This window comes from Gordonia bronchialis DSM 43247, assembly GCF_000024785.1.
GTDB classification, from domain to species: domain Bacteria; phylum Actinomycetota; class Actinomycetes; order Mycobacteriales; family Mycobacteriaceae; genus Gordonia; species Gordonia bronchialis.
Window position 1 is genome coordinate 798892 of sequence record NC_013441.1, and the last position, 55391, is coordinate 854282.

Consider the following 55391-nt stretch of genomic DNA (forward strand, 5'->3'; position numbering starts at 1 on the left):
GCCCCCTCCGGATTGAGGGTGCGCATGTGATCGTAATGGAGTCGCTCAGCGTGGTCGGGGGTGAGGTCGTCGCAGTAACTGTGTGGGCGTTCACGGTTGTAGAACGCCACCCATTCGGCCGTGCCCAGTGACAGTTCGGTCGCGCCGTGAAATCGCGGCTGGTTGTCGACGAGTTCGTTCTTGTAGTCAGAGTTCACCGACTCCGCGAGCGCGTTGTCGTAGCTATCCCCAACGCTGCCAATAGAAGCCGCGATGCCTTCCTCGGCCAACCGCTGCCCGAACACAATCGCTGTGTACTGCGATCCCGCGTCTGAATGGTGTATGAGTCTCGTTAAATCAACTACACCGCAACGCTTTCGGTTGTCTATCGCGTTGTTGATGGCATCGGTAACCAGGTTCACTGTCATTTCCGAGGCCACTTTCCAGCCGACAATCTTGCGGGCGAACACATCGATGACGAACGCCGTGTACGCCCACCCCGACTTGGTGCGGCAGTAGGTAAAATCGGCTACCCACAACCGATTTGGTGCCGCAGCATAGAACTGTCTGTCGACCAGATCCGCCGGCCGCGACGCTGCCGCATCAGGGATGGTCGTACGCACTCGCTTCTTCTTACTCGCGCCATGCCATCCCATCTCCCGCATCACTCGTTCAACAGTGCATCGAGCAACATCAATACCACTGCTGCGCAATACTATCCATGTCTTGCGTGAACCCAGAACCCGCATCAGCGGTCGCTTCCGGCGCAAAGCGAAGATCGCATCGATGACCTGCGCATCGGCGAACATGCGGGCGCTCGGCCCGCGGTTGATGTGATCATAGTAAGTGGACGGGGCGATGTGGATACCATGCTCGCAGAGCACGGCGCACATCGAATCGACGCCCCAGACAAGGCCATCCGCACCCACCTGGTGTCCCTGGTGAGTGCGGATGAACTCCACAATTAGCGGTGTGGCCGGTCGATCTCGGCCGCGAAGAAAGCCGACGCCGCCTTCAGGATCCCGTTCGCTCGTTTGAGCTCGGCCACCTCGCGCTTGAGTCGTCGAATCTCCTCGCTATCGGCCTTGGCTGGCGCGCTGGCGGCGCCCGACGGCGCCTTGCGCACCCACTGGCGAACCGTCTCCGCCGAGCCGACTCCGAGCAAATCCGCAGTCTTGCCCATCGCCGCCCACTCGGTGGACCCCTGAGCCACCAACTGCTCGACCATGTCCACCGCGTCGCGCTTCAACTCATCCGAGTATCGCTTCGATCCTGCCACTGCCATAGGTTTCATTCTCCCTTGAGACGAACCCTCCGGAAACACCGGGACGGATCAGCATGCGCAACCGCCGCCGACGCACCCATCTCATCGAACAGACCCGACGCGAACACGACACCGGACCCGCACCACCCTTCTGATCAACCGGCGGAGCGATCAAGCAAGTTCGTCGCCGGTAGATGAAGGCTGCTGGCAGCGCGGGATGCGCCGGTGACATCAGGCCACGGGCTCAGGCGAGGACCTCGCCGGTCCGGACCGGACATCGGGTGTGCGAGTAGATCGTCGGCATGCACAGATTGCAGTGCGTGCACGCCGACGTCGTGGTGGCGTCGGCGGCAATCCGCAGCGGCAGATCGGGTTCACGGAGCAGGGCGCGACCCATTGCGACGAAGTCGAATCCCTCGGCGAGCGCGGTGTCCATCGACGCGCGGTCGGTGACACCGCCGAGCAGGATCAGCGGTAGGTCAACTGCCGCACGGAGCTGCCGTGCGAGCGGCAGCAGATATCCGTCGTGATAGTCGTAATGCTTCAGGAAGAACGGGCCGGCGGCTTTGAGCCCCCAGCGCATCGTGCCGCGGAAGGCGTCGGCGAAGGCCGCGCGGGGGGCGTCGCCATGAAACAGGTACATCGGGTTCAGGAGCGAACTGCCGGCCGTCGGCTCGATGGCATCGAGGTGCCCGTCGCTCTCCAGAAGCTGTGCAACAGAACATGCTTCGTCGATGTTGAAGCCGGACCAGCGACGTCCGCCACGGCCCGGTCCCGGCCGGCCGACGCCGTCGTACATGTTGAGTTTCACCCAGACGGCGGCTTCGTCGCCGACCTCCTCGCGCACCGACTCGACGACCTCACGAGCCAACCGTGCGCGATTGACCAGGGAACCGCCGTATCCGTCGCGGCGGTGGTTGAGCAGGGGGGACAGGAAGCAACTGATCAGATAGTTGTGGCCGCAATGGATTTCGAGTCCGTCGAACCCGCTGTCTACGGCGATGCGCGCCGCCCGCCGGAAAGTGGCATGCAGCCCCGCGATGTCGTCGAGGCTCACCTTGTGGGTCACCGACATCCCCATCGGCGCCGGAATGCGTGACGGCCCAAGGGCCTTGGCCCGATTCGAGACCGAGTTCGCCACCGGACCGGCGTGTCCGAGCTGAGCGGCGGCGATGGCACCTTCTGCGTGTATGGCATCGGTGAGTCGTCGCAACCCCGGCATGGCCTCGGGCCGCAGCCAGATCTGGTGGCGATCGGTACGGCCCTCCGGTGCGATCGCGCAGTAGGCGACGGTACTCATGGCGACCCCGCCGGCCGCCACCTCGCGATGGAACTCGATGAGATCGTCGGTCACCAGGGCATCAGGGGTCATGCCTTCGAAGGTGGCGCACTTGATCAGACGGTTGCGCAGGGTCAGTGGGCCGAGCGTCGCGGGACTGAACGGGCCGTCGGCGGGGGTGGTGTTGCGTTGGGGGCTGGTCATCGTGCGTCCTCGGTCGGGGGATGGGTCAGGCAGGTGCCGAGAGTCCGGCGGTGACGAAGTCGGCCAGAGCTGTGACGGCAACCGGATGAAGCGGCTCGGCAGCACCGACGCGCGTCAGGATGAGGTCGAAGGCGAAGGCCCAGCGTCGAGCGGCCGCGGCCTCGTCGAGTTCGGGGACGGACGCGGTGAGCAGACGTGCCCACGAGTCGATACGGAACCATCGTCCGGTCCACGGTGCCTTCGGGTGGGTGAGCACGAACCGCGACAACAGACGCAGATGCAGATGCCCGAGCGGATCGCCCTGCAGGCTGATCAGCGGGTCGATGATGAGGCCGACGATGTGCCTCACCGAGTCGCTTCCCGGCTCGACCCGATCGAGGGGATCCGCCCAGATGGGGCCGAGGCGGTCCTCGAGTAGCGCGACGACCAGGTTGTCCTTGGAACCGAAGTGGTAGTGAACCGCGGCCGGATTCGCGCCTGCGGCCGAGCAGATGGCGCGCACGGAGACATCGTCGTAGCCGTCGGAGAGAAACAGTCGCTCGGCTGCGGTCAGCAGTACGTCGCGGGTGGTTGCCGTCGAGGTGTCGCGCGTCACATTCACGATGTAAGCACAGTTCAATCACCGATTCAATCAGTGATTGAAACAGCAGCCGGTCGCTGCGGGTGAAAGATCCGATGCCACATCGCGCCGGTCCCGACCGCCTGCCTTACTCCTGAGTAGCGGGACACCCTGCGGCGATGTCACGGCGGGACGTAGGCTGGCAGTCGTGGCTGAACACTTTCAAACAGTTGTATTGGGTGCAGGTCCAGGTGGGTACGTCGCCGCGATCCGGTCGGCTCAGCTGGGCATGAAAACCGCCGTCATCGAAGAGAAGTACTGGGGCGGTGTGTGTCTCAACGTCGGATGTATCCCGTCCAAGGCGTTGTTGCGAAACGCGGAACTCGCGCACATCTTCAACCATCAGGCCAAGACCTTCGGGATCACCGGCGAGGTGGCCTTCGACTTCGGTGCTGCGTTCGATCGCAGTCGCAAGGTCAGCGAGGGCATCGTCAAGGGTGTCCACTTCCTGATGAAGAAGAACAAGATCACCGAGATCGACGGATACGGGAAGTTCAAGGACGCGAAAACCATCGTCGTGGGGGATCGGGAGATCACCTTCGACAACGTCATCATCGACACCGGTTCCACGGTGAAATTGCTGCCCGGCGTCGAGCTCTCCGACAACGTGGTCACCTACGAGACCCAGATCCTCACCCGTGAGCTGCCCGAATCCATCGTGATCGTCGGCGCCGGGGCCATCGGCATGGAGTTCGGTTACGTCCTGGCCAACTACGGCGTCGACGTGACGATCGTCGAGTTCCTCGACCGCGTCCTGCCCAACGAGGACGCCGACTCCTCCAAGGCCGTCGCCAAGGAGTACAAGAAGCTCGGCGTCAAGATGATGACGTCCACCAAGGTGCAGTCGGTCACCGACAACGGCGACAGCGTGACCGTCACCTACAAGGACGCCAAGGACAACGACGGCGAACTCACCGTCGACAAGGTCCTCATGTCCGTCGGCTTCGCGCCGCGAGTCGAGGGCTTCGGCCTGGAGAACACAGGCGTCGAGCTGACCGACCGCGGCGCCATCGCGATCGACGACTTCATGCGCACCAACGTCGAGGGCATCTACGCCATCGGCGACGTCACCGCCAAACTGCAGCTCGCCCACGTGGCCGAGGCGCAGGGCGTCGTGGCCGCCGAGACCATGGCCGGCGCCGAAACCATGACCCTGGGCGACTACCGGTTCATGCCGCGGGCCACCTTCTGCCAGCCGCAGGTCGCGTCCTTCGGGCTCACCGAGGCGCAGGCCAAGGACGAGGGTTACAACGTCAAGGCCACCACTTTCCCGTTCAGCGCCAACGGCAAGGCCCAAGGACTCGGCGAGACAACCGGATTCGCCAAGCTCATCACCAACGCCGACACCGACGAACTCCTCGGCGGGCACCTTGTGGGCGACAACGTCTCCGAGATGCTCCCGGAGATGACGCTGGCCCACAAGTGGGATCTGACCGCCAAGGAACTCGCCCGCAACGTGCACACCCACCCGACGATGTCGGAAGCACTCCAGGAGACGTTCCATGGCGCGATCGGGCACATGATCAACTTGTGAGCCGCGCCGGGCACGAACATCGACCCGACCTCGTGTTCGATCGCCGGGCTCGTGAGGCTGCCATGTTCGATCACCGCGGCGAGCCGTCCGCTGGGCTCGCCGCGGATGGCGATGACGGGGTCGAGTTCGTCGACCAGGGTGTCGTAGCACTGTGACTTGATGGTGAAGGCCCACGCCACGACACCGACCCTGGTGTGGTCGCGGTAGACCACATCCCGGGCTGCCGCGCGCACGACCGAGCGCACCGGGACCCCGAACTCCTGTGCTTCCGTCGTGATCGTCAGGGGGTGGCGGTCGGCGTCGCTGGTTCCGGCTGCCCGTGTTCGAGCTGTCTTAGCAGCTCGAAGGACAGGAAGGTCATCGGGCCGTCGTCCTCGAAGTCCTGCGCGGCATTGCCGGCAATTCCGCCCTGCAGCGACAGTTTGCTCTGCAGGTCGAGTTTCAGTTGCGGCGTACCCTCGCCGAAGTCGAGATCGTCGAGATCGACCCAGACGATGTTGGGCCGGGTCGTCGACTCGAAGACATAGCGCTTGTTGGTCAGATCCAGGACCGTCTGCCAGATGGTCTGTGACGCATCGGGTTTGCCCGGGTCCGGGATGCGGAACGGCTGAGCGGCGTTGCGGATGACGCTGAACATGCTCGCGACCGCTTCCTGCTGGCTGGCCGGAACCGGGAGGCGCGATGCGTAGTAGGCCGCGCGGGCGAACCGGTGCTCGGCAACGGTGTCGCCGGGTAGCGGGTCCGTACCGCCGAGTCCCTCCCACCGCTTGAGCAGTTCGAGCTGCTGATCGTAGGTCGGGGAGTTCGTCATCACCGAGTATGACTTGTCGTGATAGACGCGGGCATGGCCGTCGACGTACTCGATGATCGCCGAGTCGCCGGTGGCGTCGTCGAGCGCGAGATGGATCGTCGGGGGATTGCCGCCGGTGGGATCGGGCATCTGGATCACCTGGACGTCGGTCTCCGAGATCCACGCGACCGCGTCGGCCACGGTCGCGAAGTTGTCCAGGAAGTACTGCAGCCACGCGGCTTGGCTGAGGGCCGGACGCGACTCGTCGAGGTCGCCATAGGTGGACTCGGCCAGCCAGAGGACGTGCCCGGCGAGTCCGGCCTCGTTGATGCCGTCGACGGAGATGATGTCGAAGGCGGCGGCGATCACGCTGCCGTACTTCGACGTCCAGGTGAGTTCACCCTTGACCCCGTCGTCGCGGGCCACCCCGCGGGGGTGCTTCCACAGGTTCGTCATCAGATCCTTGTGGAAGTCCATGTTGCGGCCGACCAGGACGGCACCGTTTGCGTCTGGCCAGATCACCCGTGTACACATCGCTCGCTCGCTTTCGGTGTGGATGCGGTTGCCGTCGATTCGACTCGGAGGCGACAGCGTGCTGTCGCAATGATGCGTGGGGTAACCGATCCAGTTCCTCGGTGTCTCACATTTGTTCCGCGGAAGGCACAGAACGGAGTCGGGACCTGAGGAATCGGTAGATCGAATCCACCAGAATCGGGAAGGCCGGACGCGGACCATACCATCGACTCATGGCGGCAGGCGGTGAACCGATTCGACGGACCTGGAGTCCGCCGGGCCCGGTCGACCTGCGCATGACGGTCGGTCTGCACCGGCGTGGCGCCGGGGACCCGGCGTTTCGTTACGGGCGTGATGGATCGGTGTGGCGGGCGGTTCACACACCCGACGGCCCGGGCACGGTGACGATGGCGGCGACCGGTGGCGTCATCGAAGCCCGTGCCTGGGGGCCCGGGGCACGATGGTTGATCGAGATGGTGCCGGACTTCCTGGGAGTTGCAGACGATCCCGACGATTTACGCGCCGATGATCCAGTAGTCCGGCGTCTCGCGGCCCAGGCCCGAGGGCTACGGATCGGCCGCAGCGGGCGCGTGTGGGAGGCGCTGGTGCCGGCGATCCTGGAACAGAAGGTCGTCGGACGAGAAGCGTGGCGCGCGTGGCGGCATTTGCTCCGACGCTACGGTGAGCCCGCACCGGGACCCGTCGGCGACATGCGGGTACCGCCCCCGCGTGCGGACTGGGCTGCCATCCCGTCCTGGGAATGGCACCGCGCCGGCGCCGAACCCGTCCGGATGCGCACCATCCGCGGCGCGACATCCATCGACGTCGAGCGGCACGCCGACAAACTCACCGTGCTCCGCGGAGTGGGCAGGTGGACCGAGGCTGAGACGCGGATGCGGGCGGTCGGCGATCCGGATGCGGTGCCGGTGGGGGACTATCACATCCCCTCTCTCGTCGGACAGACACTGATCGGTGAGCCCGTCGACGATGACGGCATGCTCGAGTTGCTCGAACCCTATGCGGGACAACGTGGTCGGGTGGTGCGCATGTGCGAGCTGTTCGGCACCTTCCCGCAGCGCAAGGGCAACCGGATGTCGGTGCGGGACTACCGGTCGATCTGAGGACGACCCGTCCGGACAGGACTTCGGTCGTAACCGGCGGTTGGGCGGCCTCTGCTGGCAGAGGGTCCTGCTGTGGGGTTGTGGGTTGCGGGTGCGAACATTGTTGTCGCACTGGTGGTTTCGACACGCGGCGGTTCGTTCCTCGCCGACGCGGCTCAACCAGCAGGTGGGGTGGCGCAACGAGCAGGTGGGGTCGCGGCTCAACCAGCAGGTGGGGCGGCTGAGTCGGTAGAGGGGTGCGTCAACCGATCTCGGCCAGTTGCCGACGGACATCGGCCATCACCGTCGCCGAGATCTCCCGATGGCGCGCCGCGGCATCGGCATCGCCGCAGAGTTCGGCGAGTCCGGCCAGCAGGTCGTCCATCGGTCCGAAGACGACGCTCGTCGAGGTGAGCCCGGCGATGCTGCCGCTCCAATCCTTCAGTTCCGCATACAGTTCCGCGGCTTCCTCGGCCATGCCGAGTTTGATCAGGGCGTAGGCATGGAAGGCTTCGAGTGCCGTCCAGTAGTAGTCGCGCACCGTGCGATAGCCGCGAGCAGCGACGGTGCGCGCCTCGTCGAGGCGTCCGGCGTCGATGAGTGCGGCAGCATATACCCAGGCGATGGATTCCGGTGCGGTCTCGTAGATGTTGCGGAGTCCGGCGTCGATGAGGTGTCCGACGGACCCTCGGTACCAGCCGATAGACAATTCCTCGATGAGGGTGAACACCTCGCCGGCTGGGTTGCCGGCCGCCGCGAGCTGCGCCCCGATGGCGTGGTAGGTGGCCGCGGCCTTGTCGAGGTCCCCGCGCAGAACGTCGAGCACCGCGCCGAAAGTGGCTTGTACCACCACCAATTCGGCGACCTTACCGCTCGTCGCCGACTGCATCGCCAGACTCATCTCGCGGTGCGTGGCAACCAGATCGGTCTGTCCGGCGCGGGTCACAGCCATGAAGAAGTGGGCGGCCGCGGCGTAGTCGGTATTGCCGACGCTCTCTGCGGTGGCCACGAACTCCTCGGCGAATCCCGCGAGCAGATGGTTGTCGTCGGGACCGATAGCGGTGTGCACGCGGGAATTGAGTGCGGCACAAAGCAATTCCGGATCATCGACCGTTCGGGCCAGATCGAGGGCCTCCTGCGAACACTGCGCCGCGAACCGTTCCTCGTTGCCCTCGAACTCGGCGACGGCGGTCACCAGCAGCCATGCGCGGTCGGCACCGGTGGTGTGCGGCAACATCTCTCGGATCGCCGTGCTCATCACAGGATCGAGCAGTCGGTCCGGGCGGGTCGTCCAGATCGACGGAGTGCGCCAGCAGGTGAGAGCCGTCAGGACGAGGTGGTCGTCACCCACGGAGCGGGCCAGTGTCAGGGCCTCTTCCCGCCGCGACCGCGCTTCGCCGATCACACCCGAATGTGCCAGGGCGGTCACCAGATTGCACAACGACTGGACCATCGCCCCCTTGTCGGAGGCGCCCGCGCTGTCGCGGTCGTGACCGGCCATCGCGTGCAGGTCCACCGCCGAGCGCCACAGTCCGGCGGTGTCGTCTGCGCCGAAACGGTGCCGGGCAGCGTCTTCGACGATGCTCAGCGCTTCGCTCGTGGTGGCCGGGCTCGCACCCAACGCTGCGTGGTGGGCCAGCTCGTCGACCGAGGCGTCCGAGGTGGAGCGAAGGTGCTCCAGCACACGCCAGTGCAGACGCCGTCGTCGCAGCGCCGGGATGGCGTCATAGATCGCCTCCCGCATCAGGACGTGATTGAACACAACCCGATCGACGGTGGCGGTGAGCAATCCGGCGACCACCGCCGAGTCGATCGCGTCGAGGACGGCATCCTCGCCGCCCGAGTCGTCGGGCCACAGCGCGATCAGGGTGTCGATGGCGGCCTCCCGTCCGCACATCGCGGCCAGCCGGAGCAGGGTGACAGCATTCTCGGGTAGGCGTTCTGCTCTGCGTAACAACACATCTCGCACCCCGCTGGGCACCGCGCGCTGCGCGTCCCGCGGACCGCGTGAGGCCACCAGCTTGGCGAGTTCCCGCACGAACAGCGGATTCCCGTCGGTTCGCGAACGCAGCAGTTCGACGGTGGCGTCATCGACCGGATCGAGCCCGGCCGACGCGGCGAGTTCCCGGATGCCGTCGTCGGACAATCCCGACAGTGCCAGCAGATCGGCGGTGACCGAGATCAGGGCCGCGCCGGAGGCCTGGAGTTCCACTTCTGCCTCCGACGGCCGGTAGGTCGCGAGAACCAGAATGGGCTGCTCGGCCAGCCAGGTCACCGCCTGCCGTAACACCTGAAGCGTTGCACTGTCCGCGCGGTGGACGTCGTCGAGCACGAGGAGGATTCCGTAGCGGTCAACACTGGTGGCCGACAACGCTTGACAGGCAGCGACGACCTCGCGGGCGATGGTGAACGGATCGTCGGCGGTGTGCGAATGGCCGAGGGCGTCGATGATCTCTCGCCATGCCCACGCGGTGGGGGCGCCGTCGACCTCGGGGCAATGCCCGACGGCCACCGGCCAGCCGGCCGACCGTAGTCGCCGGACGAGGCCACGCGCCAATGTGGATTTGCCGCCACCGGCCTCCGCGGTCACCCATACGATGCGTAACCCGGTGCGGCGCACGGTATCGGCATGCATCATCAGCTTCTCGAGTTCCACCTCCCGGCCCGCCGATTCCTCGATGCCGGCGCCGGCCGCATCGGCCGGTTTCGGTGTCGGGACGGACGCGGCGGTAGGCTGCCTGGCAGCGTCGAGTGCCCGATCATGCTGCAGGATGGCGGTTTCCAGGTCACGAAGGGCTGGACCGGGGTCGACGCCGAGTTCGTCGGAGAGGTAATCGCGAACGGTGCGTAGCGTGGCCAGCGCATCGGCCTGCCGACCCAGCCGGTACTGCGCGAGCGCCAACAGCCGGAAGATCTCCTCGCGGGTGGGGTGGGAGTCGGTGAGACCCGTCAGCGCGGCCACGACCTCGGTGGGCCGGCCCAGATCCAGTGCGGCGGCGGCGCGTTGTTCGACGGCGGTGAGATGTACCTCGCCGAGGCGCACCGTCTCGGCCCGCGCCCACTCGTCGGTGGCATGCGCGCCGAACGGTTCACCCCGCCACAGCGCCAGAGCGGCGTCGGAGTTGGCGTACCGGGCGGCCGGATCGTCGGCGGGGGTGGTGACGAGGTCGTCGAATCGCCACAGGTCCACGGCATCCCGCGGGAGGCGCAGCGCGTAGCCCGGCGCCTCGCTGACCAGGATGCGCGCGGGTGTTCGTGGCGCGCGTCCCGGCTCCAGGATGCGCCGCAGGTTGGAGACGTGGACCTGTAGTCCGGCCAGCGCCTTGGGTGGCGGTTCGCCGTTCCACAGGTCATCGATCAGCCGGTCGGTCGACACGACGTGACCGTCGGCGGCGACCAGCCGTGCCAGCACGGCACGTTCGCGGCGTGACTTGATGTCGGCGACGACGCCGTCGACTTCCACGCGGACCGTTCCGGACATGGTGATCGAGACGTGGTGATCGAGGTCATGGGCGGGTGCGGCGTCTGCCGGCATCGCTCACGCTCCTCGCCGCGGCCCGGATTGTCGGGGTTGGCCGCACCACGAAAGATTATCGCCGCATCGGCGGGGCCGCGTGTCGTTCGGTCGGTCGCATCGTGATGCGGTTCAGCGCCGACGACGCACCGCGAGGACCCCGCTGCCGAGCGCGAACATGCCCAGCGCGATGGCGCCGAGGTAGATCAGGGCGCCGTCGGGTCCCCAGGGTGGGAACAGCGAGAGTTCCTGACCGGTGCCGAAGACACCGTTGAGGAAGGGCATGTAGGTCTGCACCGTGTAACCGTTGGGGATCAGGCTGATGGCATTCTCGACGATGTAGGCCCAGCCGAGCAGGACGGCGACGGCGGTGGCGGGATGGCCGATCACCGCGGCCAGCCCGACACCGACGCCGACGGCCAGCACGCCGTAGATCGGTACGGTGAGCAGGAAGCGGATTCCGGCCGACGAGGTCAGGTCGACTCCGCCGTACACCGTGGGGAACATGGTGGGCAGCACCAGCATGACGACGCAGACCAGGATGGCCGAGCAGATCGCCGACCACCCGCCGTAGACGATCCAGCGGGCCAGCGCCGCGGTCGCCGCGCGCGGATACAGGTAGCGGGCGATCTCGCCGACCGGGCCGCGTTCACCCATCGCCTGCGCGTAGGTGGCGATGACCGCCCAGGTGATGACGGTGAAGGTGATCACCCAGTACACCGAGTTGGTGGTGGGGACCTCGCTCACGCTGATGCTGCTGGAGATGGTCGCGAACCGTTCGCCGACCATCGCGACGCCGAAGGTGACGATCAGCGGCAGGATCACCGCACCGGGGACGGCGCCGAACAGCAGGATGCTGCGCCGGCCACCGGACCGGGTGCTCTCGGCGCGGATGGCGCGTATGAGTTGTTCTGCTGCACAGCGGATTCCAGTGCGCGTCATGTCGGCCCATCACCGGACCGAGCCGGGTTGCCCTCGCCCTGATCGGCTGTCTGGTCGTCACGGGTGACCGTTGCGATGTAGGCGTCCTCGAGCGTGTGGTGTCCGACGACGAACTCCTCGACGGTGGTATCGGCGACGACCCGTCCGCCGTCCAGCACGATCACCCGGTCACCGGTGCGGCCCACCTCGTCCATCAGGTGGGAGGCGATGAGCAGGCTGCGGCCTTCGTCCGCGAGATCCCGCAGAAGGCCACGCAGCCAACGGATTCCGTCGATGTCGAGGCCATTGAGTGGTTCGTCGAGCAGGATCGTCGACGCGTCGCCGAGCAATGCGCCGGCCAGGCCGAGTCGCTGTTTCATGCCCAGCGACAGGTCGGTCACCCGACGGCTCCGGGCGTCGGCGAGCCCCACCTGGTCGAGCAGATCGTCGACCCGGCGACGGTCCACGCCACCGGCGTCGGCGAGCCACCGCAGATGGCGTCGTGCGGTGTGGCCGGGATGAAAAGCGTCGGTGCCCAGGTGGATTCCCACTTCGGTGAGTGGTCGGGGCGCCCGGGCGAGCGGGCGATCGTTGACCAGGACGGTGCCGGTCCGCGGACGGGTGATCCCGCAGATGGTGCGCAGCAGCGTGGATTTGCCCGCGCCATTGCGGCCCAGCAGATAGACCAGCTGACCGGGCGCCACGGCGGTGCTCACCTCATCGAGAATCTGCTGCCCGCCCAGCCGGACGGACAGACCGTCGACGGTGATCATCGTGGTGTGCCGAACCCGGTGCTCAGCGGTTGCAGTAGATGTTGAGGCCGACCCCCTTGACGCCCTGGCACAGCGAGCTGGCCGCGAGCTTCCAATTGCCCTGCTTCTTGAACTCGATGGTCATCTTGATGGTCGGGCGACCGGCGGAGCCGGCGTTCAGCGTGGCGGTGACGCTGTTGCCGCGCTGCACCAGTGGTCCGGTCATCTGGTGGCTGCCCTTGGGCGCCCGGAACAGACCCAGGTTGTAGACGGTCTTGGGCACGATCACCGCGTTGGTGCCGCCCTCGACGTTCGCGGCCTTCGCGCTGTCGGAGGCCGGCGTGCCGACCAGGAACTCGACGATGTCGTTGAGCTCGCCGAGCGACGGGCGTTCGCTGGTGACGGTGAAGTTGGGTGGGAACGTCTTGGCCGCAGCGGTGCCGCTGAACGAGACGGCCAGCATGACGGTCGCGATGGCGACGACGACCCGGCGGATCTGATGCATGATGCACTCCTTTGTGTCGGGCGACCTCGCGCCCTATTTAAAGGAATCTAATCATCTAAATATGCTGAGGCAACCCTTACCGCGGTGTGACGTTGCTCGCGGGGGTGCGCAGGCGGGACAGGCGCAGGGTGATCTCGCAGTCGCCCTCCGGATCGGGCAGGACGTCGACGAGGTACTGCGAGGCCAGTGCGGGCGAACTGGTGGCGAGGGTCTGCTCGATGACACCGCGCGCGACGCCGCGGGCCACCTCCGGATGATCGCGAGCGATGTCCTTGAGTGGGCAGGAACAGATCCGCAGTTCGTGGGTGCCGAAGGCGCTGACCGTACCCGACACCCGAAAACCGAGCTGACCCAACGTTTCCGCGGCCACCGTGACGGGATCGGGCAGATCGGGCGTTGCCGACAGTGTGGATGTGGACGGGGGACTCGTGTGCGCGTCGGCCCAGAGCCGTCCGGCCTCCGCACCGGCACGTTCCCGCGCCGCCGGTGTGCTGCCGAGCTGGGCGAGCAGCGCACCGAGCAGATCGCCGACCGGCGGGCTCGACACCGCGACATAGCCGACGCGGGGCCGACCGGCCGTCGTCGAACGCATCGTCGTCGTCGAGACCCGGCCGTCGGACACCAGATTGTTCAGATGAAACCGGGCGGTCGTGACATGGATGCCGAGGGCTGCGGCCACCTCCCGCACGTCACAGGGGGTGCCACGCTCGGTGAGGACCGCGAGCACGTTGGCGCGCGGATCGCCGTCGCGGGTCCGGGACTCCTCACCCATCGGGTCGGCTCCTCTCAACTCGTGTCTACTCGTGGTCGAGGACGAGCAGCGTCACCACGGCGTCGGTGACCGCGGTGAGCGCATGTGTCACACCGGCTTCCACGTGCACCGCGGCGCCGGGGCGCAGCGCGACGGTGTCACCGCCGACCGCGAAGTCGACCTCGCCGGTCTGGCCGAGGACCAGGATAGGCCGCGCGGCCCGATGGTCGGCCATCACCTGCCCGGCCCGGAACGACAGCCGGAGCACGTTGACGCCGGTGGCCCGGGCCAGTAGTGCGATGTCGGGCCGGCTACCGGGTTCGGCCGGGCCGGTCCCCGCCGCCTCGGCCAGGCCGGTCAGCGGGGTCCAGGTGGACGCGTCCCCGGCGACCGCCGGCCCGGTATTCCCGGCGACCGCCGGCCCGGTATTACTGCCGGTCACGACCGGCCCGGCTTCACGGCGATGACCTCGATCGCGGCCAGTTCGTCGCGGTACTTGGTGAAGGTCGCGCGCATGCCGAGCACCCGTTTGCGGGCATCGCTGTCGCGCAGGACGTTGCCCACGAAGCGCAGGGTGCGCAGCGGTCCCTCGTCGGCGAGCACCCGTCGCGGTTGCAGTGGTGCCATCTTGGCGAAGCCGACCTTCTTGATCTCGAAACCGGCGTCGGTGAACAGTTTTCGCCATTCCTGCTCGGTCAGCGGACGTGCGTTGACCTTGATGGAGCGGGCCAGCTGCTTGCGGATCTCGGTCTTGGCCTCGTCGGGCAGGGTATCGGGGTGCAGCGCGAGTTCGTGGATGGCATAGCGGCCGCCGGGGCGCAGCACGCGGAAGGCCTCGGCCACGATCTCGGCCTTGGCGCGATCGGACTGCATGGTGAGCATGGCCTCGCCGATGGCGACGTCCACGCTCTCGTCGTCGAGGCCGGTTGCCGACGCGTCGCCGGGTACCACGCGGCCGCGGTCACCCACCACACCTTCGGTGAGACCGGCTGCGGCCGAATCGGATTCGACTCCGACGTAACTCCGGGGGGTGCGTTCGATGATCGACGCCGCAGTCTTGCCGAGACCGGGTGCGATCTCGAGGACGTCGGCTCCGGCGAGGTCGGCGTCGTCGAGCAGGCGTTCGGTGAGTTCGCGGCCGCCGGGGCGGAGCACGCGCTTGCCGAGGCGGGCGAGCAGCCAGTGGCCCGGCAGATCCTCGGTCTTGCGACCGGCAAGGGGAAGTGCGTCGTGGGACGGCTGGCTGGGCATCGGTGCTCCTCAGATCGACGGATCGTCGATGCCATGATCAGCATCGGCTATTTAGAGGATAACTCTGCTCTAAATAGTCGTCCACGGGGTCAGGACTTGATACCGATCACGTACTGGCCCTGGCCGGTGATGGTCTGCTCCACGTGTTCGAGGCCGGCGGCACGCAGCCGGTCGACGATCTCGTGGCGGCCGAAGATCCGATAGCCCGACGCCCCGGCCACTTCGCGGACACCCGGTAGCGAGCTGACGCCGGTGACGACGGAGGTGAACACGATGACCTCCCCGCCGGTCCGCGCGACCCGGACCAACTCGTCGAGAACGGGGATCGGGTCGGGGATGAGGTAGAGCGCCGCCAGACAGGTGACGGTGTCGAAGGTGTTGTCGGCGAACGGCATTGCGTGTGCGTCGGCGCGCAGGTAGGCGGCGCGCTCGGTGCGGTTGGTGCGGGCGGCCCGGCTGAGCATCGGTGCGGAGTAATCGATCCCGATGCACCGGCCGTCGCCGGTCAGACCGTTGGCGATCTGGCGGGTGTAGTTCCCCGGCCCGCAGGCGACGTCGAGGACGAGGCGCTCGCCGGGGCGGGACAGGTAGGCGCGCAGGGCGCGGTCGTAGTCCTCGGTGGCGGTGCCGCCGAAGCTGAACAATCGGGTGAACGTCGGCCGCCAGAGGTGCTCATACACCTGTGCGAACAGCGGGTTCTTCATGAACCGCATGCTGAGTGAGTCCATAGCTCACGCCCGGGTGTCGCGCTGGATACGCAACGTGTGGATGGTGGTGGCCAGCCCGTCGTACTGCCCGACGAGCAGGACGAAGGCGATGAGCCGACGGTCGTCGAGGTGACGGGCGAGCGCGGCCCAGGTGGTGTCGGAGATGTCGTCGGTCTCGACGAGTTCGTCGGCCGCCCGCAGCATCGCCCGCTCCCGGTCGCCCCAGCCGGCGTCGGGGCCCTCGATGATCCGGGCGAACTCGTCGTTGTCGATTCCGGCGCGCTTGCCCAGGCGACGATGATGATCGAGTTCGTAGTCGCAGCTGCGCCGATGGGCGACGCGGATGATGATCATCTCGGAGTCCTTGCGGGACAACGCCCCGAACGGCATCAATCGGCCCGAGTAGTGCAGCCAGGCGCGGAAGACACCGCGGGTCCGGCCGAGCGTGGAGAAGATCCGGGCGTCGTCGACCCCGATGACGCGGGCGGCGCCCCGCGCGAAAACCCAGTTGAGCGGGCCGAGGTCGCGGAAGCGGCCGGGTGTGATGCGAGGGGTGCTCATGTGGGCCACGGTAGACTACCGGCGCCGACGACAGGACCCGGATCATCCGGCCGGGCCACCCCACGAGATACGGAGACGCAATGGCGCGCACCTTCACTTCAGTCGACGAGATCCGGGCCGCGATCGGGGAGGACCTCGGCAGCGGCGAGTGGCTCGAGATCACTCAGGATCGGGTGAACGCCTTCGCCGAGGCCACCGGCGATCACCAGTGGATCCACGTCGACCCCGAACGTGCGAAGTCGGGGCCGTTCGGTGCGCCGATCGCGCACGGATACCTCACCCTGTCCTTGCTGCCCATGCTCGCGGGCGACATCTTCGGCGTCGAGGGTCCCAAACTCGTCATCAATTACGGCATGAACAAGGTGCGCTTTCCCAATCCGGTGAAGGTCGGAGCGCGTATCCGCGCCAACGCCGTCATCGTCTCGGTCGACGAAACCTCCGCCGGGGTCAGCATGGTCGTCAAGAATGCCGTCGAGATCGAGGGTGAGGACAAGCCGGCCTGTGTGGCCGAGAACGTGCGGGTTCTCGTCTACTGACGCCCCGGCCGCGCGTTGATCGTGGGCAGGCTCAAGTGGTCAACGAAATTGCCTGCAAGGTCAACGGATTTGGCCGCACGGTCAGCGGGGCGGGCAGGTGGATTGGGCCGGTACGCCGCGTAGTCGCGCGTCGAGCCAGCTCATCGCGTCTCGGAAGGCGACGAAGACCGTCGTCATGTGTTCGCCGGGATACTCGCGATAGGTCGCGTCGGCGCCGAGGCGGCACTGCTCGGCGAACAGTGCACGCGCCTGACTCGCGGGGATCCACCATTCCTGGGCGCCGTGGTAGATGAACAGTGGCATCGCGGCCTTGTGCCCGGACATCGCGGTGATCTCGAAGATCCGTTGGGCCGTGGGCGATCTGAACGGGTCTGGGTCGGTGGAGAGCATCTGCGTCGCGCCGAAGGTGAAGCCGAAGTAGCCCATCGTCCCGGTGCACAGGTTCTTCAGCACGTCGTTTGTCGCGAGCCGGCGGGCGAGTTTGTTGGCCATCGGCAGCAGTTCCGGCCGTTCGCGGGCGATGCCGAGGATCGCCGCATGGAAGACCCCAGAGGCCAGGTTGGCGTTCATCGCGCCGGCGAGGACCCGATAGTCGGCGGGCACTCCGCCGATGGCCGCGCCGACGAAACGCTTGGCCACCTCGGGTGCATACGACGATGCGAGCTTGCTGGTCGCATTCGTCGCGATCGCGCCGCCCGAGTAGCCGAGCATCGCGATCGGTCCCGCGCCGAAGTTGCGCTTGTCGACGGTGGCGGCCGCGCGGATCGAGTCGAGGACCACGTGCGCGGCGACATACGGCTCGGCATAGGCCATCCGGGCGCCGGTGTGGTCCGGGACGATCACCGAGTAGCCGCGCGTGAGGGCCTCCTGGGTGGTCGGCGGCCGTAGGTCGGTGCTGTTGGTGTCGCCGGTCTTGCCGTGTGCGAAGGTGTATCCGGTGGTGCAGCGTGTGCCGAGGGCGACGATGGGCGGATTGTTCACCATGACCGGCCGCGCACCGCGACCCTGCCACGGCGCCGGCGGCACGAACAGGGTCGCGGTGGCGAACAGTGGACGGTTCGCGGCGTCGACGGTGCGGAACTTGATCTGCCGCGCATAGGCGACGCGCACCTCGAGGAGTGGGGCTGCAACCGGCGCCACGTCGCGCTGCGCGAGCAACTCGCCGGGGCGGTGGCGGGCGAGGTCGGCCGGCCACACATCGAAGAACGGGTCACCGGTCGGCGACGGCATGATCGCCTCGCGCAGTTCCTGCAGTTCGCGGCTCGCGCCGGGAGTCTGCGCCCGAGCCGGGATGGACCGCAGATGAGGGATGTCGGGTGGCGGAACCATGCGCTCGATCTGATTCGGTACCTGTCCGGGGATGGGCATCAGATTCGGTGGATCGGCCACGGCCGCACCACCTCCGGCGACGCTGGTGATCACGGCGGTCAGTGCCGTGGTGAGCGTGGCCGCTGCGCGCAGCAGCCATCGCCCCGGACCGGAAACAGCCGGCATCGCGTACTCCTCGAGGTCGGCGGCCGGGCTCGGCCCCGAGGCGGCTGCGCCGCCCTCGATGCCCTGTTCGCACTCCTACAACGTCGGGACATACTGTAAACCGACGTTCCGCCGGAGCGCGCGGCGAGGTGGCCGACGGGACTCAGCGCGGACAGGTCGATCGTGCCGGGATGCCACGCAGCCGTGCGTCGAGCCAGCCGGCCGCGTCCGGGTAACCGGCGACGGCGGCGATGATGTGCTCGCCGAAGACCTCCCGGTAGGTGGCGTTGGCGCCGAGCCGGCACTGCTCACGGAACAGGTTGCGCGCCCCGGCGGCCGGTATCCACCATTCCTGCGTCCCGTTGTAGATGTAGAGCGGCACAACGGATTTCCGGTCGCTCATCTTGGTGACCCGGTAGATGTTCTCGGCCACCGGGGAATGGAAGGGATCGGGGTCGCTCGACAGTAGCTGCATGGGCATGAAGGTCTGTCCGGCGAGCGCCTCGGGGACCACGCAGACGTTCTTGAGTGGCGACGTCGCTATCCATTGCGCGACATGGTTTGCCATCGTGAGGATCTCGGGACGTTCCCGGGCGATGCCGAAGGTGGCGGCGTGGAAGAGTCCGGTGGCGAGGTTGGCGTTCATGCTGCCGACGAGCATCCGGAAATCGGCGGGCACCCCACCGAGTGCGGCGCCGACGATGCGTGCGGCCACCTCGGGGGCGTAGGACGCTGCCAACTTCGCCGCACCGTTGGTGGCGATCGCGCCGCCCGAGTATCCGGTCATGGCGATCCGGCTGTGCCCGAACCGTTCCGGGTCGTAGGCCGCGGCGGCGCGCAGGGAGTCGAGGACGATGTGGCCGGCGGTGGTCGGTTCGGCGTAGGCCATCCGTGGGCCCTGATGATCGGGCACGATGACGGTGTAGCCGCGGGACAGGGCCAGCTGCGTGCTCGGCGGGAGGAAATCGGTGAATCCGGTTGCCACACCGACACCGTGGGCCAGCGTCGCGCCGGGCGTGCAGGCCGCCCCCAGGGAATCGATGGGCAGGTTGTTGACGAGGATCGGACGCGGTCCCCGGCCCGTCCACGCCTGTCGCGGGGACAACACGGTGGCGGTCCCGAAGGGGGGCCGGCCGGTGCCGTCGCGGGTGGCGAACTTGAGCTGCACGGCACGTGAGATCGGCACGGTCACAAGGACTCCCGCCGGCCAGGTGACGTCGCGGGTGGTGAGCACCGCTCCCGGCCGGTGGCCGCCGAGGTCGGGTGCCCAGCGGTCGAAGAATGGATCGCCCGACGGCGTCGGCAGTGTGGCCTCACGCAGTTCCTGCAGCCGCCACCCGAAACCCGGTGCGACGGCCCGCTGCGGAATGCGAGACAGGTGCGGATACGGCGGTGCGGGAACGGTGCCGTCGATGGCACGCGGTATCTGCGGCGGGATGCCGTTCATGGTGAACGGCTCGGCTCCGGCTCGAGCGGCCGGCACGATCAGGCCGGAGACGAGTAGCAGGACGGCGACGGCAATGAGCCGTCGGAAGCGGATCGAGATCCGGCTCGCAGCACGACAGGACATGCGAAATCCCCTCTGCCGTGAGGAAATCCCCGCGATGACCCCACGCCTGGTGAGACTAGGACGATCCGGTGGACAACCGCCTGGGACACGCGACCCAGACTATCGACCGTTATGCAAATGTGATATGAATCACTCGACTTCGGCGTTCATATACGGCGAGACGCTGCTGCGGTGCTCCTGGACGCGCAGCGGTGCGCCGAGGGCCGGAAACGCGCGTTGTGGACACTTCTGCCGCTCGCACACACGGCAACCCGCGCCGATCGGGGTGACCCTGGCCTGCGGTCCGATCTCGAGGCCGTCGGAGTAGACCACCCGCCCGGCGTGCCGCAGTTCGCAGCCGAGTCCGATGGCGAAGGTCTTGCCCGGCTGGCCGAATCGCGCGGCGCGGCGCTCGACGGTACGGGCCACCCAGAGGTAGTTGCGGCCATCGGGCATCTCGGCGATCTGCGTGGAGATCTTGCCGGGGGAGGCGAAGGTCTCGTACACATTCCACAGCGGGCAGGTGCCGCCGCTCGAGGAGAAGTGAAAGCCGGTGGCGGACTGGCGTTTCGACATGTTTCCCGCGCGATCCACGCGGACGAACGACCACGGGATGCCGCGTAGGTTGGGTCGCTGCAGGGTGGAGAGCCGATGACAGATCGTCTCGTAGGAGACCGCGTAGAAGGCCGACAGTCGTTCGATGTCGTAGCGGTAATCCTCGGCGGCGCCGTGGAATTGGTTGTAGGGGAGGACGGCCGCGGCGGCAAAGTAGTTGGCCAGGCCGAGCTGTGCCAGTGACCGCGCATCCTCGCTGGTGAAATTGCCCTCGTCGACGAGATCGTCGAGTAGGTCCCGATATTCGAGCAGGCACAGTTCGGTGGCGAGTTTGAAGGTCCGTTGTCCCGCCGACAGCGCCGCCGAGAACTCGAGCCGGCGCGTCTGCGGATCGAAGCTATGCAGGGTGTAGTCGCCGAGGTCCACGCGGCGCACGATGCTCACGCCGTGCACGTTCTCGAGCCGATTGCTGATCTCGCGCCGGATGTCGGCGGAATGCATGCGCATCCGCGAGGTCATCTCCTCGGCGGCGACGTCGAGTTCGTGAATGTAGTTGCGGCGCTGATAGAAGTAGTCGCGCACCTCTTCATGGGGAGCGGTGATGGTGCCCCGCATGCTGCGATCGCCGCGCTCGTCGGTGGCCGCGGCGAGCTGGTCGGTGGCCACGCGGTAGCGGCGATGGAGGTTCACCATCGCCTGGGCCATCGCCGGGTGGGTGGCGACGAAGGTGCTGACCTCCTGGGCGTCGACGGGACCCGCCGGCGTCTCCACGTCGTCGTCGAGCAGCACCTCGCGCAACTCGGCGACGAGCCGGACGTCGTCCTGGGAGTCGAAGAACCCGGCGTCGACGCCGAACGCCTCGGTGATGTGGCTGAGGACCTTGGGGGTCAGCGGCCGCGCGTCGTGCTCGATCTGGTTGAGGTACGACGGTGAGAGCGAAAGCGTCTGGGCCAGTGCCACCTGCGAGAGGCCGCGTTCGGAGCGGAGCTGACGCAACCGTGATCCGACGTAGGTCTTGGTCATCGGAGTTCACCTCCCGATCGGGATCTGTTCTCAGGGTACGGTGACCGCGTGCGTCTGCTCGCGGGGATCATCAGGCCTGCGCCGGCGTGTGCGCTGCTGGCCGGGGTACTGGCCGTGGTTCTGACAGTTGCCGGATGCGGATCGGGAGCACCGGATGCCGCGAGTACGCGACTGGCGCCGGCCGACCTGCTGCTCGATCCCTCCGACCTCCCGCCCGGCTTCACCGTCACGCCGTTCACGGTCGCCGAACTGGTGGACGGCAACAGCGCAGCGATCGAGTCGGCTGCCAGGACGCGCGTGGAACCAGACTTCTGCCGGCCGACTGCCGACGCCGCTCTCAACGGGCAGTTGCGCGCCGACAACTCCGCGGTCCTCGGGGCCCGACGGTTCAACACCTCGCTGGTGGAGCTGGTGAGCACCGCCCGCCGCGACGTCGGCGCCGACCTGTTCGCGACGTCGGCACAGTGTGCCCGCACGGAGACCACCATCACCGCCGGCAATCTCGCCGGGGCACGCATCGTGACCGAGTACGCCGCGTTGCCGGTGCCGCCGGTCACCGGCGGTCTGCGCACCGGTGAGCGGGCGGTGCTGGTGCGCTCGACGGTCACCACCCGGTTGCCCGACGGCGGAGTGCGCAGCCAGGTCGGGTTCGCCGGGTACGCGCTGCTCGATCGCCCGGCGTCGGGGGCGGTCACCGTGCAGCTGACGGTGTCGGGCGAGCCGACCCCGGCGACCACCCCGCCGACACCCGCGCCCAGCCCGTTGACGGATGCGCAATTCGTCGATCTGTTCGGTCGCGCGCTCGCCCAGGCCACCGCGGACGGCCACTGAGCCAGCCCGTCTCGTGTGAATGGCGTCACACCCGACCCGTGTCCGGGGTGTGTCGGGGCGGTCGAGAACCGCATCGCGGCGCTACCGGCGAGTGGACCCGGCACCGGCAAAAACGCAGTACGCGCGTACTTTTTTGTTGGACGGGCCGGGTTCTTCACATGTCGAGATTCGCAAACTTTGCAAAGCCGCGTCAAAGTTGGCCCAATTTTGCAGGACAAAACGATTGGACCTGCACGTTTTCTGTATGGCACCCTGGGTGCAGGCACTACCGAGGGACGACGCCGGTTTCGCAAATTCTGCTCCACAGCACCACGGAGCAACGGTCCACGCGAACCGAAACGCCCGTCGGATGTCTGTCAGCACCGGACCCGGCCGCAGCGGCCGGAGCAGGACAACGAAAGCGAAGTAGGCAATGAGCAACGTCGGAAAGCCCCGCACCGCCGCCGAGATCCAGCAGGACTGGGACACCAACCCCCGCTGGGACAACGTCACGCGCGACTACACCGCCGAGCAGGTGGCCCAGCTTCAGGGCTCGGTCGTCGAGGAGCACACCCTCGCCCGCCGCGGTGCCGAGATCCTCTGGGAAGGCGTCAACCAGAAGGACGGCAGCTACATCAACGCGCTCGGTGCGCTGACCGGTAACCAGGCCGTGCAGCAGGTCCGCGCCGGCCTCAAGGCCGTGTACCTCTCCGGCTGGCAGGTCGCCGGCGATGCGAACCTGTCCGGCCACACCTACCCCGACCAGTCGCTGTACCCGGCGAACTCGGTCCCCAACGTGGTCCGTCGCATCAACAACGCTCTGCTGCGCGCCGACGAGATCTCGCGCGTCGAGGGCGACGACTCCGTCGACAACTGGCTCGTGCCGATCGTCGCCGACGGTGAGGCCGGCTTCGGTGGCGCGCTCAACGTCTACGAGCTGCAGAAGGCCATGATCGCCGCGGGTGCCGCCGGTACCCACTGGGAGGATCAGCTCGCGTCGGAGAAGAAGTGCGGCCACCTCGGTGGCAAGGTGCTCATCCCCACCCAGCAGCACGTCCGCACCCTGAACTCGGCTCGTCTGGCCGCTGACGTCGCCGGTGTGCCGACCGTCGTCATCGCCCGCACCGACGCCGAGGCCGCCACCCTGATCACCTCCGACGTCGACGAGCGCGACAAGGAATTCATCACCGGTGAGCGCACCGCCGAGGGCTACTACCACGTCAAGAACGGCATCGAGCCGTGCATCGCGCGTGCAAAGTCCTACGCCCCGTACGCCGACATGATCTGGATGGAGACCGGTACCCCCGATCTCGAGCTCGCCCGCAAGTTCGCCGAGGCCGTCAAGTCCGAGTACCCGGACCAGCTGCTCTCCTACAACTGCAGCCCGTCCTTCAACTGGAGCAAGCACCTCGACGACAGCACCATCGCCAAGTTCCAGAACGAGCTCGGCGCCATGGGCTTCACCTTCCAGTTCATCACCCTGGCCGGCTTCCACTCGCTCAACTACGGCATGTTCGACCTGGCCTACGGTTACGCCCGCGAGCAGATGAGCGCCTTCGTCGACCTGCAGAACCGCGAGTTCAAGGCCGCCGAAGAGCGTGGCTTCACCGCCGTCAAGCACCAGCGTGAGGTCGGCGCCGGCTACTTCGACAACATCGCCACCACCGTCGACCCCAACAGCTCGACCACCGCGCTGAAGGGATCGACCGAGGAAGGCCAGTTCCACTAGGAACTCGGCTCGACCGCCTCTCCGAGGTTTTTTCGAACCAGTCAGGCGGCCCGTGACTTACGTTGCGGGCCGCCTGCTGGCATCTTGGGGGCTTTGCTCGTACCCGGTGAGTTACCCATGTACTTACGAAATCTGTTGTCTAGTTGTGCTTTTCGGTTGTGTTGTTAGGAGTTCTCGTGGTTGGTTCTATCACACGGGTGGGGGTTGTGGGTGCCGGGCAGATGGGTGCCGGGATCGCCGAGGTGTGTGCCCGCGCCGACACCGACGTGCTGGTCTACGAATCCACCCGAGAGCTGGCCGTGGCGGGACGCGCCCGGGTGCTGGAATCGCTCGATCGTGGAGTGTCGAGCGGCAAGCTCACCGAGCGGGAACGTGAACAGGCGTGCGCACGCCTGCGCTTCACCTCCGACCTCGGCGACTTCGCCGACCGGCAGCTGGTGTGCGAGGCCGTCGTCGAAGACGAGGACCTGAAGATCGAGATCTTCACCCAGCTCGACAAAGTGGTCACCGACCCGCAGGCGGTACTCGCCTCCAACACCTCGTCGATCCCGATCATGAAGCTGGGCAAGGCCACCGGCGATGCCGGCCGCGTGATCGGCATGCACTTCTTCAATCCCGTGCCGGTGTTGCCGCTCGTCGAGGTGGTCACCACGCTGATGACCTCCCCCGAGGTGACCGCGCGCGCTGAGACCTTCGCCCACGACGTGCTGGGCAAGCAGGTGGTCCGCTCGGCCGACCGTTCCGGGTTCGTCGTCAACGCACTGCTCGTGCCCTACCTGCTCTCCGCGATCCGCATGGTGGAAACCGGTTTCGCCACCGCCGAGGACATCGACAAGGCCATGGTGCTCGGCTGCGCGCACCCGATGGGCCCGCTCAAACTCGCCGACCTCGTCGGCCTCGACACCGTCAAGGCCATCGCCGACACCATGTATGCGGAGTTCAAGGAGCCACTGCACTCACCGCCGTCGCTGCTGTTGCGCATGGTCGAGGCCGGCCGACTCGGCAAGAAGACCGGACAGGGCTTCTACCACTACTGACCCTGCACCCATCGCACGCGTCAAAGCTGTACATCCGAACCGCAGCACGCGGATGGTGCAGCTCGCGGCACCCCTCGGTACAGATTTCGGTGCGATCCCGTGACCTCCACCACTCTGCTAGCAGATTGCTTGCATTTGCTAGCACAGCGTGGATACTGGTTAGTGGAAGCACCAATACCGATAGCGCCGCGGATGCTCATCCCGGTCGACGGCAGATGTCAATGATGACGCCGAGATTGACGAGACCGCCAGTGCTGCAGCGCGATTGGTGACTACAATCAAAGGAGTCCCCCTGTGACCACCGCAGAACGCACCCTCGCGAACCCCCTCTATGTCGCTGTTGGCGCGGGCGATTACGCCTACCAGCAGGTGACCGACAAGCTCACCGAGATCCGTGAGCGCACCGAGACCGCTGCCGAGAAGGCGCAGGCTCGTCTCGAAGCCCGCTTCGAGGAGACCAAGACCCGCGTCGAGGCCCTCCCGGAGGAGGTCCCCAGCGTCGAGGAACTGCGCGCCAAGCTGACCGTCGATGAGCTGCGCAAGATCGCAGATCCCTACGTGGACAAGGCAACCGAGTTCTACAACTCGCTCGCCGAGCGCGGTGAGGCGGCCGTGGAGAAGCTCCGCACCCGTCCCGTGGTCCAGGAGAACCTGACCCGTGCGGAGAAGGCCTACAACGACGCCGTCGACCTCACCGAGGACGCGCTGGGCGTGGTCTCGAGCCAGACCCGGCTCGTCGGTGATCGTGCCGCCAAGCTGACCGGTCGCCTGAGTGGCAAGGTCGAGGACGCCGCCGGCGCCATCGAGGAAGCCGGACTGAATCTGCGCGACGAGGCCGATGACCTCGCCGAGGAGATCAGCGGCGCCGCCGGCACCGTCGAGGCCAAGGGCCGCACCGCCAACTCGTCGCCGGCCAAGAAGGTCGCGGCGGCCAAGAAGGCCCCGGCCAAGAAGGCGCCGGCCCGGAAGGCTCCCGCCAAGTAGGCCAGACAACGTCATAAAGCAACGGCCCCTGCGGAATTCACCGCGGGGGCCGTTGGCGTCGGTGGCTACCGGGGTGGCGGAGTGTGAATGGTCAGCACCGCCTGCGCGCCGGCGTCGGATCGATAGGTATGGCGCACATCGCTGATCCACTGCAGCGTCTCGCCCGGCCCGGCGGAGTTCTCGGCGCCTCGTCGTCCGGCCGTGAGGTTCCCGCTCACCACGTGCACGTTCTCCACGACGCCGGGACCGTGAGCCGGGGATTCCCGGACGTCACCGGGGGTGACCGTGAGCCAGAAGACCTCCGTCACGGCGCCGTCGGGATGGTGTTCGACGTGCAGCAGGCGCGCCGACAGTGACCGGCCGCTGCCCTCGGTACCCGACTCCTCGCCGAGCAGCGCGGATAACGGAACCCCCAGTGGTCCGGCCACGGCATACAGGGTGTCGATTGTCGGATTGCGTTGTCCGGATTCGAGTTCGGACAACGAGCCCTTGCCGATTCCGGCCGCCCGCGCCAGGGCGGACAGGCTCATCGACCGGGCAGTGCGAAGTTCGGTGATGCGAGCACCGATAGCCGTGCGCCGATCCTCGGCGGACCGTCGACCGGTTGATGGCATGCCGACCTCTCCTTTCGGCCTCGATGGCCCGACGACGCGAATCATACTGGTCTCGCCGGGATTCCGATCTTGCCGAGGCGTCCGGTGCCGCGATAGGTTCGCCACAGCACACAGCGACGACGTCGTCTCGGGGGAGTGATCGCATGGTCAGCATGTCCGGACTCGAGGCGAGGTTCTGTCGTTCGCTGCCGTGGCGCCGGATCACCCGGCATCAGGTGATACCGCGTGTCGCTGGTCGGGTCGAGGGGCCCACAGTCCTCGAAATCGGTTGCGGTAGTGGCGCGATGGCCGCAGAGGTGCTGCGTGCTCGCCCCGATATCGAGCGCTACATCGCCACGGACATCGACCCGGCCATGGTCCGTGCCGCCCGTCGCAGACTGGCCCGCTTCGGTGGACGGGCGCACGTGCAACTGGTCGACGCTGCGGGACTGGGATTCGACGACGAATCCTTCGATACCGTGTGCAGTTGGCTGATGCTGCACCACACCATCGAGTGGCAGCGGGTGATCGACGACTGCGTGCGGGTGCTGCGGCCAGGCGGGCGGTTGATCGGATACGACCTCCCCGACAATCTGCTCGGACGCACCGTGCATCGCGTCACCCGGTCGTCGGTGGTCCTCGTCGACCCCGATCGGCTCGTCGCCCACCTGGACGACCTGGGTCTGCGTGAGGTCATCACGGAGCCGATGCTCGCCGGGCAGACCTACCGGTTTGAGGCGATGCGCTGAGCCCCGCACGATCGACTGTTCCGTAAACGGAACGATCGGGTAAGGTGCCGGTCGTGATCACCGAGCAACGCGGAAACGCGACCGAACCGATCATCGCCGGTGTCGTCACCGCGCTGGTCGGGTTCACGTCGTCGTTCGCCGTCGTGGTCGCCGGGCTTCGCGCAGTGGGTGCCGACCCCGCCCAGGCCGCCTCCGGGCTGCTAGCCCTGACCGTGACCTTCGGCATCGGTACCGCGGTGCTGTGCATCGTCTACCGACGCCCGATTACCCTGGCCTGGTCCACGCCGGGTGCGGCGATGCTGGCATCGATGGGGGCGTCTTATCACGCGGGTTGGTCGGCGGCGGTGGGGGCGTTTCTGGTGGTCGGCCTGCTGATCGTCGCGACCGGGCTGATCCCGGCGCTCGGCGAACTCATCGGTGCGATCCCCACTCCGATCGCGCAGGCGATGCTGGCCGGGGTGTTGCTCACGCTGTGTCTGGCGCCGATGACATCGCCTGCCGCGCAACCACTCCTGACCGTTCCCATTCTGCTGGTGTGGCTGGCGGCGACACGCTGGGTGCCGCGTTGGGCGCTGCCGATCGCCCTGGCCACCGCCCTCGCGGTGATCGGAATCCACCTAGCGGTCAATGGTCACACCGACGCCCCGGACACCACCTGGTGGCCGCAATTGACCTGGACCACACCGACATTCGATGCGGCTGCGGTCGTCGGCATCGCGGTTCCGCTCTACATCGTCACCATGGCCTCGCAGAATGTGCCGGGGGTGGCGGTGCTGAAGTCCTTCGGTTACGAGACCCCCTGGCGGGCGGCCATGTTCGTGACCGGCGCGGCCACCCTGGTCAGCGCGCCGCTCGGTGGGCATGCCAACAACCTGGCCGCGCTGTCGGCCGCACTGTCGGCAGGAGAGGAGGCCGGCGCCGACCGGTCCCGACGCTGGATCGCCGGAGTGTCCGCCGGAGCAAGCTATCTGGTGCTTGCGGTGTTGTCGGGTGCGCTGGTCACCATCGCCACGATCGCGCCGGCCGGATTGCTCGAGGCGGTCGCCGGACTCGCCCTGCTCGCGACCTTTGGCAACGCTCTCCTCGGTGCGCTCAGCCATGTCGAGTACCGAATCCCGTCGGCGCTCACCTTTGTCACCGCGGCTGCGGGTGTCACCTTCGGTGGGATCGGTGGTGCGTTCTGGGCGCTCGTCGTCGGACTGGTCGCGTGGCTGGTGCTGCGGACGCGGGCGGGATCGTCAGAGTAGGCCCGGCCCGTCCGCACGCAGAAACCGCGTGTCCCGTCAGAAACGCCGTTTGTGTTCGCGGTTTCTGACGGGACACGCGGTTTCTACGTGACGACACGCCGGTGGGTCAGTCCACCGCAGCCAGGCGCCTGCGCTCGGCCTCGACGTCGAAATCGGCTTTCGGCCAGTCGAGTTCGAGTCCCTGCAGCGCCTCGATGAGCAGCTCACACACCGACAGCCGCGCGAACCATTTCTTGTTGGCCGGGATCAGATGCCAGGGGGCGTCATCGGTGTCGGTGAGATCGAAGATCGCCTGATAGGCCTCGAGATACTGATCCCAGTAGCCGCGCTCGTCGATGTCGCCGGGGTTGTACTTCCAGTACTTGTCGGGACGCTCGAGACGTTCGGTGAGCCGGGCTTTCTGCTCGTCCTTGCTGACCACCAGGCAACATTTGATGACGGTGGTGCCGACCTTCACCAGGTAGGCCTCGAACTGATTGATCAGGTCATAGCGCTTCTCCCATTCCGATTGCGGCACAAGGTTGTGCACGCGAACCGGGAGTACGTCCTCGTAGTGGGAGCGGTCGAAGATGCCGATCCGGCCGGCCGGCGGGAGGGCCTTGTGGATACGCCACAGGAAGTCGTGCTGCAGTTCTTCCGGGGTGGGCTTGCCGAATCCCTTGATGGCCAGGCCCTGCGGGTCGACGAGACCACCGACGTGGCGGACGATACCGCCCTTGCCCGCGGTGTCCATGCCCTGCAGGACCAGCAGCACCGACCGGGTGTCGCCGGATCGGCCGTTGGCGTACAACAGTTCCTGCAGATCGGCGAGCACCTCGCCGCGTTCGCCCAGCAGTTGCTTGCCGAGTGCCTTGTCGCCGGTGAAACCGGGGGTTGATTCCGGGTCGAAGGTCGCGATGGGACCGACCGCGCTGACGCGTAGTGCGGCGTCGGCGCTCTCGGACCAACCCTGCTTGTCCTTGCTCATTCGTTCGCACCCTTCTGTGGTGGTGTCGCACCGTGCCCGTCGGCGCTCGCCGGTGGGAACAACCCTCCGCCGCCGAAGGCGGACCGATGCGAATCCGGTGGTGTCCCATCGTTGTTGACGATCCCGTAGCCCGCACCCAATTCGGCGGTGATCAGCGTGTGGCCGTTGTATTCGGGTAGGTGCGGATCTCGCGCCAGGGCGGCGATGACGCGTCCCACGAACTCGGGGTCCTCGGCGCGTTGCAGCGAGAACCCCGCGAACTCGTCGACGCCGAGCGACAGCAGCAGCTCGGTACGAATCAGCCCGAGCCACAACGAGACCGCGGTGACGCCGGTGCCGTCGAGTTCGGTGCCCATGTCGAAGGCCATCTTGTCCAGGGCGCTTTTGCTCATGCCGTAGAGTACCGAGTGCAGATGGCCGCGGGAACCGAAGGAGGAGATGTTGGCGATGAGCCCGGACCCGGCGGCGGTCATCATCGCCGCTGCGTGCACCGAGGCCACGTAGTGGGCGCGCAATCCGACCCCGATCAGGGTGTCCCAGTCCGACACCGGGCGTTCCCAGAATCGGTCGGAGAATCCGCCGAATCCGCGCGGCGCGGCCCACGCGTTGTTCACCAGCAGATCGAGTCGGCCGGCCTCGGCGGAGATCTGCTCGAAGACCGCGGCCACGGCGTCGTCGTCGGTGTGATCGCAGGCCAGCGGCAGCGCGCCGTCGGGCCCGGTGCCGTGCCGGGAGGTGACGTAGGTGGTCCAGCCGTCGGCGATCAACGCCGACGCGACGCCGTGTCCCACGCCCCGGCTCGCGCCGGTCACCAGCGCGACGCGGCTCATGAGGCGTCCGACCCGGACTCGGGCAGCGGTGGCGGCGCGGCCAGGAACTTCTCGCGCGACCCGTTGACCGCGGCGATGCCGACGATGGAACTCCACGCCATCATCGTGAGGTAGTCGATGAGCTCGTCGGCTGCCATCACGGTCTGATCGGCCATCCACCAGTCCACGACCCGCTGGATGCCACCGACGAGCGCGTTGGACCACACCGCGGCGCCCGCGGTGTCGGCGGAGCGTTCGGTCATGCGCAGCACGATGGTCGCGGTGAGCAGTTGGGTCACCATCTTCTCCGACCCGGCCGGCGCCGGCGAGGACGTCGGGGAGCTGGCCAGGGCGAAGCTGTAGAGGTTGGGCTCGCCGGCGACGGCGTGCACGTACACCCCGATCACGGTGCGGGTCAGGGTGTATTCGTCGACGTCGTCATGGATGGCGTCGATCAGCCGGGGCAGCAGCGTGGTCTCGAAGAAGCGCACGGTGGTGGCGACGCCGAGATCGTTCTTGTCGGCGAAATACCGGTAGAGGACCGTCTTGGAGACGCCGATGTGTCCGGCGATCTCGTCCATGCCGACGTCGGCGCCGAGCTCGCGGACGGCATTCATCACCCCGTCGGTCAGTTCGGTCCGGCGGTTCTGTTTGTGTTTCTCCCAGCGCTGACGCCGGCCGTCGGGCTTGGTTCCGGATTCGGGGGTGCCGAGGCCTTCGACGGTGTTCAGCAGGGCCTGTTCGAGACCGCGGGTCATGTTCGCCGCCGCCGTCACCGCGGCGCGCGCGGCTGCCGCGGGGTTGGGGCGATTGGTCTTCATAGGGTCGGTGTTCTGGGTCGGAGGGGATGTGACCCGGCCGCGAGAGAGTGGGTCGCTGTTGAGTGGTCTGGCACGACACCCAACACTAATCGCAGCAGGGTAAGACTGGTTCCATGTCTTCTGCTGCTGTTCCCGACATTGCGGACCCCTCCGCCGGCCCAGCGGCGCGTTCCGCGCCGGGCTTCGCGGGGGATGGTGCCGGTGATGCCCGGCGTCGCCGCGATCTGCGCAAGATGAAGGTCGTCGCGACCGGCTTCCTGGTGTTTGCCGCGATCGTTTACCTGTTCACCCGCTACCTCGAGCATCGCGACGGCACCGACGTGGCCGCGTGGGTCGGTTATGTGCGGGCGGCGTCGGAAGCGGGCATGGTGGGTGCGCTGGCGGACTGGTTTGCGGTGACCGCACTGTTCCGTCATCCGTTGGGCCTGCCGATCCCGCACACCGCGCTGATCCGTAAGAAGAAGGACGACATCGGTGATCAGCTCGGCGAGTTCATCGAGCAGAACTTCATGATCCCCGACGTGGTGGTGCAGCGGGCCCAGCAGCTCGATCTGCCGCGCCGGTTGTCCACGTGGCTGGCCGATCCGCGCAACGCGCCCCAGGTGTCCGACGAGGCGACCCGGGTGATCGGACTGGCCGCCGAGATGCTGCGCGACGAGGATGTCGAGCAGCTCATCCAGGCGGCACTGAAGTGGGCCGCCGAACCGGAGTGGGCGCCGCCGACGGGCCGCATCCTGGAACAGCTCATCGCCGAGGACCGGCTGGAGCCGGTGTTCCAGCTGCTGTGCGACCGCGCGCATGAATGGGCGTTGGGCAGCCAGGACCTCATCGACCGCGTCGTCGACAAGGACGGACCGTCGTGGACGCCGAAATTCGTCAACAACCTGGTGGGCGACAAGATCTATCGGGAGCTGGTGGAGTTCACCTACAAGGTGCGCACCAACCCCGATCACGAACTCCGTCGCTCCATGCACGAGTTCGCGCAGCACTTCTCCCAGGACCTTCAGCACGATCCGGAGATGATCGCGAAATTCGAGGGCATCAAGCAGGAGCTGGTGGGGCGCGACGAGGTGACCGGTGCCGCGTCGACGGCCTGGAAGACCGGTAAGGCCGTGATCGAACAGATGTTGGCCGATCCCAACAGCACTCTGCGGAACACGTTGTCGGACTCCGTGATCCGGCTCGCTGTGCGCATCCGCGACGATCGTCCGCTGCAGGAGAAGATGAACGGCTGGGTGGCGCGGGTGGCCCATCACGTCGCGTCGAACTACTCGCAGGAGATCATCTCGGTCATCACCGAGACCGTCCGCGGATGGGATGCCGACGACACCAGTCGCAAGATCGAGCTGCAGGTGGGTCGCGACCTGCAGTTCATCCGGATCAACGGCACGGTCGTCGGGTCGCTGGCGGGGCTGGCGATCTACACGGTGTCGGTTCTCATCTTCGGTTAACCGGTGTGCTTGCACTTGCTAGCACCCGGGTCGATACTGGGATCGGTCGACGATGGGAGCACGATGGGAGCTCAGGAGCGCAACGGGTCCGGCGAGGCGGGGGACCCAGAGGTGAGCGCCGACGCCGAGTCTGCGGCGCCCCCCGAGTCCGACGCCGACGACGGATCGTCGAATCCTGTTGAGGCGGTGGCCAATGCGGCCCAGGACATCGGCGCGTTCATCCGCTCGCAACGTGTGGCGGCGGAGGTCTCGCTGCGGCAACTCGCCGAACGTGCGGGCGTGAGCAACCCATATCTCAGCCAGATCGAACGGGGGCTGCGGAAGCCGTCGGCCGATGTGCTGGCACAGATCGCCAAGGGTTTGCGCGTGTCGGCCGAGGTTTTGTACGTGCGGGCAGGGATTCTGGAGGAGCGCCCGGCGAGTCCGGTGCGCGACGCCCTGATCGCCGACGATTCGATCAACGAACGACAGAAGCAGATGTTGCTGGAGATCTACGACTCTTTCCGCAAGGAGAACGCGGCAGCAGACGAGTCGTGATCTCCTGAAGCCCGACGATGCCATTCGTCGACGTCACCGTCGGGTGACCTCGGTGCCTGGTATCGGCACCCCACCCAGTACACCCGGCAAGGAGCGAAGGACATGACCGAGAATCCGTTGACCACTGCCGTCGCCCAGGTGTCGGCGCTGCTTGCCGAGGTGCGTGAGCGCGGTGAGGCGGCCACCGAGCAGGCCCAATCCCGTCTCGCCGTGACTGCCGAGAAGACCCAGTCGAGGCTTGCCGAGACTGCCGAGAAGACCCAGTCGAGGCTTGCCGAGACTGCCGAGAAGACCCAGTCGAGGCTTGCCGAGACTGCCGAGAACACGCAGGCCCGGATCGATGATGCGCTGGCGACGGCACTGGCGTTGTTCGAGGAGGCGCGGGTGAAACTGTCGTCCCTGCCCATCGAGGTGCCGGCCGAAATCGAGGAGTTGCGCAACAGGTTTTCGCCGGAGGAGCTGCGCAGCGTCGCCGAGGCGTATCTGGCCGTCGCCGCCGGTTTGTTGACGTCGCTGTCCGAGCGTGGTGAAGAGGTGGTGGACAAGCTCAAGTCGCAGCCGGTGGTCGGCTCGAATCTGCCGAAGCTGGAGAAGGTCTACAACGATGCCGTCGGGCTGACCGGTGACGCGCTGGGTGTGGTGTCGGCGCAGACCCGTCTCGTCGGGGAGCGTGCGGCGAAGTTGGCCGGTGCCGCTGACGACACCCGCGAACTGCCCGCCCAGAAGTCACCTGCCGCCAAGGCGCCCGCGACGGTGGCCGAGGCGGTCGGTGCGCCCGCGAAGACAGCTGTCGCGAAGACCGGTGCGGCGACGAAGGCGGCACCCAACAAGTTGCCGGCGAAGAAGGCCGCAGCGACGACGGCCCCGGCGACGAAAGCTCCGGCCAAGAAGGCGGCCCCGGCCAAGAAGGCGGCAGCCACCAAGGCCCCGGTCAAGAAGGCCGCCCCGGCGAAGAAGGCGGCTGCCAAGAAGGCCGAATCGGTGAAGGCCCCCGCCCAGAAGGCCGCCGCCAAGAAGGTCGCCGCCAAGAAAGTCGCTGCCAAGAAGGTCACCGCGAAGAAGACCGCTGCCAAGAAGGCCGCACTTGCCAAGGCGGCCAAGAAAGCAGTCCCGGCCAAGAAGGCTCCTGCCAAGAAAGCTCCGGCCAAGAAGGCCCCCGGCTCGGGGAGCTGAGGCGCGCCGCCCCACAGGCGTCTGCCGTCGACCACTACAGTAAAAGCGTGGATTCTCTCTTCTCGATCACCGCTGCCGGGCAGAGCCTCATCCTGTGGACGCTGACCGTGGTTGCGGGGGTGGTCTCGCTGATCGCCCTGGTGCATGCGTCGATCCAGCGCAAGGACGCCTTCCCGGCTGTCGACCGGCAGTCCAAGGTCGTGTGGGTGGCGCTGCTTGCCGGCTCGACATTGTTCATCTGGTTCTTCCAGGCGCCGTCGCTGCTCTACCTCGTCGGTGTCGTCGCGATGCTCGTCTACCTCGTGGACGTGCGGCCCCGCGTGGACTCCATCCAGGGCAAGTCGTGGTTCAAGAAGGCATGAGCGTGACTACCGACCCGGTAGGAAGGCGCTGAGCGCGTGGCGGAGTATCGGATCAACGAGCTGGCCGACGCGTCGGGAGTGAGCGTCCGCAACATCCGGGTCTATCAGGATCGGGGGTTGTTGCCGCCGCCGGCGATTCGTGGCCGGGTCGGCTGGTATTCCGACGAACACCTGGTGCGCCTGAATCTGATCTCCCGCATGCTCGAGCGCGGCTACACATTCGCGACGATCAGCGAGTTGCTGCATGCCGCTCACTACGGGATGCGCGTCGAGCAGATCCTGCGCGGTACCCCGAAGGGTGGCCGTTTCCGCAACTTCAAGCGCGCGGCGACGATCACCATCACCGAGCTCCGCAAAACCCTCAACGCCAGCGACCGGTCCATCGCGCTCAGCCAGAAACTCGGTCTGCTCACCAAGGACGGTGCGCATTACGCGATCAAGAACCCGGAGGTCCTCGAGGGCGCCGAACTGCTGGTGAAGAGCGGCATCGACATCGACGTGCTCCTCGACCGCTGGGTTCGCGTGCAGGGTGACCTCGAAGATGTCGCGCAGAGCTTCGTCTCGATCATCACCGACAAATACTTCGACGAGAACCTGCCGGACATGGACGAGGCGGCGGTCAGCAAGATGGCCGAGCTGATCGGGACGGTGCGGCCGATGGCCCACGACATCGTGGAGACCACCTTCCGTAAGGCGCTCGACGAGCAGATCTCCAAGGCGATCGGGGAGGCGGCCACCTACTTCGACGCCGCGGATGCGGTCGACGCCGCCGACGCGGGTGAGGACCCAGCGGCGACGACCCCGGACAATACGTCAATGAACATTGGTACATTGGACTCCGACACCACGCAGTGATGAGCCACTCTCCTGCTCATCCGTGCTGGTGAGTAGGGAGTAGACGGTGAAGAAGAGTTCAGTTGCCATGGCCGGTGTCGCGCTCGGTGCGGGCGTGGTCGGCGTGGGTGTCGGCACGATCTTCGCGGGCATCGCCCGAGATGCGTTCCGGGCCGAGCCGGCTGTCGACGACGGTCCCGACGAACTGCTCCGCGAGCCCGCCCGGGCCCCTGAGCGCCGACAGGTTCGCAGCGCCGACGGCACCCGACTCAACGTCGAGGTCTACGGACCCGACGCCGCAGACTCCGACGACATCGTCGTCATGGTGCACGGCTGGACCTGCAACACCGCCCACTGGTACCCGCAGATCAACGCGCTGGCCGAGCGGACGACCGTGGTCGCCTACGATCAGCGCGGTCACGGCCGCAGCGAACGCGGTCGCGCCCGGCCCACGGTCGCCATGCTCGGCCAGGACCTCGATGCGGTTCTCGACGCCGTGGTCGGCGACGGTCGTCGCGCGGTCCTCGTCGGGCACAGCATGGGGGGCATGACCATCATGTCGTGGGCCGCGCAGTACGCCGACAAGGTACCCACGACGGTGTCCGGTGTCGCGCTCACCTCCACCGCGGCCAAGGCGGTCCTGCAGAATCACACCCTGATCCCGATGAATCTGCCGCGCTACACGCGTCCCTTCGAGGCGACGGTCGGCAAGTTGTTCACCTCGGCACCCGTGCCGATCCCGAAAACCCCTTATGGCGGCCGACTTTCGCACTACATCGCGCTCGGACCCAACGCCCGCAAGGCACACGTGGATTTCGTCGACGACATGATCGGCGCCTGCCCACCCCGGTCGCGTGCGGGATGGGGTGCCGCGATGGGCAAACTCGATGTGACCGCCGGGCTCGAGGCGCTGACGGTGCCGACCACCGTCATCGTCGGCACCGACGACCGCCTGACACCTGCCTCACACGCGGAGCAGATGGCAGAAGTGTTGCGGCGCAACGGACATCTGCGAGACCTGGTGATCTACGACGGCGTAGGGCACATGTCGAGCATCGAGGCCGCGGAGCGGTTCAACGAGTTGCTGGCCGACATCCTCGCCGAGGTGGGGTCGGAGAAGGTGCCGGCCTGAGCCGGTGCGCCGTACAGGAAGGTCACCGCTGAGGACACCGGCATGTACCGGTGCACCTCGACCCGCCCAGCGGTGACCTTTCTGGATACTCGCCCTAGATCGCGCAGTTGACCAGCACCGGTTCTGGCCGCAGCGTGACGCCGAAGGCGTCGAAGACGCCGTCGCGGACGTCGCGAGCCAGGTCGAGGAGTTCGTCGGTGGTCGCGGCACCCCGATTGGTCAGTGCCAGTGTGTGTTTGGTGGACAGCCGCACCGGTGAGTCCGGTCCGGGATAGCCGCGGGAGAAGCCGGCGCGTTCGATCAGCCACCCGGCTGACAGCTTGATCCCGGCGTTCTCATCGGCGGCGTCGGCGGGATAGGACGGCACGCTGACATCGGCGCCGACGACCGTCCTGATGCGATGCAACGCCGTGGTGGCGGCCTGGGCGTCGAGGATCGGATTGGTGAAAAACGAACCGGCACTCCAGGTGTCGTGATCGTCGGGATCGAGGACCATACCTTTGCCGCGACGCAGCGCCAGCACCTGTTCGCGGACCGCCGCGGCGTCGACCCGATCGCCCGGTTGCACCCCGAGCATCGTCGACAACTCGCGATAACTCACCGGCTGTGATTCGCGGTTCTCGTTGAGCCAGAACGACACGGCGACGACGACGAAGTCGCAGCGATGTTTGAGATTGCTGGTGCGGTAGCCGAGACCGAGTTCGGCCGGCGCCACCCATCGCAGGCCGCCGGAACGCCGGTCGAGCACCTGGACCTCGCGCAGGATGTCGGCGACCTCCACCCCGTAGGCGCCGACGTTCTGCACGGGCGTCGCACCGGCCGCGCCGGGGATGCCGGAGAGACATTCGAGGCCACCGAAGCCGGCGTCGACGGTGGCGGCGACCAGATCGTCCCAGGCGACCCCGGCGTCGGCCGTCACGTGCGTGCGCCCGGACTCGCGGCCGGTCCCGAACTCGATGCGGTCGCTGCCGATGACCATGGCGGTGCCGTCGAATCCCTCGTCGGCGATCACCAGGTTGGACCCGCCACCGATGATGAGGACCGGTTCGCCCTGCTGATCGAGGTCGGTGACGGTTTCCACCACGCTGCGCGTGTCGTCGCAGCGGACGACGACGCGGGCGGGTCCGCCGAGTCGCAGGGTGGTCCGGCCGGCCAGCGGCTCGCTCCGACGAGTGTCTGTCACGGCCCCAACGGTAGCCGTAGCGGTGCACATCACTGCCCCGGCACCTGCCGAACAGGTAGCGTTCTGCCCATGTCGAGCAAGCTGCAGCATTCGGTCACCTATCCCTTTTCGACACAGCGGTTGTGGGAGCTCGTCACCAACGAGCAGTACTGGCACGACCTCATCGAGCGCATCAATTCCAGCCATGGACACATCGACAGCTACACCCGCGACGGCGACACCGTGGTCGTCGAGATGCATCAGGGGATCCCGGCCGACAAACTGCCGTCGGGGGTCACCAAGATCAAACCCGGCGACATGGAGATCCCGCGCCGCAACACCTTCCGGCTCGTCGGCGACACCATCGAGGGGGAGATCGCCGCAACCGTCGACGGCGCCCCGGTCAAGATCAACGGGACCCTGACGATGTCGGGGGATCCGGCCCGCACCGACTACACCGCGGACGTCGCGGTGAGCATCCCGCTGCTCGGCGGGAAGATCGAGAAGCAGGTCATCGGACATTTGATCGACTTGCTCGACAGCGAACACGGACACACCGTCGATTGGGAGCAGGAGAATCGCCTGACGTAGCCTGGTCGACATGGCACGACGGCTCAGCTATTCCGCACGGTACAAGCATCCCGCGGAGAAGCTCTATCAGGCGCAGAGCACCCGCCAGTACTGGGACGACATGATGGCGGGCTTCCAGATGATCTCGCCGCACTGCGAGGTGGCCTCCTTCACCTCCGACGAGACCGGCCTCAAGGTGGTGCTCAAGCAGACCATCGGTCGTGATCAGCTCCCGCCGCTGGCGCAGACGGTGCTGATGAAGGACATGATCATCACCCGCGAGGAGTCCTTCGGTCCGTTCGACCCGGACAACACCAAGGGCACCTACAACGCGTCGATCCCGGCCGGTCCGGGCAGCCTCAACGGCTGGCAGGAACTGTTCCCCACCGAGACCGGTTGCACGATCCGCAAGACCACCGAGGTCAAGGTCTTCATCCCGTTCGTCAACGGCAAGCTCGAGCAGATGATGCTGGTGAACCTGGTGGATCTCTTCCGGGCCGAGGCGGAGTACGCCAAGGACTGGATCGACAAGAACATGTGAGCGGGCCCGGCCCGCTCGGCCGCATCACCCGCGGCACCACCAACATCAACCGGCTGCGTCGCGTCGATCGGTGGATGACGCACGATCCGCGGGTCCTCGCCGCACTCGGCGACCGTCCGGTGCCGCTGGCCGTCGACCTCGGCTACGGAGCCCGCCCCGACACCACCCTGGAATTCGCCTCCCGGCTACGTCGCGTCGCACCGCGTGTGGAGGTCGTGGGCCTGGAGATCGACCCGGAGCGAGTGGTTGCCGCCCGTGACGGCGTGCGGTTCGGCGTCGGCGGATTCGAACTCGCCGGCCTGCGACCCGATGTGGTGCGTGCCTTCAACGTGCTTCGCCAATACGACGAGAACGAGGTGGCCGACGCGTGGGCGCGCATGTGTGGTGCGCTGGCACCGGGCGGGGTCATCGTCGAAGGCACCTGCGACGAGATCGGACGCCGATGCGCCTGGGTTCTCCTCGACGCCGGCGGCCCGGTGAGTCTGACGCTGAGCTGGGCGCCCGAGCACACCGGCCGTCCGTCCGAGCTGGCCGAACGCCTACCCAAAGCGCTGATCCATCGGAACATTCCGGGGGAAGGTATCCACCGGCTGCTGACGTCGGCCGACGAATGCTGGGACATCGCGGCACCGCACGCGCCCTACGGTCCGCGACGACGCTGGCACGAGACACTGAGATTGCTGCGCTCGCGGGGAATCGACTGTGCCGTACCGCGCGGCCGGTCCGTGGACAACGTCCTGTCGGTTCCCTGGCGTCTGGTTGCGCCCGCGGAGTGACATTACTGTGAGCCGTATGCGTGTGGCGATGGCCCAGATCAGCTCGAGCGACGACGTCGAGGCGAACCTCGCGACCGTCGTCGCCGGAATCGGGGAGGCGGCCGCGAACGGTGCCGAGCTCGTTGTGTTCCCGGAGGCCGCCATGTGCCGGTTCGGGGTGCCGCTCGGGCCGGTCGCGCAGCAGCTCGACGGTCCGTGGGCCGACGCGGTGTCCGCGGCCGCCGTCGACGCCGGGATCAGCGTCGTGGCCGGCATGTTCACCCCCGCCGACGACGGCCGCGTCCACAACACGCTACTGATCGCGACACCCGGCGGGGAGCGCATCGAATACTACAAGATCCACCTCTACGACGCCTTCGGATTCCGGGAGTCACGGACCGTCGCACCCGGGGACCGGCCGGTGACCTTCGCCGTCGGCGACGCCACGGTCGGCGTGGCCACCTGCTACGACGTGCGTTTTCCCAATCTGTTCACCACGTTGGCGCGCCGCGGGGCCGACGTCATCGTGGTGCCCACGTCCTGGGGTTCCGGGCGCGGGAAACTGCATCAGTGGGAGGTGCTGGTAACGGCGCGGGCGCTGGATTCGACATCGTTTGTGGTGGGTGTCGGCCAGGCGGCACCGGCCGATCCCGACGTCGCAGCCTCCGGTGCACCCACCGGAATAGGCCACAGCCAAATCACAGATCCCTTCGGTAGCGTGGTCGCCGCGTACGACGAGAACGTCCGGATCGACGTCCACGACATCGACCTGACGCTGGTGGGGAAGGCGCGTGAGCAACTGGCCGTCCTAGCCAATGAAACCCATCTGCCGGTGAACACATCCGCCGGACAGTTCCGGCGCCCCGAGACCGAGGAACCCCGACGGTAGGGCACACACCCGCCACCGAGGACGGAATCCATGACCGACGACAAGCGACCAGACCATCCGTCGTCACCGGACACCACGTCCGGTGACACCCCCGCTGACGCCTCGACGCCGAGCGCCCCGGACAGCCCTGCCGGCCCGGCTTCACCCGCCGAGCAGCCGACGAGGCAGCACGCCACCGGCGGACATGCGACGCCCGCACCGGGTGACGACGCGCCGGCGACCGAGCAGATCCCCCAGACCGGGCCACATGCCACCGAGCAGATCCAGCGTCCGGTCACCGAGCCGGCGGCGCGGGCGTACTCGCAGGTGCCCCCGTCGCAGGCACCCGGCACCGCCCAGTTCCCGACCGGCACGCAGCCGGCCGACGACTTCGGGCCGGTCGGGCCGAGTTCCGGACCGCAAGACGCCACCACCGGCCCGGTGCGGACGGCGCCCACCAAACGCAAGCGCAGCCGGCTCACGATCGCCGTCGCATCGGTGCTCGCCGTCGTCCTCGTCCTCATCATCGCCGGCGTCGGCAGCGAGTTGTACCTGCGACACCGGCTCACCAGCTGCGTCTCCGATTCGGTCAGCGATTCCGCCGGTTTCCCGGTCGACGTCTCGTTGAGCAAGAAACCCATTCTGCTGCAATGGATCAGCGGCAGTGCCCCGTGGGCCGAGCTGCACGGCAACGGTGACAACGGCGAGCACATCGACGTGCGCGTCGAGGACGTGGGACTGTCCGGCGGTGAGGTCGGCAGCGTCGACGGCACGGTGAACATCAACGGCGTCGCTCTCGACGGGCGTGCCGACAACGTCAAGGGCGACGGCAGTGAGGCGGTCACCCTCGGCAAACTCGATGCCACCGGAAGCGTCGATTTCAATCGGGTCGTCGCCGCGAGCAAAGCGGCCGCCGACACCAACGGCGGTACCGAGGGACAGCCCACCGGAATGGCCGGCGGCATCGAGAGCATCACCGGCAATGCCGCCGACCAGACCATCCAGGTGGTCTCCAATTTCCCGGCGCTGTTCATGACGATCCCGGTCACCACGATCATCAAGCCGGTCCTCAACCAGGGGAAAGTGACCTTTGAGGCGGTCAAGACCACCGCCGAGGTCCCCCTGCTGAGCAGCATCGAGATCCCGCAGAACTGGGCCCAGCAGATCATCGACCAGGTGACCCCGCAGATGTTCGGGTCGTTCTTCAACGAGGTCAACATCACCACCCTCAAGGTGACCGGCAACGGTGTCGACTTCGCCCTCAACGGCACCGACGTGCGGCTTGATCAGCAGACGACCTCGATGTCGGGTCAGGGCAAGTCCTTCGACTGCTCGATCATCTGAGCGATCGGGCGCCGATGGTGAATCGGTACCCTGGAGCATGTCCGATTTGCCGGGCCGACCGGCCGGACCCGCCGACAGTCTGGAGGCCACAATGCCCACCCTCATCCTGATCGCCGTCATTGTCCTGATCGTGGTGGCGGTCGTCGTCGTCGCCCAGCAGCGGTCCGGTGCGAACCGGGCCGAGGCACTCGACGACGCCAAAGCCGATGCCCGACAGGTCATCGAGCGGCTCGGTGGGCAGGTGTATCAACTTGTCGGCGACGGTCCGGCGTCGAAGCAGGCCCTCGCCGACGCCGGGGAGCGGTACAACGCGGCCGGGTCGCAGATCGAGCAGGCCAACACGCCCGCGCAGGCGCGGCTGGCCAAGCAGACCGCCATCGAGGGGCTGTACTACATCCGGGCCGCCCGCACCGCGATGGACATCGATCCCGGACCGCCGATCCCCGAGCTCGAGGGGCAGAAGAGCGCGGGTGCGGTGACCGAGAAGCGGGCCGTCGAATTCGAGGGGCGCGAGGTCGAGGCATCACCGGAACCGTCGTCGACGACTCCCAACTACTATCCGGGCGGCCGGGTCGCCGGACGACCGGTTCCGGCGGGCTGGTACTCCGAGCCGTGGTGGAAACCGGCGCTGGTCGCCGGCGCCTGGGGTGTCGGCTCGATGTTGCTGTTCTCGACGCTCTTTTCCGGCATGGCCGGCGTGAACTACGACGCGGCCGCCTTCGAGAACGGTGCCGGTGACGGTTCCGACGCCGGAGCGCTCGACGCCGGTGACATGGGCGACGGGGGCGGCGGGGGCGACTTCGGCGACGGGGGCGGCGATTTCGGTGGTGGCGATTTCGGTGGTGGCGACTTCGGCGGTGGCGACTTCGGGGGTTTCTGACCATCACCCGGAACCGCTCCCGCGTCGGCCGTTCTACTCCGTGGCGAAGGTGAACCGCGTGCAGTCCGTCGGGAACGACGACCATGCGAATGCGCGTCGCGGCGTGATGGCACGCAGGCCGCCGCCGTTGGTCATCGACTCCCACGCGTTGGCCTCCGGCGAGTAGCCGAGTTCGGCATACTTGCCGAACGCCGCCGCGATGCGCTCACCGAGACCATCGGCGCGTGCGCGGACGGCAACCGAATTGCCTTCGACGATCACCACATCCGTGCCGCTCTCCAGGGTCAGTGTGCACGCTGGATTGACTTCGACGTTGCGTGTGTGCCGGGTCGTCGGGGCGCCGTCGTAGAAGAATCGACCGGCGACCCAGACCCCCCAACGGGGCACCGTGTGTGGGGTGCCGTCCGGACGTACCGAACACAGCCAATAGTGTTGTGCAGCAACGAGTTTTTGCTCCGCCGACGCCCAGTCGCGGGCGCCGGCGGGGTCGGTGTCGACGCCATAGCCGTCGGGGAAGCGGGGGCGGTCGATGGCAGGATCAGGAACGGGCGGAAGGGAATCGGCTTCGCGGATGGGTGTGCTCGTCGTCATGGTGCGACACTACGACGTGACGGGTCTTCGGCACCCGACCGTTCTTGCGCTGTTGCGGTTACCGCTCTATCCCCGCCGGCCGCCCGGACGTCCGGACGGCCGACGTCGGCCGGCAACGTCCGAAGGCCCGTCTACATCCGCTGGTTGAGCGCCCGGGACCGCCGGCTCAGCTGAACACCACCGTCTTGCGGCCATGGACCAGGATCCGGTCTTCGAGATGCCAGCGCAAACCCCGTGCGAGAACCAGTGTTTCGATGTCGCGACCCTGACGCACCATGTCCGACACGGAATCTCCGTGGTCGACGCGGATGACGTCCTGCTCGATGATGGGTCCGGCGTCGAGGTCGGCGGTCACATAGTGGCAGGTGGCGCCGATCAGTTTGACGCCCCGCGCGAAGGCCTGGTGGTAGGGCCGGGCGCCGACGAAGCTCGGCAGGAAGCTGTGATGGATGTTGAGGGCGCGCCCGGCCCACGCGTCGCACAGCTGGGGCGGCAGGATCTGCATGAACCGGGCCAGCACGATGGCGTCGGGTGAGTGGGCGTCGACGATCCGGCCGACCTCGGCGAAGGCCTCGGCCTTGCGTTCGCCGGCGAACGGCACGTGATGGAAGGGGATGCCGAATCGGGTGGGCAGTTCCTCGAGATCGCGGTGATTGCCGATCACGGCCTCGATGGATGCGGGCAACTCGCCCCGGTAGGCGCGGCCCAGCAGGTCGGTGAGACAGTGGCTCTCCTTGCTCACCAGCAGCACCACGGACTTGCGTTCGCCGGTGTCGGTGAGCCGCCAATCCGTTTCGTCGCCGAGTTCGGGGGCCACCTCGGTGGCGAAGCGCTCGCGCAGCTGATCCGCGGTGGATGCGACCGAATCGGCCCGCACGGCCTGACGGGTGAAGAACCAGCCGGTCTCGGCGTCCGAGTGGTAGGCCGCCTCGGTGATCCAGCCGCCGACGTCGGCGAGGAAGGACGAGATGCGGGCGACGATGCCGGTACGGTCCGGGCATCCCAGGGTGAGGACGTAGCGTCGCCCCGCGGGATCGGGAAGGACGGGGCTGGATGTTCCTGCACCGGATGTTCCTGCACCGGAAGTCTCTGCGCTGGATGTCTCTGCACTGGCCACGGAACCCAGTGTGCCAAGCTCGACTCTGTGACCAACACCGACCTGCGCCGTGGCGATGTCGCCGCGATCATCGACCACACCCTGCTCAAGCCGGAAGCCACCCACGCCGACGTGCAGGCCACTCTCGCCGAGGCCGCAGACCTCGGTGTGTACGCGGTCTGTGTCTCGCCGTCGATGCTCCCGGTCGACGCCGGAACGCAACGGACCTGTGTGGTCGCCGGTTTCCCGTCGGGTAAGCACCACTCGCTGGTCAAGGCGGCCGAGGCGCGTCTCGCCGTGGACACGGGAGCCGACGAGATCGACATGGTGATCGACGTGGGCGCCGCTGTGGACGGGCGGTTCGACGAGGTCTTCGCCGACATCCTCACCGTGCGGGAGGCTGTCGCCGACGACGCGCTCCTGAAGGTGATCATCGAATCGGCGGCGCTGCTCGAACTCGCCGGCCCGGACGCGGTGACCGAGGTGTGTCGGCGCGCGGTCGACGCCGGGGCGGCATATGTGAAGACCTCCACCGGATTTCACCCGGCCGGTGGCGCGAGTGTGCGGGCGGTCGAGCTGATGCGAGCCGCGGTCGGCGACACCGTCGGTGTGAAGGCATCCGGTGGCATTCGCACGGCCGAGTTCGCCGAAGAACTCATCGTGGCGGGTGCCAGCCGGCTGGGACTCTCGGCGTCACGCGCGGTGCTCGACGGGTTCCCGGATTAGGGCGGGTCTCCCAATCCCTCGCAGTGGAATCGGGAGACATGCCCTAGCTCCCCGACCATTCGTCTATAGCTGAGTTCTGGGCGAATAATTGTGCGGTGCAGCGTATTACAGATTCCTTCGAAAAGGTTTGCGATTTCCCTTGCATACTCGCCATGTCATCTCGCAGGACATCGGTGACACTTCCGCATCAAGACATCGGTGACAGTTTGAGGGGTCTAGGTGGTGACACTTTCATTGGTGTCCGCCACGCAACGCTATGTGCGTTGCGTGGCGCGGTTGCCGACGAGGGGGAGCCTGACGCAGGTGCTCAACTGACCGCGCCTGCGACGGTTCAGCAGCACCCTGTGGTGGCGCTGAGAACGCTGCGTAGCGCTTCCAACGACTCTGGCCGTGCGCGGTAGTAGACGTTCATCCCTCGTCGGTCAGGAGCGACCATGCCGGCCTTGCGGAGCTGCCCCAGGTGGTGGCTCGTGGTGGTCTCGGTGAGGCCGACCGCGGTCGCGAGGTCGCAGGTGCAGATCCCGTTCCCGGTGTCGGCGAGCAGGATCGAGACGAGTTTAATCCGGACCGGATCGGCCAGGGCCTTGAGTCGCAGAGCGATTTCTAGGGCGGTGTCGTCATCGAGCGGGGCCGCGGATACCGGTGCGCAGCAGATCGGGGCACTGATGTCGACCATCGGCAAGGTCTTCGGCATGACCTGACCATACTGGTGTCCTTAATATATGTCGAAAAGGTGGGCACGCTGCATGGTGACCGTAGTTCGATATATGTCTCACAGGTGAAGGTGATGGTCATGTCCCGTATGCAGCTGGCGCTCAATGTCGATGATCTCGATACCGCAATCGAGTTCTACTCCAAGCTGTTCAACACCAGCCCGGCCAAACGCAAGCCGGGATACGCCAACTTCGCGGTGGTCGAGCCGCCGCTGAAGCTGGTGCTGCTGGAGAATCCCGGCCAGGGCGGCACGATCAACCATCTCTGCGTCGAGGTCGAGTCGAGCGAGAAGGTGCACGCCGAGATCGCCCGGTTGTCCGGGGAGGGCCTGTTCACCCAGGAGGAGATCAACTCCACCTGCTGTTTCGCGACGCAGGACAAGGTGTGGGTGACCGGACCGGCGAAGGAGAAGTGGGAGGTCTACACCGTGCTCGCTGACTCCGAGACGTTCGGGACCAGCCCGAAACTGCTGGAACAGAACGCCACCGAGGACGCCGAGCAGGGCTCGGTGTGCTGCGGCGGCAGCGCCGCAGACCAGGCCGAGGCGCGCACAGCCTGCTGCTGACAGCCTCGGTTCGCGTTCTCGCCTACCGCGCGATGCGGTCGGCGAGAACGCGAATCCGGGCGGTGATGTCGTCGCGGATCAACCGCATCCGTTCGATGCCGTCGATGCCCCGTTCGGAGGGTTCGTCGGTGTTCCACACTTCGAGGGCGACGCCGTCGGGTGGGGTGACCTCGGCGGTGCCCACCACCACGACGAGATCTGCAGTTTGCATCAGTTCGTCGGTGAGTTGCCGCGGCTGGTGTCCGGCGACGTCGGCGCCGACTTCGGCGAGCGCCTGGGCGGACAGGTCGTTGACCTGTCCGCCGATCTTCGCACTCGTTCCGGCCGAGGATGGGGTGATCCGGTCGGTGACCGTGGGTGTGAGGTGTTCGGCCATCACGGATTTGCCGCGGTTGGACACGCACACGAACAACACCTTCGGTGGTGTGCTCACTGGCCGACCTGCTGGTTAGCGGGGAGCAGTTCGTCGAGGAGGTCCGCGACCAGTGCGCGGATCTGATCGCGGATCGGGCGGACCGCGTCGATGCCTTGGCCGGCGGGGTCGTCGAGGGCCCAGTCGCGGTAGCTGACGCCGGGGAATACTGGGCATGTATCGCCACAGCCCATGGTGATCACCACATCGGAGGATTCGACGGTGTCGGGGGTGAGGACCTTGGGTGACTGTGCCGAGATGTCGATACCGACTTCAGCCATCGCCTCGACCGCGGCGGGATTGATCGAGTCGGCGGGCGCAGATCCGGCGGAGCGGACCTCGACACTGCCCTGGCTGAGCGCGGTGAGGAACCCCGCGGCCATCTGTGAGCGGCCGGCATTGTGGACGCACACGAACAGCACGCTAGGTCGAGAGGAAGGCATGAGACACAGTCCCTTTCAGCTGTGGAGGAATGCTCGGAAAGTCACACATGGTTGGCCGTGAGTTCGGCAAGGAGCTCACGAACCCGGGCGTCAAGGTCATCGCGGATCGCGCGAACCTCGCTAAGTGGACGGCCTTCGGGATCGGAGACCGTCCAATCGAGATACCGCTTGCCGGGATAGATCGGGCACGCGTCGCCGCAGCCCATGGCTACGACCACGTCGGCGGCGGCGACTACATCGTCGGTGAGTGGTTTGGGGTACTGCGTGCCCAAGTCGACGCCGATCTCGGTCATTGCTTCGACGACGGTCGGGTTGATCGAGTGCGCGGGGGCTGACCCGGCGGAGCGCACGTGTACCCGACCTGTGGCGTGGTGGGTCATCAATCCGGCGGCCATCTGCGAGCGGCCGGCGTTCTGCACGCAGATGAACAGGACTTCGGGCACATCCTTGGGCGCCGATCCATCGGCCTGGGCCAGGGCGCGTAATCGATCGGCAGCGAACCGGCCCGCCAAGGTCGTCAGATGCGCATGCACCCGGGAGGTGCGCCGTAACGCGGTGTAGGACTCGAAAACACAGCGTTCCACCGTCTGCCGAGACACCACCCCCTCGTACTTGGCGGCCAAGTCAGCTGCGGTACGGGCGAGCACGGTATGCGGCATCAGCAGCTCGGGTTGGGCGCGGTGTTCGCCGCGACTTAGCTGTTCGTCCAACACATTCTCAGACATCGCGAACAGGCTCCTTCGATACATCTGGGCTGGAGGCGGTCGTCGGACTGGTGAAGCGTTTCCGCAGTGCCAGGGACACATAGACCAGCGCGACGAGGACGGGCACCTCGATGAGTGGGCCGATGACTCCGGCAAGAGCCTGACCGGAGGTCGCACCATAGGTCGCGATCGCAACGGCGATCGCGAGCTCGAAGTTGTTGCCGGCGGCGGTGAACGCCAGCGTGGTGGTCCGTGCGTAACCCAGCCCCATCGCGGCGCCGAGGACGAATCCGCCACCCCACATCACCGCGAAGTAGATCAGCAGCGGCAGCGCGATCCGCACGACGTCCCACGGGTGAGAGGTGATCTGCTCCCCCTGCAGGGCGAACAGGATGGCGATGGTGAACAGCAGGCCGTAGAGGGCCCACGGCCCCAATCGGGGGAGGAACGAGGATTCGTACCATTCGCGGCCTCTGGCCCGTTCGCCGATGCGGCGGGTGAGATAGCCGGCGACCAAGGGGATTCCGAGGAAGATCAGCACCGACTTCGCGATCTGCCACGGCGAGGTGTCGATGGTCGTCTGTTCCAGGCCGAGCCATCCGGGTAGCACCGAGAGGTAGAACCAGCCCAGCACGGCGAACATGATCACCTGGAACACCGAGTTCAGTGCGACGAGGACGGCAGCCGCCTCGCGGTCGCCGCACGCCAGGTCGTTCCAGATGATGACCATCGCGATACAGCGCGCCAGACCGACGATGATCAGTCCGGTCCGGTACTCCGGTAGGTCGGGGAGCAGGAGCCAGGCCAGCGCGAACATCAACGCGGGTCCGAGGATCCAGTTCAACGCCAGCGACCCGAGCAGCAGGCGACGGTCGCCGGTGACCGAGTCGAGTCGGTCGTAGCGCACCTTGGCCAGCACCGGATACATCATGATCAGCAGTCCGAGAGCGATCGGCAGCGAGATGCCGTCGATCTCCACGGCCGCCAGGGCGTCACCCAGGCCGGGAACGGTGCGGCCCAGCAGCAGGCCCGCGACCATCGCTGCGCCGATCCACACCGGCAGGAATCGGTCCAGCGTCGACAGCTTGCCCGCGACCGCGGTGTCGGAGGCGGTCACTGGTCCACCTCACACGAGCGTGTTTCCCCCACGACGGTGGCGAGATCGTCCAGCAGGTCCGACAGTTGCTGCAGCGCTTCAGCGTTCACCCGGTAGTACACCCACGTCGCGCGGCGCTCACTGGTCACCAAGCCCGCTTCGCGCAGCACCTTCAGGTGATGTGAGATCGTCGGCTGCGACAACTCGAAGGGTCCGGAAATGTCGCACACGCAGGCTTCGCCTCCCGGATGCGCGGCAACCTCGGACAACAACCGCAACCGAACCGGGTCCGCAAGCGCCTTCAACAGTGGGGTGACAGCCCCGGTCTGGTCACCACTGAGGCCGCGGCCCGGTGGCAGCAGAAGATTCTTATTCGACACTCGTCAATATTGACATACGTCGATGCAAGCGACAAGGCGTCGATCCCGTTTAGCGGGTACGACACGCCCGATGGGCTCCAGCCAAGCCGGCACCCTGGCCTTCGGTTCACACTGCAAGCACTCGACGCTCAGGTGGTGGTAGTTAACGAACCTATCGATCCTGTCGTGCGGCTGGCGATCTCGCAGTGGCCTGATGATGCACCCCGCGGAGCGGTCTCGACATTCTGCGCCGAACACGGGATTTCGCGGAAGTCGTTCTACGAGTTGCGTAAACGAGCACGAGCGGATGGGCCGTCAGCGGTCCTGGAACCCCGTACCCGCCGCCCGAAGTCGAGCCCGTCAGCGCTCAATGACGAGGTCAAAGCGCAGGCGGTGGCCGTGCGCGCCGCTCTGGAAGCCTCAGGTCTGGATCACGGGCCGATCAGCGTGCACGACAAGATGCAGTCGATGGGGTTGACTCAGGTGCCCTCGACGGCCTCGCTGGCTCGGATCTTCCGCGAAGCCGGTGTCGCTCGCCGTGAGCCAAAGAAGAAGCCCCGCTCGGCGTGGCGGAGGTTCGTCTACCCGGCGCCGAATGCGTGCTGGCAACTCGATGGCACCGAGTACGTCCTGACCGGTGGACGCAGGTGCGTCATCCTGCAGCTCATCGACGATCACTCTCGCTACGCCGTGGGCTCACATGTGGCCGCAGGCGAAACGGCTGAGGCTGCGATCGCCGTGTTCGACAAGGCAGTGACCGCCCACGGAGTACCTCAACGACTCCTCACCGACAATGGGCCCGCGCTCAACCCCTCGCGGCGCGGCCGTCTCGGTCAGCTCGTCGAGCACGTCCGCGTGCTCGGGGTGGAAACGATCACCGGCAAGCCCTACAAGCCGACCACGCAGGGAAAGAACGAGCGATTCCATCAGACGTTGTTCCGGTATCTGGACAAGCAGCCATTGGCTGACACCCTGGCCGAGCTGCAGGCCCAGGTTGATGCGTTCGATCACATCTACAACACCCAACGGCCTCACCAGGGCCTGCCAGGGCGCGTCACACCACTAGCCGCGTGGCAAGCCACACCGAAAGCCCATGCACCACAACCGATAGCCGGTGGATCACTGTTCGATCGGCCTACATCGCGCCCGCCCGCGCCGCGCCCAACCGCCGATCTACCCGAGGGCGTCCTGGTCAGGACTGTCAGCACTTCCGGCACCATCAGCGTGGACTCAGTCACCTACATGGTCGATGTGGACCACGCCTTCAACCAGGTCCTCGTCGTCGCCGACGACAGCGCGATCGTCATCGCGAACACCGATGGAGAGGTCGTAGTCGAACACCCTCGACCCGCTCCCGGAGTTCGCTACGTCGGCAACCGACAACCCCGCGGCCCACGCCCCACGAAGACCAGACCGTCACCGAAGTCCTGACACACCAACTGTCACCGAAGTCCTGACACAGAACTGTCACCGAAGACCCGATACATCACACTTGCATACTCGCCAACTGCTCGGTATTGTCGAACATAGTTTCGATACGGCGGGAGGGGGTCCGGTGGCCGACAACAATCGGAATGATCAGCAGCAGCGTGATCAGCCGTTGCCGGATGACTCGCGTTCGTCGGCAGGTTTCGAGTCGTGGGAGGTGTGGCGGCCGGGTCAGGGGTGGGAGCCGGATCTGCCGCAGTCGTATGCGGCGTTGATGGCCGCGCGGATCGCGACCGGACGCGATCCGGCACCGACTGTGGAGTCTGCGGAGTCGTCGGGCCCCGACGGTGATCTGCCGGCTCTGTATGCGTTGTTGGGGCAGGTGGTCGATCAGATCGCGGTGGCGGAGTCCTCGGGTTTGTCGGATGCGCAGGTCGTGGAGGTGGCCGAGGCGCATGAGCTGATCGCTCGCCGGTTGTGGGGGTTGGGGCATCGGCGCGTGATGGACATCTCGGACCGTGGTGCGTTCACCAAGACCGGCCATAAGTCGATCCGCCAGTTCATGGACGACCGGCTGCGGATCACTGATCTGCGTGGTCGGGTCGCGGCGATGGACGCGATCTGTGCCAAGTATTCGATGCAGGGTGAACGACTCACCCCGAAGCATCCGTATCTGGCCGACGCGGTGGCTGAGGGCGCTCTCGGACCGAGTCATGTGACCGCGGTGTTGGAGGCACTCGACAAGATTCCCGCCGCAGTGATTCCGGAGAAGAAGCACGCCGCGGAAATGCTGCTGGTCGATGCCGCCCGATCGTGCACGCCCACCCAGATCGCCAAGGTGGGGCAGAAGATCCTGGGCTATCTGGATCCGGATGGATCGTTGACCGAGGACCGCGACCGGGCTCGGCGGCGCGGGATTCGCCTGTCCCCGCAGGACTCGCAGTTGATGTCGAAGATCGTCGGGCATCTGGATCCGGTCACCCGGGCCATGTTCGACATGGTGTTGGCGGCCTGGGCCGCGAAGGGCATGAACAACCCGGCCGACGAGGTCCCGTTGGTAGGACCGGTCGACGGGGTCGACGAACAACAGGTGGCCGAGGCCGCCGGGCGTGATGATCGCAGCCCGGAGCAACGCAACCACGATGCGTTGAAGGCGATTCTGCGGGCGGCCCTGGATGGTGGGGTGTTGGGGCAATCGCATCGCGGCCTGCCGCCGCATCTGGTTGTGAAGATCACCGAATCCGAGTTGCGCGAGCAGGCCGGGGTCGGGGAAACCACCACCGGCGCGATGTTGCCGATCTCCGATGTCATCGCCTTGGCAGCCGAAGCCCAGCAGCATTTGGCGGTGTTCGCCGATCACACCGAAGCCCCCTTGTATTTGGGGCATGGGGAACGGTTGGCATCACGCGATCAGCGGTACATGATCGTCGCTCACCAACCGGGCTGCACCTGCCCGGGCTGCACTACCTCGACCGCCTACAGCGAGATCCATCACGCGGCGAAGGATTGGGCTGATGGTGGGACGACCGAAATCTCGATACGCCTCGGGCTCGCAAGCTCGCACGTGGCTACTCGATCCAAGTATCGACACCCTGACCACTGCGTGCGGGCCGCACAACCGGATGGTGGGACCGAAACCCGGCCAGTACACCACCAGCGTCCTCACCGACGGGCCGGATGCCGGTCGGACGGCGTGGCGGTTGAACACCGAGGACGGGATGGCGTCGAATGAGGCGCGGATCAATCGGGTCAATGACATCGGCCCGCAGATCGTGGCCTACCTGAAAGTCATTCGTGTCCAACGCGAACGCGACCAACAATCCCGGGCCGCGACGACCGCCCCGCTGATCCGGGATGTGCGGGACACCCCCGACAGTCGTCGTATCCGCCGGATGATCGCCGGCTGCTGGACCATCCGCCGCATCAACCTCGACAACGACGACCGCCTCCGAGCCGGACCCTGACCCCGCCCCACCGTCAGCACTCACCCCGCCACCAGCCACCGGTGGCGGGGCACAAGTGCAGGCGCTAACGGGTCGTCATCGCCGTCACGAGTGCATCGGCGTCCTGCGCCACCAGATCGGCGTTGACGGCCGCCCCGGCCTGCACGCCCGCGCCCATCGACACCGTCACCATGGCCGCGAGGTCGGCGGTGTTGCCGGCCGCCCACACACCCGGAACGGCGGTCTGGCCCATCACGCCGGTCTCGATGAAGGTGCCGCCCATCGGATGTGGCGAGGCGGTGCCGCCGAGTTGCTCGTAGAGGTCGGTGCGCGCGACGAAGCGCGGCGCAACCACCACGGCGTCGGCGGCCAGCGTCGAACCGTCGGCCAGCACCACGCCGCCCAGCCGCGCGGTGCCGTCGTTGTCGACCACCACGTCGAGGTGATCCACCGCAGCGTCGACGATGTCGATGCCGCGGGCTGCGAGTCGTGCGGCGTCGGCCTCCGGTAGAGACGGCATCGCATGGGCGATGACGCTGACGTGCTCGGACAGCTGCCGGAACAGGAGTGCCTGGTGAGCGACCATCGCGTTGGTCGCGATCACCGCAATTCGCTTGCCGCGCACCTCCCAGCCGTGGCAGTACGGGCAGTGCAGGACGTCGGTGCCCCATAGTGCCGCCACGCCGGGGATGTCGGGCAGCTCGTCGACGAGGCCGGTGGCCAGGATGAGCCGACGGGCGTGTAGCTGCTCGCCGGACGCGAGCGAGAGTGCGAAGCCGTCGTCATCACGGGTCACGGTGCGCACCCGATCGGTGCGCAGGATGCCACCGTAAGCGGCGAGTTCGGCGCGCCCGGCGGCGAGGAGGTCGCGCGGCGCGATGCCTTCGTGACCGAGGACGTTGTGCGCGCCCGCGGCGGGTGCGTTGCGGGGTTCGCCGGCGTCGACGACGACGACCGACCGCAACGATCGGGCCAGAGCGGTGGCCGCGGCGAGTCCCGCGGGACCGCCGCCCACAATCGCCACCTCACAGCTCGTCACATCGCAGGTGTCGGAGTTCATGGGTCCGTCCTTTCGGTCGGTCGTGCGATCCAGACGAGACGCCCGGCTCGTACCGAGAGATCGGCGCGTCGTCGTAGTGCCAGTGGGTTCTGGTCGTCGAGCAGGATGTCGAGCGCCGCGAGGTCGTCGGCGTCGAGGACGTCGGCGAGTCCGGTCCGCAATCGGGTGTACCACTGCACCGCGTATTCGGCGGCCTGTGGTGGCACCCCGTCGGGTTCGACGCGGATCGTCACCTGGTCGAGAACGTCGAATCCCGCACCTCGAAGCTGAGTTGTCCACTCCGGGAAGGAGTTCCATCCGTTCGACGACATCGCGCGTTCGCAGCGATCCTCCAGTCCGGGCCGGCCGACCCCGGCGTCGTCGGGAAGGAAGCGCGGTGCCCCGTCGATCTCGACTACCGCGAGAATGCCGTCCGGGACGAGCGCCGACGACAGCGCGCGCAGAAATCGGTCGGGGTCGGCGATGTGGTGTAGCGACGACGACGCCCACACCACGTCGGGTGTCCCCGCAGCCGTGGGCCAGCCGTCGTCGAGGTCGGCTGCCACAGTGCGCACGCGCTGGAGGTACCCGCCGCGCCGGGCGCGCTCGGTCAGCATCGCGGCGAGTTCGGGGGGAGTGGTCGACGGCCACGATCTCCGCGTCGTCGAGGTGCGCCGCGAGCCGGTCGGTACCGGTGCCGGTGCCCGCGCCGATGTCCACCACCGTCCGCGGACGCCGGCCCAGTGCGCTGGCGACGAGGTCGATGGCGTCGTCGATGTAGCTGCCGACGACCGTCGCGTCGAGGTCGAGGACGCTCGCCATCTGGTGATCCTGCGGGTGGTGGTGCGGGTGGTGATGATGGTGGGCCATGAGTCCACGGTAGCGAATGAATGCCATAACGGCATACACTCTTGCCTATGGCGCAAGAACTCGATGTGGTGGTCCGGCAGCGTATCCGTGGACTGCGAATCGCCAAGGGGTGGACCCTCGACGCGCTGGCGGCCCGATGTTTCCTCAGTCCGTCGACGTTGAGCCGGATCGAGACCGGTCATCGTCGGGTGGCGCTCGACCAGCTGGTTCCGATCGCGCAGGCACTCGGCACCACCCTCGATCAGCTCGTCGAACCCGCCGACGACGGCGACGTGGTGATCCGTCCCGAACCACACACCGCAGAAGGCGTCACCGTGTGGGTGCTCTCGCGCGAGGGCTCACCGCAGGGCGTCCACGTCGCCAAGATGCGGATCGAGTCCACGCACCCCAACAGTCGTGATCACATGCGTGTTCACCCAGGTCGGGAGTGGTTCACGGTACTGTCCGGAACCGTTCGGCTACTGCTGGGTGACCGCACCATCCTGGTGCCGGCCGGCGACGCCGCCGAGTTCTCCACGATGGTTCCGCATTCGATCGGTGCGCACGGCGGACCGGTCGAGGTGTTGTCGATCTTCGATCACGAAGGTGAGCGAGCCCACCTCCCGGGTGCGGTCGCAGCCCGCTGACCGGCGCTTCGATCGGTAGAGTTGTGTGCGATGAACACCCAGTC

The 55391-nt window shown here is 66.9% G+C and carries 59 protein-coding genes (2 of these 59 only partly in view); 28 read left to right on the forward strand and 31 right to left on the reverse strand.

Annotation, left to right across the window (positions count from 1 at the left end):
• The 3 genes from GBRO_RS03660 to GBRO_RS03675 all read right to left on the reverse strand — a co-directional run.
• A protein-coding gene (locus GBRO_RS03660; protein ID WP_085950389.1) for an IS3 family transposase occupies positions 1–1258 on the reverse strand; the annotation gives its coding sequence in 2 pieces (ribosomal slippage) (positions 1–982 and positions 982–1258; 1272 coding nt in all) (it extends 13 nt beyond the left edge of the window).
• A 229-nt stretch (positions 1259–1487) separates the two neighbouring features.
• Positions 1488–2726 carry an oxidoreductase gene (locus GBRO_RS03670; RefSeq protein WP_012832642.1) on the reverse strand — a complete coding sequence of 413 codons (1239 nt, stop codon included), beginning with the start codon at positions 2724–2726 and terminating at the stop codon, positions 1488–1490.
• A 25-nt stretch (positions 2727–2751) separates the two neighbouring features.
• Positions 2752–3327 (reverse strand): TetR/AcrR family transcriptional regulator, encoded by a 576-nt coding sequence (locus GBRO_RS03675; protein ID WP_012832643.1) that lies wholly within the window; start codon positions 3325–3327, stop codon positions 2752–2754.
• A gap of 166 nt (positions 3328–3493) precedes the next feature.
• Here GBRO_RS03675 and lpdA point away from each other — a divergent pair, with 166 nt between their 5' ends.
• Positions 3494–4879: a dihydrolipoyl dehydrogenase gene (gene lpdA, locus GBRO_RS03680; protein WP_012832644.1), complete on the forward strand. Its 1386-nt coding sequence runs from the start codon at positions 3494–3496 to the stop codon at positions 4877–4879.
• Positions 4880–5159: 280 nt separating this feature from the next.
• On the opposite strand, the gene GBRO_RS03685 is transcribed toward lpdA, so the two are convergent.
• Entirely contained in the window at positions 5160–6203 is a 1044-nt protein-coding gene (locus tag GBRO_RS03685) for a linear amide C-N hydrolase (protein WP_012832645.1), read from the reverse strand.
• A 212-nt stretch (positions 6204–6415) separates the two neighbouring features.
• Here GBRO_RS03685 and GBRO_RS03690 point away from each other — a divergent pair, with 212 nt between their 5' ends.
• On the forward strand, positions 6416–7303 hold the full coding sequence (locus GBRO_RS03690) for a DNA-3-methyladenine glycosylase family protein (RefSeq protein WP_012832646.1): 888 nt from the start codon (positions 6416–6418) through the stop codon (positions 7301–7303).
• Between the two features lie 241 nt (positions 7304–7544).
• Here the strand turns inward: GBRO_RS03690 and GBRO_RS03695 are convergent, their stop codons facing one another.
• From GBRO_RS03695 to GBRO_RS03735, 9 genes are all read right to left on the reverse strand, one after another.
• Positions 7545–10817: a BTAD domain-containing putative transcriptional regulator gene (locus GBRO_RS03695; RefSeq protein WP_012832647.1), complete on the reverse strand. Its 3273-nt coding sequence runs from the start codon at positions 10815–10817 to the stop codon at positions 7545–7547.
• A 111-nt stretch (positions 10818–10928) separates the two neighbouring features.
• Positions 10929–11738, reverse strand: a complete 810-nt coding sequence (locus GBRO_RS03700; RefSeq protein WP_012832648.1) for a hypothetical protein — start codon at positions 11736–11738, stop codon at positions 10929–10931.
• A complete protein-coding gene (locus GBRO_RS03705) occupies positions 11735–12490 on the reverse strand; it encodes an ABC transporter ATP-binding protein (protein ID WP_012832649.1) in 756 nt (251 codons plus the stop codon). Before GBRO_RS03705 ends, GBRO_RS03700 begins: the two co-directional genes overlap by 4 nt.
• A 22-nt stretch (positions 12491–12512) precedes the next feature.
• Positions 12513–12974, reverse strand: coding sequence for a hypothetical protein (locus GBRO_RS03710; protein ID WP_012832650.1), 462 nt, complete (start codon positions 12972–12974; stop codon positions 12513–12515).
• A gap of 76 nt (positions 12975–13050) precedes the next feature.
• Positions 13051–13746: a FaeA/PapI family transcriptional regulator gene (locus GBRO_RS03715; RefSeq protein WP_012832651.1), complete on the reverse strand. Its 696-nt coding sequence runs from the start codon at positions 13744–13746 to the stop codon at positions 13051–13053.
• A 25-nt stretch (positions 13747–13771) separates the two neighbouring features.
• Complete coding sequence (locus GBRO_RS03720; protein ID WP_012832652.1) at positions 13772–14167, reverse strand: cupin domain-containing protein; 396 nt, start codon at positions 14165–14167, stop codon at positions 13772–13774.
• A complete protein-coding gene (locus tag GBRO_RS03725) occupies positions 14164–14976 on the reverse strand; it encodes a class I SAM-dependent methyltransferase (RefSeq protein WP_012832653.1) in 813 nt (270 codons plus the stop codon). Before GBRO_RS03725 ends, GBRO_RS03720 begins: the two co-directional genes overlap by 4 nt.
• Positions 14977–15065: 89 nt before the next feature.
• Entirely contained in the window at positions 15066–15704 is a 639-nt protein-coding gene (locus GBRO_RS03730; RefSeq protein WP_041919709.1) for a class I SAM-dependent methyltransferase, read from the reverse strand.
• A gap of 3 nt (positions 15705–15707) precedes the next feature.
• Positions 15708–16244 carry a carboxymuconolactone decarboxylase family protein gene (locus tag GBRO_RS03735; protein WP_012832655.1) on the reverse strand — a complete coding sequence of 179 codons (537 nt, stop codon included), beginning with the start codon at positions 16242–16244 and terminating at the stop codon, positions 15708–15710.
• A gap of 80 nt (positions 16245–16324) precedes the next feature.
• Here GBRO_RS03735 and GBRO_RS03740 point away from each other — a divergent pair, with 80 nt between their 5' ends.
• Positions 16325–16780, forward strand: a complete 456-nt coding sequence (locus GBRO_RS03740) for a MaoC family dehydratase (protein WP_012832656.1) — start codon at positions 16325–16327, stop codon at positions 16778–16780.
• A gap of 81 nt (positions 16781–16861) precedes the next feature.
• Here the strand turns inward: GBRO_RS03740 and GBRO_RS03745 are convergent, their stop codons facing one another.
• The 3 genes from GBRO_RS03745 to ramB all read right to left on the reverse strand — a co-directional run bounded on the left by GBRO_RS03745 (position 16862) and on the right by ramB (position 21380).
• Positions 16862–18274 carry a lipase family protein gene (locus tag GBRO_RS03745; protein ID WP_012832657.1) on the reverse strand — a complete coding sequence of 471 codons (1413 nt, stop codon included), beginning with the start codon at positions 18272–18274 and terminating at the stop codon, positions 16862–16864.
• A gap of 142 nt (positions 18275–18416) precedes the next feature.
• Positions 18417–19823 (reverse strand): lipase family protein, encoded by a 1407-nt coding sequence (locus GBRO_RS03750; RefSeq protein WP_012832658.1) that lies wholly within the window; start codon positions 19821–19823, stop codon positions 18417–18419.
• 129 nt (positions 19824–19952) lie between these two features.
• On the reverse strand, positions 19953–21380 hold the full coding sequence (ramB, locus tag GBRO_RS03755; protein ID WP_012832659.1) for an acetate metabolism transcriptional regulator RamB: 1428 nt from the start codon (positions 21378–21380) through the stop codon (positions 19953–19955).
• A gap of 48 nt (positions 21381–21428) precedes the next feature.
• Here ramB and GBRO_RS03760 point away from each other — a divergent pair, with 48 nt between their 5' ends.
• The 4 genes from GBRO_RS03760 to GBRO_RS03775 all read left to right on the forward strand — a co-directional run bounded on the left by GBRO_RS03760 (position 21429) and on the right by GBRO_RS03775 (position 25940).
• Positions 21429–22211, forward strand: a complete 783-nt coding sequence (locus tag GBRO_RS03760; protein ID WP_012832660.1) for a hypothetical protein — start codon at positions 21429–21431, stop codon at positions 22209–22211.
• Between the two features lie 412 nt (positions 22212–22623).
• Positions 22624–23919, forward strand: coding sequence for an isocitrate lyase (gene aceA / locus GBRO_RS03765; RefSeq protein ID WP_012832661.1), 1296 nt, complete (start codon positions 22624–22626; stop codon positions 23917–23919).
• Between the two features lie 176 nt (positions 23920–24095).
• Positions 24096–24956 (forward strand): 3-hydroxybutyryl-CoA dehydrogenase, encoded by an 861-nt coding sequence (locus tag GBRO_RS03770; RefSeq protein ID WP_012832662.1) that lies wholly within the window; start codon positions 24096–24098, stop codon positions 24954–24956.
• A gap of 294 nt (positions 24957–25250) precedes the next feature.
• Positions 25251–25940 carry a heparin-binding hemagglutinin gene (locus GBRO_RS03775; protein WP_012832663.1) on the forward strand — a complete coding sequence of 230 codons (690 nt, stop codon included), beginning with the start codon at positions 25251–25253 and terminating at the stop codon, positions 25938–25940.
• 65 nt (positions 25941–26005) lie between these two features.
• Here GBRO_RS03775 and GBRO_RS03780 read toward each other — a convergent pair whose 3' ends face one another.
• On the reverse strand, positions 26006–26554 hold the full coding sequence (locus GBRO_RS03780) for a helix-turn-helix domain-containing protein (RefSeq protein ID WP_012832664.1): 549 nt from the start codon (positions 26552–26554) through the stop codon (positions 26006–26008).
• Between the two features lie 143 nt (positions 26555–26697).
• Between GBRO_RS03780 and GBRO_RS03785 the strand changes: the two genes are divergently transcribed.
• Positions 26698–27282 carry a class I SAM-dependent methyltransferase gene (locus GBRO_RS03785; protein WP_012832665.1) on the forward strand — a complete coding sequence of 195 codons (585 nt, stop codon included), beginning with the start codon at positions 26698–26700 and terminating at the stop codon, positions 27280–27282.
• A 53-nt stretch (positions 27283–27335) separates the two neighbouring features.
• Complete coding sequence (locus GBRO_RS03790) at positions 27336–28529, forward strand: benzoate/H(+) symporter BenE family transporter (RefSeq protein ID WP_012832666.1); 1194 nt, start codon at positions 27336–27338, stop codon at positions 28527–28529.
• Positions 28530–28635: 106 nt separating this feature from the next.
• On the opposite strand, the gene GBRO_RS03795 is transcribed toward GBRO_RS03790, so the two are convergent.
• Genes GBRO_RS03795 through GBRO_RS03805 form a run of 3 tightly spaced genes read right to left on the reverse strand, consistent with a single transcriptional unit; the run spans position 28636 to position 31126 of the window.
• On the reverse strand, positions 28636–29496 hold the full coding sequence (locus tag GBRO_RS03795; protein ID WP_012832667.1) for a polyphosphate kinase 2 family protein: 861 nt from the start codon (positions 29494–29496) through the stop codon (positions 28636–28638).
• The gene (locus tag GBRO_RS03800; protein ID WP_012832668.1) at positions 29493–30326 is read right to left on the reverse strand and encodes an SDR family NAD(P)-dependent oxidoreductase; all 834 of its coding nucleotides are present in this window, start codon (positions 30324–30326) and stop codon (positions 29493–29495) included. The genes GBRO_RS03795 and GBRO_RS03800 overlap by 4 nt, the downstream gene beginning before the upstream one ends.
• Complete coding sequence (locus GBRO_RS03805) at positions 30323–31126, reverse strand: TetR/AcrR family transcriptional regulator (protein WP_041919710.1); 804 nt, start codon at positions 31124–31126, stop codon at positions 30323–30325. The genes GBRO_RS03800 and GBRO_RS03805 overlap by 4 nt, the downstream gene beginning before the upstream one ends.
• Positions 31127–31239: 113 nt before the next feature.
• Between GBRO_RS03805 and GBRO_RS03810 the strand changes: the two genes are divergently transcribed.
• The 6 genes from GBRO_RS03810 (at position 31240) to GBRO_RS03835 (ending at position 36615) form a co-directional block, all read left to right on the forward strand.
• Positions 31240–32577 carry a DUF445 domain-containing protein gene (locus GBRO_RS03810; protein ID WP_012832670.1) on the forward strand — a complete coding sequence of 446 codons (1338 nt, stop codon included), beginning with the start codon at positions 31240–31242 and terminating at the stop codon, positions 32575–32577.
• Between the two features lie 63 nt (positions 32578–32640).
• Entirely contained in the window at positions 32641–33114 is a 474-nt protein-coding gene (locus GBRO_RS03815; protein ID WP_052298217.1) for a helix-turn-helix domain-containing protein, read from the forward strand.
• A gap of 102 nt (positions 33115–33216) precedes the next feature.
• Positions 33217–34287: a hypothetical protein gene (locus tag GBRO_RS03820; RefSeq protein WP_012832672.1), complete on the forward strand. Its 1071-nt coding sequence runs from the start codon at positions 33217–33219 to the stop codon at positions 34285–34287.
• Between the two features lie 47 nt (positions 34288–34334).
• Complete coding sequence (locus GBRO_RS03825; RefSeq protein WP_012832673.1) at positions 34335–34649, forward strand: DUF2516 family protein; 315 nt, start codon at positions 34335–34337, stop codon at positions 34647–34649.
• A gap of 36 nt (positions 34650–34685) precedes the next feature.
• A complete protein-coding gene (locus GBRO_RS03830) occupies positions 34686–35504 on the forward strand; it encodes a MerR family transcriptional regulator (protein WP_012832674.1) in 819 nt (272 codons plus the stop codon).
• 67 nt (positions 35505–35571) lie between these two features.
• Positions 35572–36615 carry an alpha/beta fold hydrolase gene (locus GBRO_RS03835; RefSeq protein WP_012832675.1) on the forward strand — a complete coding sequence of 348 codons (1044 nt, stop codon included), beginning with the start codon at positions 35572–35574 and terminating at the stop codon, positions 36613–36615.
• A 94-nt stretch (positions 36616–36709) separates the two neighbouring features.
• Here GBRO_RS03835 and GBRO_RS03840 read toward each other — a convergent pair whose 3' ends face one another.
• Positions 36710–37798: a UDP-N-acetylmuramate dehydrogenase gene (locus tag GBRO_RS03840; protein WP_041919711.1), complete on the reverse strand. Its 1089-nt coding sequence runs from the start codon at positions 37796–37798 to the stop codon at positions 36710–36712.
• 69 nt (positions 37799–37867) lie between these two features.
• Between GBRO_RS03840 and GBRO_RS03845 the strand changes: the two genes are divergently transcribed.
• From GBRO_RS03845 to GBRO_RS03870, 6 genes are all read left to right on the forward strand, one after another.
• Positions 37868–38368: a DUF2505 domain-containing protein gene (locus GBRO_RS03845; RefSeq protein WP_012832677.1), complete on the forward strand. Its 501-nt coding sequence runs from the start codon at positions 37868–37870 to the stop codon at positions 38366–38368.
• A gap of 10 nt (positions 38369–38378) precedes the next feature.
• Positions 38379–38888: a DUF2505 domain-containing protein gene (locus GBRO_RS03850; RefSeq protein WP_012832678.1), complete on the forward strand. Its 510-nt coding sequence runs from the start codon at positions 38379–38381 to the stop codon at positions 38886–38888.
• Positions 38885–39664 (forward strand): class I SAM-dependent methyltransferase, encoded by a 780-nt coding sequence (locus tag GBRO_RS03855; protein WP_012832679.1) that lies wholly within the window; start codon positions 38885–38887, stop codon positions 39662–39664. Before GBRO_RS03850 ends, GBRO_RS03855 begins: the two co-directional genes overlap by 4 nt.
• 16 nt (positions 39665–39680) lie before the next feature.
• Entirely contained in the window at positions 39681–40532 is an 852-nt protein-coding gene (locus GBRO_RS03860; protein ID WP_052298218.1) for a carbon-nitrogen hydrolase family protein, read from the forward strand.
• 30 nt (positions 40533–40562) lie between these two features.
• Positions 40563–41855, forward strand: a complete 1293-nt coding sequence (locus tag GBRO_RS03865) for an LmeA family phospholipid-binding protein (protein WP_012832681.1) — start codon at positions 40563–40565, stop codon at positions 41853–41855.
• Between the two features lie 91 nt (positions 41856–41946).
• On the forward strand, positions 41947–42735 hold the full coding sequence (locus GBRO_RS03870; protein WP_012832682.1) for a hypothetical protein: 789 nt from the start codon (positions 41947–41949) through the stop codon (positions 42733–42735).
• A gap of 33 nt (positions 42736–42768) precedes the next feature.
• Here GBRO_RS03870 and GBRO_RS03875 read toward each other — a convergent pair whose 3' ends face one another.
• Positions 42769–43326: a pyridoxamine 5'-phosphate oxidase family protein gene (locus GBRO_RS03875; RefSeq protein ID WP_012832683.1), complete on the reverse strand. Its 558-nt coding sequence runs from the start codon at positions 43324–43326 to the stop codon at positions 42769–42771.
• Between the two features lie 166 nt (positions 43327–43492).
• Complete coding sequence (purU, locus tag GBRO_RS03880) at positions 43493–44443, reverse strand: formyltetrahydrofolate deformylase (RefSeq protein WP_012832684.1); 951 nt, start codon at positions 44441–44443, stop codon at positions 43493–43495.
• 27 nt (positions 44444–44470) lie between these two features.
• Between purU and deoC the strand changes: the two genes are divergently transcribed.
• A complete protein-coding gene (gene deoC, locus GBRO_RS03885; RefSeq protein ID WP_012832685.1) occupies positions 44471–45148 on the forward strand; it encodes a deoxyribose-phosphate aldolase in 678 nt (225 codons plus the stop codon).
• A gap of 331 nt (positions 45149–45479) precedes the next feature.
• On the opposite strand, the gene GBRO_RS03890 is transcribed toward deoC, so the two are convergent.
• Positions 45480–45842 (reverse strand): Rv2640c family ArsR-like transcriptional regulator, encoded by a 363-nt coding sequence (locus tag GBRO_RS03890; protein WP_012832686.1) that lies wholly within the window; start codon positions 45840–45842, stop codon positions 45480–45482.
• A 99-nt stretch (positions 45843–45941) separates the two neighbouring features.
• Here GBRO_RS03890 and GBRO_RS03895 point away from each other — a divergent pair, with 99 nt between their 5' ends.
• Positions 45942–46427, forward strand: a complete 486-nt coding sequence (locus GBRO_RS03895; protein ID WP_172491652.1) for an ArsI/CadI family heavy metal resistance metalloenzyme — start codon at positions 45942–45944, stop codon at positions 46425–46427.
• Positions 46428–46449: 22 nt separating this feature from the next.
• Here the strand turns inward: GBRO_RS03895 and GBRO_RS03900 are convergent, their stop codons facing one another.
• From GBRO_RS03900 to GBRO_RS03920, 5 genes are read right to left on the reverse strand one after another with little or no spacing between them, the layout of a single operon-like run.
• Positions 46450–46860, reverse strand: a complete 411-nt coding sequence (locus GBRO_RS03900; protein WP_012832688.1) for an arsenate-mycothiol transferase ArsC — start codon at positions 46858–46860, stop codon at positions 46450–46452.
• The gene (locus tag GBRO_RS03905; protein WP_012832689.1) at positions 46857–47282 is read right to left on the reverse strand and encodes an arsenate reductase ArsC; all 426 of its coding nucleotides are present in this window, start codon (positions 47280–47282) and stop codon (positions 46857–46859) included. The genes GBRO_RS03900 and GBRO_RS03905 overlap by 4 nt, the downstream gene beginning before the upstream one ends.
• A 41-nt stretch (positions 47283–47323) precedes the next feature.
• Positions 47324–48007 (reverse strand): arsenate reductase ArsC, encoded by a 684-nt coding sequence (locus GBRO_RS03910; protein WP_012832690.1) that lies wholly within the window; start codon positions 48005–48007, stop codon positions 47324–47326.
• Positions 48000–49103, reverse strand: a complete 1104-nt coding sequence (gene arsB / locus GBRO_RS03915) for an ACR3 family arsenite efflux transporter (protein ID WP_012832691.1) — start codon at positions 49101–49103, stop codon at positions 48000–48002. The genes GBRO_RS03910 and arsB overlap by 8 nt, the downstream gene beginning before the upstream one ends.
• Positions 49100–49462 carry an ArsR/SmtB family transcription factor gene (locus GBRO_RS03920; protein WP_012832692.1) on the reverse strand — a complete coding sequence of 121 codons (363 nt, stop codon included), beginning with the start codon at positions 49460–49462 and terminating at the stop codon, positions 49100–49102. Before GBRO_RS03920 ends, arsB begins: the two co-directional genes overlap by 4 nt.
• Positions 49463–49594: 132 nt before the next feature.
• Between GBRO_RS03920 and GBRO_RS03925 the strand changes: the two genes are divergently transcribed.
• The 3 genes from GBRO_RS03925 to GBRO_RS26750 all read left to right on the forward strand — a co-directional run bounded on the left by GBRO_RS03925 (position 49595) and on the right by GBRO_RS26750 (position 52833).
• Positions 49595–50872 carry an IS481 family transposase gene (locus tag GBRO_RS03925; protein WP_012832693.1) on the forward strand — a complete coding sequence of 426 codons (1278 nt, stop codon included), beginning with the start codon at positions 49595–49597 and terminating at the stop codon, positions 50870–50872.
• Positions 50873–50996: 124 nt separating this feature from the next.
• Positions 50997–52601, forward strand: a complete 1605-nt coding sequence (locus tag GBRO_RS03930; RefSeq protein ID WP_012832694.1) for an HNH endonuclease signature motif containing protein — start codon at positions 50997–50999, stop codon at positions 52599–52601.
• Entirely contained in the window at positions 52588–52833 is a 246-nt protein-coding gene (locus tag GBRO_RS26750; protein WP_012832695.1) for a hypothetical protein, read from the forward strand. Before GBRO_RS03930 ends, GBRO_RS26750 begins: the two co-directional genes overlap by 14 nt.
• Positions 52834–52897: 64 nt before the next feature.
• Here the strand turns inward: GBRO_RS26750 and GBRO_RS26755 are convergent, their stop codons facing one another.
• Together GBRO_RS26755 and GBRO_RS26760 are read right to left on the reverse strand one after the other, a co-directional pair.
• Complete coding sequence (locus GBRO_RS26755) at positions 52898–53872, reverse strand: NAD(P)/FAD-dependent oxidoreductase (protein WP_012832696.1); 975 nt, start codon at positions 53870–53872, stop codon at positions 52898–52900.
• Entirely contained in the window at positions 53869–54729 is an 861-nt protein-coding gene (locus tag GBRO_RS26760) for a class I SAM-dependent methyltransferase (RefSeq protein ID WP_227892848.1), read from the reverse strand. The genes GBRO_RS26755 and GBRO_RS26760 overlap by 4 nt, the downstream gene beginning before the upstream one ends.
• A 39-nt stretch (positions 54730–54768) precedes the next feature.
• Here GBRO_RS26760 and GBRO_RS03950 point away from each other — a divergent pair, with 39 nt between their 5' ends.
• Together GBRO_RS03950 and GBRO_RS03955 are read left to right on the forward strand one after the other, a co-directional pair.
• Positions 54769–55347 (forward strand): helix-turn-helix domain-containing protein, encoded by a 579-nt coding sequence (locus GBRO_RS03950; protein WP_012832697.1) that lies wholly within the window; start codon positions 54769–54771, stop codon positions 55345–55347.
• A gap of 30 nt (positions 55348–55377) precedes the next feature.
• Positions 55378–55391, forward strand: partial view of a L,D-transpeptidase gene (locus GBRO_RS03955; protein ID WP_012832698.1) — the beginning only. It continues 1258 nt past the right edge of the window; 14 of the gene's 1272 nt are visible here — the first part of the coding sequence; it begins with the start codon at positions 55378–55380; its stop codon lies beyond the right edge, outside the window.

Excerpts from the sequence above, each read along its gene's own strand:
- GBRO_RS03705 (WP_012832649.1), bottom strand. The coding sequence starts at position 12,490 with ATGATCACCGTCGACGGTCTGTCCGTCCGGCTGGGCGGGCAGCAGATT.
- GBRO_RS03685 (WP_012832645.1), bottom strand. The coding sequence starts at position 6,203 with ATGTGTACACGGGTGATCTGGCCAGACGCAAACGGTGCCGTCCTGGTC.
- GBRO_RS03895 (WP_172491652.1), top strand. The coding sequence starts at position 45,942 with ATGTCCCGTATGCAGCTGGCGCTCAATGTCGATGATCTCGATACCGCA.
- GBRO_RS03730 (WP_041919709.1), bottom strand. The coding sequence starts at position 15,704 with ATGGACTCACTCAGCATGCGGTTCATGAAGAACCCGCTGTTCGCACAG.
- GBRO_RS03785 (WP_012832665.1), top strand. The coding sequence starts at position 26,698 with ATGGTCAGCATGTCCGGACTCGAGGCGAGGTTCTGTCGTTCGCTGCCG.
- GBRO_RS03860 (WP_052298218.1), top strand. The coding sequence starts at position 39,681 with ATGCGTGTGGCGATGGCCCAGATCAGCTCGAGCGACGACGTCGAGGCG.
- GBRO_RS03875 (WP_012832683.1), bottom strand. The coding sequence starts at position 43,326 with ATGACGACGAGCACACCCATCCGCGAAGCCGATTCCCTTCCGCCCGTT.
- GBRO_RS26750 (WP_012832695.1), top strand. The coding sequence starts at position 52,588 with ATGGCGTCGAATGAGGCGCGGATCAATCGGGTCAATGACATCGGCCCG.
- GBRO_RS03735 (WP_012832655.1), bottom strand. The coding sequence starts at position 16,244 with ATGAGCACCCCTCGCATCACACCCGGCCGCTTCCGCGACCTCGGCCCG.
- ramB (WP_012832659.1), bottom strand. The coding sequence starts at position 21,380 with ATGACCAAGACCTACGTCGGATCACGGTTGCGTCAGCTCCGCTCCGAA.
- GBRO_RS03815 (WP_052298217.1), top strand. The coding sequence starts at position 32,641 with ATGGGAGCTCAGGAGCGCAACGGGTCCGGCGAGGCGGGGGACCCAGAG.
- GBRO_RS03890 (WP_012832686.1), bottom strand. The coding sequence starts at position 45,842 with ATGCCGAAGACCTTGCCGATGGTCGACATCAGTGCCCCGATCTGCTGC.
- GBRO_RS03750 (WP_012832658.1), bottom strand. The coding sequence starts at position 19,823 with ATGTCCTGTCGTGCTGCGAGCCGGATCTCGATCCGCTTCCGACGGCTC.
- GBRO_RS03950 (WP_012832697.1), top strand. The coding sequence starts at position 54,769 with ATGGCGCAAGAACTCGATGTGGTGGTCCGGCAGCGTATCCGTGGACTG.
- aceA (WP_012832661.1), top strand. The coding sequence starts at position 22,624 with ATGAGCAACGTCGGAAAGCCCCGCACCGCCGCCGAGATCCAGCAGGAC.
- GBRO_RS03710 (WP_012832650.1), bottom strand. The coding sequence starts at position 12,974 with ATGCATCAGATCCGCCGGGTCGTCGTCGCCATCGCGACCGTCATGCTG.
- GBRO_RS03820 (WP_012832672.1), top strand. The coding sequence starts at position 33,217 with ATGACCGAGAATCCGTTGACCACTGCCGTCGCCCAGGTGTCGGCGCTG.
- GBRO_RS03835 (WP_012832675.1), top strand. The coding sequence starts at position 35,572 with ATGGCCGGTGTCGCGCTCGGTGCGGGCGTGGTCGGCGTGGGTGTCGGC.
- GBRO_RS03795 (WP_012832667.1), bottom strand. The coding sequence starts at position 29,496 with ATGAGCAAGGACAAGCAGGGTTGGTCCGAGAGCGCCGACGCCGCACTA.
- GBRO_RS03810 (WP_012832670.1), top strand. The coding sequence starts at position 31,240 with ATGTCTTCTGCTGCTGTTCCCGACATTGCGGACCCCTCCGCCGGCCCA.
- GBRO_RS03805 (WP_041919710.1), bottom strand. The coding sequence starts at position 31,126 with ATGAAGACCAATCGCCCCAACCCCGCGGCAGCCGCGCGCGCCGCGGTG.
- GBRO_RS03670 (WP_012832642.1), bottom strand. The coding sequence starts at position 2,726 with ATGACCAGCCCCCAACGCAACACCACCCCCGCCGACGGCCCGTTCAGT.
- GBRO_RS03700 (WP_012832648.1), bottom strand. The coding sequence starts at position 11,738 with ATGACGCGCACTGGAATCCGCTGTGCAGCAGAACAACTCATACGCGCC.
- GBRO_RS03870 (WP_012832682.1), top strand. The coding sequence starts at position 41,947 with ATGCCCACCCTCATCCTGATCGCCGTCATTGTCCTGATCGTGGTGGCG.
- GBRO_RS03845 (WP_012832677.1), top strand. The coding sequence starts at position 37,868 with ATGTCGAGCAAGCTGCAGCATTCGGTCACCTATCCCTTTTCGACACAG.
- GBRO_RS03905 (WP_012832689.1), bottom strand. The coding sequence starts at position 47,282 with ATGCCTTCCTCTCGACCTAGCGTGCTGTTCGTGTGCGTCCACAATGCC.
- GBRO_RS03850 (WP_012832678.1), top strand. The coding sequence starts at position 38,379 with ATGGCACGACGGCTCAGCTATTCCGCACGGTACAAGCATCCCGCGGAG.
- GBRO_RS03745 (WP_012832657.1), bottom strand. The coding sequence starts at position 18,274 with ATGCCGGCTGTTTCCGGTCCGGGGCGATGGCTGCTGCGCGCAGCGGCC.
- GBRO_RS03725 (WP_012832653.1), bottom strand. The coding sequence starts at position 14,976 with ATGCCCAGCCAGCCGTCCCACGACGCACTTCCCCTTGCCGGTCGCAAG.
- GBRO_RS03695 (WP_012832647.1), bottom strand. The coding sequence starts at position 10,817 with ATGCCGGCAGACGCCGCACCCGCCCATGACCTCGATCACCACGTCTCG.
- GBRO_RS03740 (WP_012832656.1), top strand. The coding sequence starts at position 16,325 with ATGGCGCGCACCTTCACTTCAGTCGACGAGATCCGGGCCGCGATCGGG.
- GBRO_RS03690 (WP_012832646.1), top strand. The coding sequence starts at position 6,416 with ATGGCGGCAGGCGGTGAACCGATTCGACGGACCTGGAGTCCGCCGGGC.
- GBRO_RS03800 (WP_012832668.1), bottom strand. The coding sequence starts at position 30,326 with ATGAGCCGCGTCGCGCTGGTGACCGGCGCGAGCCGGGGCGTGGGACAC.
- GBRO_RS03715 (WP_012832651.1), bottom strand. The coding sequence starts at position 13,746 with ATGGGTGAGGAGTCCCGGACCCGCGACGGCGATCCGCGCGCCAACGTG.
- GBRO_RS03780 (WP_012832664.1), bottom strand. The coding sequence starts at position 26,554 with ATGCCATCAACCGGTCGACGGTCCGCCGAGGATCGGCGCACGGCTATC.
- GBRO_RS26755 (WP_012832696.1), bottom strand. The coding sequence starts at position 53,872 with ATGAACTCCGACACCTGCGATGTGACGAGCTGTGAGGTGGCGATTGTG.
- GBRO_RS03865 (WP_012832681.1), top strand. The coding sequence starts at position 40,563 with ATGACCGACGACAAGCGACCAGACCATCCGTCGTCACCGGACACCACG.
- GBRO_RS03910 (WP_012832690.1), bottom strand. The coding sequence starts at position 48,007 with ATGTCTGAGAATGTGTTGGACGAACAGCTAAGTCGCGGCGAACACCGC.